The 56,420-nt window shown below is 65.0% G+C and carries 56 protein-coding genes and 2 pseudogenes (1 of these 58 running past the window's edge); 25 read left to right on the forward strand and 33 right to left on the reverse strand.

Going from position 1 to position 56,420, the window contains the following annotated elements:
• The first annotated feature begins 102 nt into the window (after positions 1-102).
• Complete coding sequence (locus ACIBW7_RS37390) at positions 103-255, forward strand: hypothetical protein (RefSeq protein WP_397054883.1); 153 nt, start codon at positions 103-105, stop codon at positions 253-255.
• 49 nt (positions 256-304) lie between these two features.
• Here ACIBW7_RS37390 and ACIBW7_RS37395 read toward each other — a convergent pair whose 3' ends face one another.
• From ACIBW7_RS37395 to ACIBW7_RS37425, 7 genes are all read right to left on the reverse strand, one after another.
• A complete protein-coding gene (locus ACIBW7_RS37395; RefSeq protein WP_040689265.1) occupies positions 305-817 on the reverse strand; it encodes an arginine repressor in 513 nt (170 codons plus the stop codon).
• Between the two features lie 133 nt (positions 818-950).
• Positions 951-1,943 (reverse strand): ornithine carbamoyltransferase, encoded by a 993-nt coding sequence (argF, locus tag ACIBW7_RS37400; RefSeq protein WP_397054885.1) that lies wholly within the window; start codon positions 1,941-1,943, stop codon positions 951-953.
• A complete protein-coding gene (locus ACIBW7_RS37405; protein ID WP_397054887.1) occupies positions 1,940-3,154 on the reverse strand; it encodes an acetylornithine transaminase in 1,215 nt (404 codons plus the stop codon). The genes argF and ACIBW7_RS37405 overlap by 4 nt, the downstream gene beginning before the upstream one ends.
• Before the next feature lie 61 nt (positions 3,155-3,215).
• On the reverse strand, positions 3,216-4,151 hold the full coding sequence (gene argB / locus ACIBW7_RS37410; RefSeq protein ID WP_397054889.1) for an acetylglutamate kinase: 936 nt from the start codon (positions 4,149-4,151) through the stop codon (positions 3,216-3,218).
• Positions 4,148-5,365, reverse strand: a complete 1,218-nt coding sequence (gene argJ / locus ACIBW7_RS37415; RefSeq protein ID WP_397054891.1) for a bifunctional glutamate N-acetyltransferase/amino-acid acetyltransferase ArgJ — start codon at positions 5,363-5,365, stop codon at positions 4,148-4,150. The genes argB and argJ overlap by 4 nt, the downstream gene beginning before the upstream one ends.
• Positions 5,362-6,420, reverse strand: coding sequence for an N-acetyl-gamma-glutamyl-phosphate reductase (gene argC, locus ACIBW7_RS37420; protein WP_397054893.1), 1,059 nt, complete (start codon positions 6,418-6,420; stop codon positions 5,362-5,364). The genes argJ and argC overlap by 4 nt, the downstream gene beginning before the upstream one ends.
• A gap of 178 nt (positions 6,421-6,598) precedes the next feature.
• Positions 6,599-7,303, reverse strand: a complete 705-nt coding sequence (locus ACIBW7_RS37425) for an ArsR/SmtB family transcription factor (RefSeq protein WP_397054895.1) — start codon at positions 7,301-7,303, stop codon at positions 6,599-6,601.
• A gap of 138 nt (positions 7,304-7,441) precedes the next feature.
• Between ACIBW7_RS37425 and ACIBW7_RS37430 the strand changes: the two genes are divergently transcribed.
• The 4 genes from ACIBW7_RS37430 to ACIBW7_RS37445 are packed head-to-tail and all read left to right on the forward strand — an operon-like array spanning position 7,442 to position 10,633.
• Positions 7,442-8,011 (forward strand): dihydrofolate reductase family protein, encoded by a 570-nt coding sequence (locus ACIBW7_RS37430; RefSeq protein ID WP_397054897.1) that lies wholly within the window; start codon positions 7,442-7,444, stop codon positions 8,009-8,011.
• Between the two features lie 12 nt (positions 8,012-8,023).
• A complete protein-coding gene (locus ACIBW7_RS37435; protein WP_397054900.1) occupies positions 8,024-8,365 on the forward strand; it encodes a YciI family protein in 342 nt (113 codons plus the stop codon).
• Between the two features lies 1 nt (position 8,366).
• Positions 8,367-9,587 (forward strand): RNA polymerase sigma factor, encoded by a 1,221-nt coding sequence (locus tag ACIBW7_RS37440; RefSeq protein WP_397054902.1) that lies wholly within the window; start codon positions 8,367-8,369, stop codon positions 9,585-9,587.
• Between the two features lie 38 nt (positions 9,588-9,625).
• Entirely contained in the window at positions 9,626-10,633 is a 1,008-nt protein-coding gene (locus ACIBW7_RS37445; protein WP_397054904.1) for an NAD-dependent epimerase/dehydratase family protein, read from the forward strand.
• 14 nt (positions 10,634-10,647) lie between these two features.
• Here ACIBW7_RS37445 and ACIBW7_RS37450 read toward each other — a convergent pair whose 3' ends face one another.
• Entirely contained in the window at positions 10,648-11,139 is a 492-nt protein-coding gene (locus ACIBW7_RS37450) for a pyridoxamine 5'-phosphate oxidase family protein (RefSeq protein WP_397054906.1), read from the reverse strand.
• Between the two features lie 62 nt (positions 11,140-11,201).
• On the opposite strand from ACIBW7_RS37450, the gene ACIBW7_RS37455 reads away from it, so the two are divergent.
• A complete protein-coding gene (locus tag ACIBW7_RS37455) occupies positions 11,202-12,182 on the forward strand; it encodes a helix-turn-helix transcriptional regulator (protein ID WP_397054907.1) in 981 nt (326 codons plus the stop codon).
• A 51-nt stretch (positions 12,183-12,233) separates the two neighbouring features.
• On the opposite strand, the gene ACIBW7_RS37460 is transcribed toward ACIBW7_RS37455, so the two are convergent.
• Positions 12,234-13,391 carry an epoxide hydrolase family protein gene (locus ACIBW7_RS37460; protein ID WP_397054909.1) on the reverse strand — a complete coding sequence of 386 codons (1,158 nt, stop codon included), beginning with the start codon at positions 13,389-13,391 and terminating at the stop codon, positions 12,234-12,236.
• A 63-nt stretch (positions 13,392-13,454) separates the two neighbouring features.
• Here ACIBW7_RS37460 and ACIBW7_RS37465 point away from each other — a divergent pair, with 63 nt between their 5' ends.
• A complete protein-coding gene (locus ACIBW7_RS37465; protein WP_397054911.1) occupies positions 13,455-14,426 on the forward strand; it encodes a helix-turn-helix transcriptional regulator in 972 nt (323 codons plus the stop codon).
• Positions 14,427-14,471: 45 nt separating this feature from the next.
• Here the strand turns inward: ACIBW7_RS37465 and ACIBW7_RS37470 are convergent, their stop codons facing one another.
• The 4 genes from ACIBW7_RS37470 to ACIBW7_RS37485 all read right to left on the reverse strand — a co-directional run bounded on the left by ACIBW7_RS37470 (position 14,472) and on the right by ACIBW7_RS37485 (position 19,542).
• The gene (locus ACIBW7_RS37470) at positions 14,472-15,923 is read right to left on the reverse strand and encodes a GntP family permease (RefSeq protein WP_397054913.1); all 1,452 of its coding nucleotides are present in this window, start codon (positions 15,921-15,923) and stop codon (positions 14,472-14,474) included.
• 92 nt (positions 15,924-16,015) lie between these two features.
• Positions 16,016-16,642, reverse strand: a complete 627-nt coding sequence (locus ACIBW7_RS37475) for a bifunctional 4-hydroxy-2-oxoglutarate aldolase/2-dehydro-3-deoxy-phosphogluconate aldolase (RefSeq protein ID WP_397054915.1) — start codon at positions 16,640-16,642, stop codon at positions 16,016-16,018.
• Entirely contained in the window at positions 16,639-18,249 is a 1,611-nt protein-coding gene (locus tag ACIBW7_RS37480; RefSeq protein ID WP_397054917.1) for an amidohydrolase family protein, read from the reverse strand. The genes ACIBW7_RS37475 and ACIBW7_RS37480 overlap by 4 nt, the downstream gene beginning before the upstream one ends.
• A 9-nt stretch (positions 18,250-18,258) precedes the next feature.
• On the reverse strand, positions 18,259-19,542 hold the full coding sequence (locus ACIBW7_RS37485; protein WP_397054919.1) for an amino acid deaminase: 1,284 nt from the start codon (positions 19,540-19,542) through the stop codon (positions 18,259-18,261).
• Between the two features lie 88 nt (positions 19,543-19,630).
• Here ACIBW7_RS37485 and ACIBW7_RS37490 point away from each other — a divergent pair, with 88 nt between their 5' ends.
• The 3 genes from ACIBW7_RS37490 to ACIBW7_RS37500 all read left to right on the forward strand — a co-directional run bounded on the left by ACIBW7_RS37490 (position 19,631) and on the right by ACIBW7_RS37500 (position 22,059).
• Positions 19,631-20,728 (forward strand): sugar kinase, encoded by a 1,098-nt coding sequence (locus tag ACIBW7_RS37490; RefSeq protein WP_397054921.1) that lies wholly within the window; start codon positions 19,631-19,633, stop codon positions 20,726-20,728.
• Positions 20,729-20,884: 156 nt separating this feature from the next.
• On the forward strand, positions 20,885-21,655 hold the full coding sequence (locus tag ACIBW7_RS37495; RefSeq protein WP_397054923.1) for an IclR family transcriptional regulator: 771 nt from the start codon (positions 20,885-20,887) through the stop codon (positions 21,653-21,655).
• Positions 21,652-22,059 (forward strand): RidA family protein, encoded by a 408-nt coding sequence (locus tag ACIBW7_RS37500; RefSeq protein ID WP_397054925.1) that lies wholly within the window; start codon positions 21,652-21,654, stop codon positions 22,057-22,059. The genes ACIBW7_RS37495 and ACIBW7_RS37500 overlap by 4 nt, the downstream gene beginning before the upstream one ends.
• Here ACIBW7_RS37500 and ppc read toward each other — a convergent pair whose 3' ends face one another.
• From ppc to ACIBW7_RS37530, 6 genes are all read right to left on the reverse strand, one after another.
• Complete coding sequence (ppc, locus tag ACIBW7_RS37505) at positions 22,060-24,831, reverse strand: phosphoenolpyruvate carboxylase (RefSeq protein WP_397054927.1); 2,772 nt, start codon at positions 24,829-24,831, stop codon at positions 22,060-22,062. It abuts the gene before it with no gap.
• Positions 24,832-24,934: 103 nt separating this feature from the next.
• Positions 24,935-25,354, reverse strand: coding sequence for a VOC family protein (locus ACIBW7_RS37510; RefSeq protein ID WP_397054929.1), 420 nt, complete (start codon positions 25,352-25,354; stop codon positions 24,935-24,937).
• Positions 25,355-25,668: 314 nt separating this feature from the next.
• A complete protein-coding gene (locus tag ACIBW7_RS37515) occupies positions 25,669-26,223 on the reverse strand; it encodes a GTP-binding protein (RefSeq protein WP_397055128.1) in 555 nt (184 codons plus the stop codon).
• Positions 26,224-26,272: 49 nt separating this feature from the next.
• The gene (locus ACIBW7_RS37520) at positions 26,273-26,671 is read right to left on the reverse strand and encodes a DUF742 domain-containing protein (RefSeq protein ID WP_397055130.1); all 399 of its coding nucleotides are present in this window, start codon (positions 26,669-26,671) and stop codon (positions 26,273-26,275) included.
• 35 nt (positions 26,672-26,706) lie between these two features.
• Entirely contained in the window at positions 26,707-27,090 is a 384-nt protein-coding gene (locus ACIBW7_RS37525) for a roadblock/LC7 domain-containing protein (RefSeq protein ID WP_397055132.1), read from the reverse strand.
• A gap of 41 nt (positions 27,091-27,131) precedes the next feature.
• Positions 27,132-29,834, reverse strand: coding sequence for a nitrate- and nitrite sensing domain-containing protein (locus ACIBW7_RS37530; RefSeq protein ID WP_397054931.1), 2,703 nt, complete (start codon positions 29,832-29,834; stop codon positions 27,132-27,134).
• Positions 29,835-30,279: 445 nt separating this feature from the next.
• Between ACIBW7_RS37530 and ACIBW7_RS37535 the strand changes: the two genes are divergently transcribed.
• From ACIBW7_RS37535 to ACIBW7_RS37575, 9 genes are all read left to right on the forward strand, one after another.
• A complete protein-coding gene (locus ACIBW7_RS37535; RefSeq protein WP_397055134.1) occupies positions 30,280-30,813 on the forward strand; it encodes a DUF3558 domain-containing protein in 534 nt (177 codons plus the stop codon).
• 18 nt (positions 30,814-30,831) lie between these two features.
• A complete protein-coding gene (locus tag ACIBW7_RS37540; protein WP_397054933.1) occupies positions 30,832-31,218 on the forward strand; it encodes a hypothetical protein in 387 nt (128 codons plus the stop codon).
• A 411-nt stretch (positions 31,219-31,629) separates the two neighbouring features.
• Positions 31,630-32,547 (forward strand): helix-turn-helix domain-containing protein, encoded by a 918-nt coding sequence (locus tag ACIBW7_RS37545; protein ID WP_397054935.1) that lies wholly within the window; start codon positions 31,630-31,632, stop codon positions 32,545-32,547.
• The gene (locus tag ACIBW7_RS37550) at positions 32,544-32,753 is read left to right on the forward strand and encodes a DUF397 domain-containing protein (RefSeq protein ID WP_397054937.1); all 210 of its coding nucleotides are present in this window, start codon (positions 32,544-32,546) and stop codon (positions 32,751-32,753) included. Before ACIBW7_RS37545 ends, ACIBW7_RS37550 begins: the two co-directional genes overlap by 4 nt.
• A gap of 287 nt (positions 32,754-33,040) precedes the next feature.
• Positions 33,041-34,051 (forward strand): alpha/beta hydrolase, encoded by a 1,011-nt coding sequence (locus ACIBW7_RS37555; RefSeq protein ID WP_397054939.1) that lies wholly within the window; start codon positions 33,041-33,043, stop codon positions 34,049-34,051.
• Positions 34,052-34,295: 244 nt separating this feature from the next.
• Positions 34,296-34,586 carry a DUF427 domain-containing protein gene (locus ACIBW7_RS37560; RefSeq protein WP_397054941.1) on the forward strand — a complete coding sequence of 97 codons (291 nt, stop codon included), beginning with the start codon at positions 34,296-34,298 and terminating at the stop codon, positions 34,584-34,586.
• Between the two features lie 54 nt (positions 34,587-34,640).
• Positions 34,641-35,408, forward strand: a complete 768-nt coding sequence (locus ACIBW7_RS37565; protein ID WP_397054943.1) for an alpha/beta hydrolase — start codon at positions 34,641-34,643, stop codon at positions 35,406-35,408.
• 20 nt (positions 35,409-35,428) lie between these two features.
• Positions 35,429-35,947 carry a PspA/IM30 family protein gene (locus ACIBW7_RS37570; RefSeq protein WP_397054945.1) on the forward strand — a complete coding sequence of 173 codons (519 nt, stop codon included), beginning with the start codon at positions 35,429-35,431 and terminating at the stop codon, positions 35,945-35,947.
• Between the two features lie 43 nt (positions 35,948-35,990).
• Positions 35,991-37,019 carry a hypothetical protein gene (locus tag ACIBW7_RS37575; RefSeq protein ID WP_397054947.1) on the forward strand — a complete coding sequence of 343 codons (1,029 nt, stop codon included), beginning with the start codon at positions 35,991-35,993 and terminating at the stop codon, positions 37,017-37,019.
• A 30-nt stretch (positions 37,020-37,049) separates the two neighbouring features.
• Here the strand turns inward: ACIBW7_RS37575 and ACIBW7_RS37580 are convergent, their stop codons facing one another.
• From ACIBW7_RS37580 to ACIBW7_RS37600, 5 genes are all read right to left on the reverse strand, one after another.
• Positions 37,050-37,823 (reverse strand): ESX secretion-associated protein EspG, encoded by a 774-nt coding sequence (locus tag ACIBW7_RS37580; protein WP_397054949.1) that lies wholly within the window; start codon positions 37,821-37,823, stop codon positions 37,050-37,052.
• 23 nt (positions 37,824-37,846) lie between these two features.
• A complete protein-coding gene (locus tag ACIBW7_RS37585; RefSeq protein WP_397054951.1) occupies positions 37,847-39,106 on the reverse strand; it encodes a hypothetical protein in 1,260 nt (419 codons plus the stop codon).
• Between the two features lie 422 nt (positions 39,107-39,528).
• The gene (pheT, locus tag ACIBW7_RS37590) at positions 39,529-42,033 is read right to left on the reverse strand and encodes a phenylalanine--tRNA ligase subunit beta (RefSeq protein WP_397054953.1); all 2,505 of its coding nucleotides are present in this window, start codon (positions 42,031-42,033) and stop codon (positions 39,529-39,531) included.
• 46 nt (positions 42,034-42,079) lie between these two features.
• Positions 42,080-43,138 carry a phenylalanine--tRNA ligase subunit alpha gene (pheS, locus tag ACIBW7_RS37595; protein ID WP_397054955.1) on the reverse strand — a complete coding sequence of 353 codons (1,059 nt, stop codon included), beginning with the start codon at positions 43,136-43,138 and terminating at the stop codon, positions 42,080-42,082.
• Between the two features lie 583 nt (positions 43,139-43,721).
• On the reverse strand, positions 43,722-45,146 hold the full coding sequence (locus ACIBW7_RS37600) for an MFS transporter (protein ID WP_397054957.1): 1,425 nt from the start codon (positions 45,144-45,146) through the stop codon (positions 43,722-43,724).
• Positions 45,147-45,250: 104 nt separating this feature from the next.
• Between ACIBW7_RS37600 and ACIBW7_RS37605 the strand changes: the two genes are divergently transcribed.
• The 3 genes from ACIBW7_RS37605 to ACIBW7_RS37615 all read left to right on the forward strand — a co-directional run bounded on the left by ACIBW7_RS37605 (position 45,251) and on the right by ACIBW7_RS37615 (position 47,123).
• On the forward strand, positions 45,251-45,832 hold the full coding sequence (locus tag ACIBW7_RS37605; protein ID WP_397054959.1) for a TetR/AcrR family transcriptional regulator: 582 nt from the start codon (positions 45,251-45,253) through the stop codon (positions 45,830-45,832).
• 171 nt (positions 45,833-46,003) lie between these two features.
• Complete coding sequence (locus tag ACIBW7_RS37610; protein WP_397054961.1) at positions 46,004-46,528, forward strand: cysteine dioxygenase; 525 nt, start codon at positions 46,004-46,006, stop codon at positions 46,526-46,528.
• 184 nt (positions 46,529-46,712) lie between these two features.
• Entirely contained in the window at positions 46,713-47,123 is a 411-nt protein-coding gene (locus tag ACIBW7_RS37615) for a rhodanese-like domain-containing protein (RefSeq protein WP_397054963.1), read from the forward strand.
• A 282-nt stretch (positions 47,124-47,405) separates the two neighbouring features.
• Here the strand turns inward: ACIBW7_RS37615 and ACIBW7_RS37620 are convergent.
• Positions 47,406-47,647, reverse strand: a pseudogene (locus ACIBW7_RS37620) (TrmH family RNA methyltransferase); the annotation flags it as partial.
• Positions 47,648-47,949: 302 nt separating this feature from the next.
• On the opposite strand from ACIBW7_RS37620, the gene ACIBW7_RS37625 reads away from it, so the two are divergent.
• The 3 genes and pseudogenes from ACIBW7_RS37625 to ACIBW7_RS37635 all read left to right on the forward strand — a co-directional run.
• Entirely contained in the window at positions 47,950-48,615 is a 666-nt protein-coding gene (locus ACIBW7_RS37625; RefSeq protein WP_397054965.1) for a hemerythrin domain-containing protein, read from the forward strand.
• Between the two features lie 104 nt (positions 48,616-48,719).
• The gene (locus ACIBW7_RS37630; protein ID WP_397054967.1) at positions 48,720-49,727 is read left to right on the forward strand and encodes a DUF262 domain-containing protein; all 1,008 of its coding nucleotides are present in this window, start codon (positions 48,720-48,722) and stop codon (positions 49,725-49,727) included.
• Positions 49,728-49,891: 164 nt separating this feature from the next.
• Positions 49,892-50,085: pseudogene (locus tag ACIBW7_RS37635) on the forward strand (transposase domain-containing protein); the annotation flags it as partial.
• A gap of 257 nt (positions 50,086-50,342) precedes the next feature.
• On the opposite strand, the gene ACIBW7_RS37640 reads toward ACIBW7_RS37635, so the two are convergent.
• From ACIBW7_RS37640 to ACIBW7_RS37675, 8 genes are all read right to left on the reverse strand, one after another.
• Complete coding sequence (locus ACIBW7_RS37640) at positions 50,343-50,639, reverse strand: hypothetical protein (protein WP_397055144.1); 297 nt, start codon at positions 50,637-50,639, stop codon at positions 50,343-50,345.
• Positions 50,640-50,654: 15 nt separating this feature from the next.
• Positions 50,655-52,034, reverse strand: coding sequence for a hypothetical protein (locus ACIBW7_RS37645; protein WP_397054969.1), 1,380 nt, complete (start codon positions 52,032-52,034; stop codon positions 50,655-50,657).
• Positions 52,035-52,039: 5 nt separating this feature from the next.
• Positions 52,040-52,339, reverse strand: coding sequence for a WXG100 family type VII secretion target (locus ACIBW7_RS37650; RefSeq protein ID WP_397054971.1), 300 nt, complete (start codon positions 52,337-52,339; stop codon positions 52,040-52,042).
• Positions 52,336-52,674 (reverse strand): ESX-1 secretion-associated protein, encoded by a 339-nt coding sequence (locus tag ACIBW7_RS37655; protein WP_397054973.1) that lies wholly within the window; start codon positions 52,672-52,674, stop codon positions 52,336-52,338. Before ACIBW7_RS37655 ends, ACIBW7_RS37650 begins: the two co-directional genes overlap by 4 nt.
• A 327-nt stretch (positions 52,675-53,001) precedes the next feature.
• The gene (locus tag ACIBW7_RS37660; protein ID WP_397054975.1) at positions 53,002-53,442 is read right to left on the reverse strand and encodes a hypothetical protein; all 441 of its coding nucleotides are present in this window, start codon (positions 53,440-53,442) and stop codon (positions 53,002-53,004) included.
• Positions 53,443-53,549: 107 nt separating this feature from the next.
• A complete protein-coding gene (locus tag ACIBW7_RS37665; protein ID WP_397054977.1) occupies positions 53,550-54,443 on the reverse strand; it encodes a hypothetical protein in 894 nt (297 codons plus the stop codon).
• A 297-nt stretch (positions 54,444-54,740) separates the two neighbouring features.
• Complete coding sequence (locus ACIBW7_RS37670) at positions 54,741-55,538, reverse strand: hypothetical protein (protein WP_397054979.1); 798 nt, start codon at positions 55,536-55,538, stop codon at positions 54,741-54,743.
• A 663-nt stretch (positions 55,539-56,201) separates the two neighbouring features.
• A protein-coding gene (locus ACIBW7_RS37675) for a TrmH family RNA methyltransferase (RefSeq protein WP_397054981.1) crosses the window boundary here: on the reverse strand, positions 56,202-56,420 show its final stretch. It continues 579 nt past the right edge of the window; only the last 219 of its 798 coding nucleotides appear in the window; its start codon lies off the right edge, out of view; it ends in the stop codon at positions 56,202-56,204.

The raw sequence follows: 56,420 nt of genomic DNA on the forward strand, positions 1-56,420 counted from the left end.
CTTCGGAGCCTCAACAGAGACAAAACCCCATCAGCTACACCCCACCGCCCTGGGCATCCAGGGCACCAACCCCAGACACCTACAAACTTAGGGACGGACCCCATGCTGCTGCACCTCATCGCAGGCGAATTCAGCACCCTCGGCAACGACGTCCTCGACATAGGCCGCGCCCTGGTCGACCTCGTGCAAGACATCATCAACGTCGGCACCCCAGGCGATACCCTCCACGGCGGCGGCCAATACCCCTTCGGCTGACACGCCCCTGCGATCACCAAAGCGTGACCGCGCCGAGGACGCCGAGGACTCAGGCGAGTTCTTCGATTTTGGCGGCTAGTTCGGCGCCGGTGAGGGGTTCGCGGGCTATTACGGCGATGGTGTCGTCGCCTGCGATGGTGCCGACGATGAATGGCAACGCCGCGCGGTCGAGGGCGCTGGCCAGGTAGTGGGCCGCGCCGGGCGGGGTGCGCAGGACGGCGATATTGCCGCTGGCGTCGGTGGAGACCAGCAGGTCGCCGAGGAGTTTGGAGAGGCGGTCGGTGCCGCCGGTGACGCCGCGGACGGGGCTGCCGTCTTCGGGTACCACGTAGACGCCCGCGCCACCGTCGGCGGCGCGCAATTTCACGGCGCCGAGTTCGTCGAGGTCGCGGGACAGGGTCGCCTGGGTGGTTTCGATGCCTTCGGCGGCGAGCAGTGCCGCAAGTTCGGTTTGGCTGCGGACCGCGTGCGCCGTCAGCAGTTCGATGATGCGGGACTGGCGGCCGGCGCGGGTTCGAGCGATTGCGGGGGCGGACTTACCCGCGTCGGGTTGGACTGTCATGGCCGAGCCTCACCGCCACCTCTGGCAGCGAGGCGAAAGAAGGCCGTGTTGCGTCGAAGGCTGGTGCGGTCGCACCGAGCTACCGCCTCCGGGCCCGCCGCTCTCGCGGCACCGGGTCGCACGCGACACTCACTCACCGCACCTCACCTCGCTTGGCCAGCAACCACACCAGCAGCGCCTTCTGCGCATGCAGCCGATTCTCCGCCTCGTCCCACACCACACTGTGCGGTCCGTCGAGCACCTCGTCGGTGATCTCCTCGCCGCGATGCGCCGGAAGGCAGTGCAGCACAACGACATCCGGTTGCGCCTTGGCGAGCAGATCGTCGTTGAGCTGGAACGGCCGGAACGGGCCGACGCGGTCGAGGCCGTCGTTCTCCTGCCCCATGGAGGTCCAGGTGTCGGTCACCAGAGCGTCGGCACCCGCCGCGGCGGCAACCGGATCGCCGGTGAGGGTGATGGTCGCACCGGTCTCGGCGGCACGCTTGCGTGCGGCCTCGAGAATCCACGGCAGCGGCTCGAAACCCGTTGGCGCGGCAATGGTTACGTTGAGGCCCGCAGTCACACCACCGAGCAGCAGCGAATGCGCCATGTTGTTCGCACCGTCACCGAAGTAGGTGAGGTTGCGCCCGACCAGACTGCCCTTGCGCTCAGCGAGGGACTGCAGATCGGCGAGCACCTGACAAGGGTGGAACTCATTGGACAAAGCATTGACGACCGGAACCGTTGCGGTAGCCGCCATTTCATCCAGACGCACCTGTTCGAAGGTCCGCCACACGATCGCATCGACGTAGCGCGAGAGCACCTTGCCGGTATCACCGAGCGTCTCCTCGCGCCCGAGCTGGGTGTCGCGACCGTCGACCACCACCGCATGCCCGCCGAGCTGAGCGATGCCCATTTCGAAGGAGAACCGCGTGCGGGTGGAGTTCTTCTCGAAGATCACCCCGACTCCGCGCGGCCCTTCCAGCGGCCGGTGTGCGAACGGATCCTTCTTCAATTCCGCTGCGAGTACAAGGATTTCGGCCTGCTCGGCGGGCGTGACATCATCGTCGCGCAGAAAGTGCCGGATCGGCCCACCCGTCTCCCGGCCGCCACTCTTCATGGAATCGCTGCGCGATGCTGTACTCATTTGGCCCCCTTGGCGTCCGAGATCGCACCGTCCAGGATCTCGGGCAGATCGCCGACGAAATTGTCGGACTGGGTCTCGGTGAGCACCAGCGGCGGCGCGAGCCGAATGATGTTGGGCTTGGGCGCATTCACCAGATAGCCCGCCTCCCGCGCCCGGTTCTCGACCTCGGCCGAGATACCGTCGGTCAGCACGATACCGAGCAGCAGACCCGCGCCACGCACATGATCGATCAGCGGGTGCTCGAGCAGTTCGATGCCGTCGCTGAGCCGCTTGCCGACGGATTCGACATGGGCGAGCAGATCGGTCTCGTCGATGGTGCGCAATACCGCCAAAGCCGCTGCGGCACAGACCGCATTGCCTCCGAATGTGGTGCCGTGCAGACCCGGCGTCAGCAGATCGGCGGCCGGTCCGGTGGCCAGCACCGCACCGATCGGCAGCCCACCGCCGAGCCCCTTGGCGAGGGTGATCACATCCGGCACTATGCCGAATGCCTGGTGCGCGTAGAACTTTCCGCACCGGCCGATACCGGTCTGCACCTCGTCGAGCACCAGCAGCGCACCGTGCCGCGCGGTGATCTCCCGCGCCTTCACCAGATAGTCGATGGGCGGCACGACAACGCCGCTCTCCCCCATGATCGGTTCGAGGAATACCGCCGCGGTGTCCTCGTCGACAACCGCCTCGAGCGCCGCCGCATCGCCGTAGGGCACATGGACGACACCCGCGGGCATCGGCTCGAACGGCGTCCGCTTGGCGGATTGTCCGGTGAGTGCGAGCGCGCCCATGGTCCGGCCGTGGAAGGCCTCATCGGTCGCGATGATCTTGTGCCGCCCGGTCAGCCGCGCCATCTTGAACGCCGCCTCATTGGCCTCGGTGCCGGAGTTGCAGAAGAACGCGCGGCCGTGGCCGTCTCCGAATTCACCGTCCCCGAAGTGCGCGAGCAGCCGTTCGGCCAGTTCGATGACCGGTTCGTTGGCGTAGATATTCGAGGTGTGGCCCAGCGTGCCGAGCTGCTGGGTAACGGCTTCCAGAATCGCCGGATGGGCGTGGCCGAGGCTGTTGACCGCGATACCGCCGAGGAAGTCGAGGTAGCGTCTGCCGTCCGCGTCGTAGACCACCGCGCCCGCGCCGCGCACCAGCGCGACCTTGGGGGTGGTGTAGTTCTTCATCAACGCGGCGGACCACCGCTGTTGCAGCTCTGCTGTATCGCTCATGACTCCGCCTCCGTCACGACCGACAGGTCGGCTGTGTTGATTGTTCCCTCGCTGCGCTCGCTCATATTTTCGTTCCGTTCAGTGTGTCCGCCGCGCTCGTCGGGAGCGGGGCGGGCGTCACCATCGTTCCGATTCCTTCTCCGGTGAACAGTTCCAGCAGCACCGAATGCGGGACGCGACCGTCGATGACATGTGCGGTCGGCACCCCGCCCTGCACGGCGCGCAGGCAGGCTTCCATCTTGGGCACCATGCCCGCATCCAGTCGCGACAGCAACTCGGCCAGTTCGGCCGCGTCGATGCGCGAGGTGAGCGACGAACGGTCCGGCCAGTTCGTATACAGGCCCTCGACATCGGTCAGGATCACCAGCTTTTCCGCACCGATGCCCTCGGCGAGTGCGGCGGCGGCGGTGTCGGCATTGATGTTGTGCACCACGCCGTCGGCGTCCGGGGCGATGGTGGACACCACCGGAATACGCCCCGCGCCGACGAGGTCGAGCACGGCGTCGGCATTCACCTCGGTGACATCGCCGACCAGACCGATATCGGTGGCCTCGCCGTCGACATCGACAGTGCGCCGGGTCGCGGTGAACAGCCGCGCGTCCTCACCGGAGATCCCGACCGCGTACGGTCCGTGCGCATTGATCAGCCCGACCAGTTCCCGGCCGACCTGGCCGAACAGCACCATCCGCACGACATCCATCACCTCGGGTGTGGTGACCCGGAAGCCGCCGCGGAATTCGCCTTGCAGCCCGAGCTTTTTCAGCATCGCGCTGATCTGCGGTCCGCCGCCGTGCACCACCACCGGATGTACGCCGACGGTGCGCAGGAACGTCATATCGGCGGCGAAGGCCTGTTTGAGCTCCGCATCGACCATCGCATTACCGCCGTATTTGACAACCACGATCTTGTCGCGGAACTTCTGCAACCACGGCAGTGCGCCGGCCAGGACGTGCGCCTTGTCCAGCGCCGAAAGTTCCTGCACCGCATCGCTGGTCATGAGCTGTAGGCCGAATTCTCTTCGACATAGCCGTGCGACAGGTCGGTGGTCCGCACGGTAGCGGCACCGTCACCGACATTCAGTTCGATCCGCACCTCGATATCGGCACCGGACAGGTCGACCTCGCGCGCACCCGGTGCGCCGACGCTGTCGACGCAGACCGGACTTCCATTGAACGACACCGAGATCCGGTTCGGATCCAGGGTGATTGGTGCGATGCCGACGGCGGCGAGCACCCGGCCCCAGTTCGGGTCGGAACCGAAGAGCGCGGTCTTGACCAGACTGTCGCGGGCGACGGCACGCGCAGCGATCAGCGCCTCGTCCTCGGAGACCGCACCGGCGACGGTGATCTGCACCCGCTTGGTCACGCCCTCGGCGTCGGCCATCAGCTGGGCGGCCAGATCGTCGCAGACCGCGAGCACCGCCGCGTCGAGGTCCTGCTGCGACGGCGTGACCTCGCTCGCCCCGTTGGCGAGCAGCAGGACGGTGTCATTGGTGGAGCAGGAGCCGTCGACATCGAGCCGGTCGAAGGTGAGCCGAGTCGCGTTGCGCAGCGCGCGATCCAGTTGTTCGGCAGTTGCGGCGGCATCGGTGGTCAGCACTACCAGCATGGTCGCCAGCGATGGGGCGAGCATCCCCGCCCCCTTGGCCATGCCGCCGACATTCCACTTGTCGCGGTGGTGGAAGGCCGCTTCCTTGGGCACGGTGTCGGTGGTCATGATCGCGTATGCCGCATCGAGACCGCCGGACAGCCCGCCGCCCATTTCGTGCACGATCTCGGTGACGGCCGGAATCACCTTGTCCATCGGCAGCCGGTCGCCGATCAAACCCGTTGAGCAGACGGCGATTTCGCCCGCGCCGGTTTCGGTGCCCCAATTACTCAGCGCCTTGGCCAATTCCTCGGCGGTCTGGTGGGTGTCCTGGAATCCGCCCGGACCGGTACACGCATTGGCCCCACCGGAATTCAGGATCACCGCACGCAAGCGGCCGCTCGTCAGCACCTGCTGCGACCACAGCACCGGTGCGGCCTTCACCTGGTTGCGGGTGAACACGCCCGCGGCCGCGTATTCCGGGCCCTCGTTGAGTACCAGTGCCAGATCGGGTTTTCCGCTGGCCTTGATGCCGGCGGCGATGCCCGCCGCCCGGAAGCCGAGCGGTGCGGTCACGCCCTGGCTCCGGACCAGCTTGCCTGCCGGAGTTTCGATCGTCGTCACGGTGCCACTCCTACGGTGGAAAGTCCTGCCGTCTCGTCGAATCCGACGGCCAGATTCATGGATTGGACCGCGGCCCCCGCGGTGCCCTTGGTCAGGTTGTCGATCGCACCGATCACCACGAGCAGTCCGGCATCGGCATCCACCGCGACCTGGAGGGTCACGGCATTGGAGCCGAGCACCGAACCCGTCTGCGGCAGTGTGCCTTCCGGCAGCAGCTGCACGAATGGTTCGTCGGCGTAAGCCTTTTCATAGACCGCGCGAGCCTGTTCGGCGTCGACTCGGGTCGGGGCGGTGCAGGTCGCGAGGATGCCACGCGGCATCGGCGCCAGCACCGGGGTGAACGATACGGCGACCTCGGTACCACCGGCGGCCTGCAGGTTCTGCGCGATCTCCGGGGTGTGCCGGTGCGCGCCCGCGATGCCGTAGGCCCGCACCGAACCCATTACCTCGGACCCGAGCAGGCCGATGTCGAGTTTGCGGCCCGCGCCCGAAGTGCCGCTCACCGCAACAACATTCACCTTCGGTTCGATGATTCCGGCCGCGATCGCCGGTGCCAGCGCGAGGCTGGCGACCGTGGGATAGCAACCGGGCACGGCGATCCGGTGCGCGCCGCGCAACCGCTCGCGCCCACCCGGCAGCTCCGGCAGGCCGTACGGCCAGCTGCCCGCATGGCTGGTGCCGTAGTACTTCTCCCAGGCCGCCGCATCGGTCAGCCGGAAGTCGGCGCCGCAGTCGATGATCACCGTCGACTCCGGCAGCTGCTCGGCGATGGCGGCGGACTGACCGTGTGGCAGGCCGAGGAAGACGACGTCGTGGCCGGCCAGCTCGTCGAGCGTGGTCGGCGCGAGCACGCGATCGGCGAGTGGCAGCAGATGCGGCTGCAGCTCCCCCAGCATGCTGCCCGCATTCGATCCAGCGGTCAGCGCCCCGATGACGAGGCGCCCGTCGCGGTAGGCCGGATGACCGAGCAATAGACGCAGCACTTCACCGCCGGCGTATCCACTGGCACCGGCCACAGCAACCCGCAACACTGGGTTACCCGACGAATCAACCATGTGATGATTATGCACGATTATGCAAGCCCATTCATGAACGGGTCCTGCTCTACCGATCCTGTCCCACGTCACCAGGCGGTTCCACATCGCCCGGGCAGTGATACCCGGGAAGGTGGCGGCTCAATCGCGTCGATGAGATTCGGCACTCGATCGATCCAGCTCGAAAACGGGCGCGATGTCAACCGACCGTTGCGGGATCGATGCCGAGGGCCTCGCGCAGACCGATCTCACCCTTCGTAGTGAGGCGGACAGCGCGACCGGATCCGACGCGGCGCACCCAATCCAGTGCCTGCAGTCGCCGGCACAGCTGTGCGCCCGCGGCACCGCCGAGGTGGGTGCGGCGTTCGGTCCAGTCGAGGCAGGGCCGGGCAATGACGCGGCGAGTCCGCAGTGCGTCGGCCCCGATGCCCATCGGCCCCGTCAGCCATGCCAAGCCCGCCTCGGTGAGGGCGAAGCCGCCTTCGTCATCGAGCAGTTCGCGCTCGGTCATGGCCGCGGTGATCGCGACGCCGAGCCGGCCCGCGAGGTGGTCGTAGCAGGTTCTGCCACGGGCCAGGGCCGCCGCCGCAGTAGCTGCGCGCAGCGTCGTGGGTTCCGGGCGTACCGGTTCCAGATGGGCGACCATGGTCTCCAACAACTCGGCGACCTGCGGACTCGCCAGCTGCACGTAGCGGTGCCTGCCCTGACGGCGTTCGATGAGCAGACCACCTTCGAACAGCCGGTTCAGGTGCTCGGTCGCAGTGGATGGCGCCACTCCGGCATGGCGGGCCAACTCGCCCGCCGTCCAGGCGCGACCGTCGACCAGGGCCAGGCACATATCGGCGCGGGTGCGGTCGGCCAGCAGGGTGGCCAGTCCGGCCAGCTCGGCTCCTCGGGTTTGCACCACACCATGATCGCGCCGGGTTATTTCGGCGGGCACCGAAATATCCGACCGATTTCTGTCCGTGCTGTCGATTCGCCGCAGGGCCGTTCGTGTAGGTAGTGAAGCCGGTAACCGACCGGCCGACGGAAAGGACTCTCCATGAGCAAGATCATCGCGGTCGAGCACCTCACCCTGGACGGCGTCATGCAGGCCCCCGGCGGGGCCGATGAGGACACCCGGGACGGCTTCCGTCACGGTGGCTGGGCGCATCGCCACGACGACCCCGTGCAGGCCAGGGTGATGGGCCAACATATGGCGACCAATCACGGTGCGCTGTTGTTCGGACGGCGGACCTACGAGGATTTCTACGGCTTCTGGCCGCAGCAAACCGACAATCCGTACACCGAGGTGCTGAACAAGACCGAGAAGTTCGTCGCGTCCCGGACGTTGACCGAACCGTTGCCATGGGAGAACTCCACACTGCTCGGCGGCGATGTCGTCGCCGCGGTACGCGAACTGCGCCAGGATCTCGTGGTGCTCGGCAGCGGCGATCTGCTGCAAACGTTGATGCGCAACGATCTCGTCGACGAGTATCTATTGCTGATCCATCCGATCGTGGTCGGCGGCGGGCGGCGGCTGTTCGAGGGCACCGACCTCGGCGAATTGCGACTCGCCGATACCGTCACCACCCCCACCGGAGTGGTGATCGCCACCTACCAGCGGGCATGAGGAGGAGGAGCCGTGCAGCAGTATCTGCTCAGCATCTACCAGCCCGAAGGCAGTCCGCCGCCGGAGAATCTCGACGAGATCATGCGCGATCTGTACGCGCTGAACGACGAGATCCGGGCCGCGGGCGCCTGGGTTTTCGCCGCGGGCCTGCACGCGCCGAGTACCGCGACTGTGCTGCGCGCCCAGGGCAACGATGTGCTCGTCACCGACGGTCCGTATGTCGAAAGTAAGGAGTACATCGGCGGATTCACCGTCATCCAGGCAGCCGATCTGGACGAGGCGCTCGACTGGGGCAAGAAGATGGCCGCCGTACTCACCCTGCCGATCGAGGTCCGGCCGGTGGCCGATCACTGAGATGGTCACCGATGCCGCGATCGCGGCCGTATTCACCGAACATTACGGCCGCGCGGTCGCCAGCCTGATCCGTGTCTTCGGCGATATCACCATCGCCGAAGACGCGGTGCAGGACGCGTTCACCGCCGCCGTACAACGCTGGCCGACCGACGGACTCCCACCGAGCCCGCCCGGCTGGATCATTACCACCGCGCGCAATCGAGCCATCGACCGCTTGCGGCGCGAGACATCTCGCGACGACCGGCACGCCGAGGCCGCACTCCTGCACGCCGACAACGAATCCGACGATATGAGCGCCGTCCAGGACGACCGCCTCCGCCTGATCTTCACCTGCTGCCACCCGGCACTGTCGCTGAATGCCCAAGTGGCACTTACGTTGCGCCTGCTCGGCGGTCTCACCACGCCCGAAATCGCGCACGGCTTCCTGACTTCCGAATCGACCATGGCGCAACGGCTCGTCCGCACCAAAGGCAAAATCCGCGACGCCCGCATCCCCTACCGAGTTCCGCGCGACGCCGACCTGCCCGCCCGCCTGCGCGCGGTCTTGGCCGTCATCTATCTCATCTTCACCGAGGGACATACCGCCACCTCCGGTGATCGGCTGGTTCGGACCGACCTGTGCGCCGAGGCAATCCGCTTGGGGCGCTTACTCATCGAGCTGATGCCGGACGAGCCGGAGGTATCCGGGCTGCTCGCGCTGATGCTGCTCACCGAATCGCGCCGAGCCGCCCGCACCGCACCGGATGGGTCACTCGTGCCGCTGCCCGACCAAGACCGTAACCGTTGGGACCGCACTCTCCTCACCGAGGGACATGTCCTCGTCCGAGAGTGCTTGCGCCGCAACCAACCCGGCCCCTACCAGATCCAAGCCGCAATCAACGCTGTGCACGCCGACGCCCCCGATCCGGAAGCCACCGACTGGCAACAAATCCTGCGGCTCTATGACCAATTGGCCGCCATAGCACCGAGTCCAGTGGTGGCGCTGAACCGCGCGGTGGCGGTTGGTGAAGTCGAGGGTCCTGACGCGGCGCTCACGCTGCTCGCTGAAATAGATCTACCGAATCACCACCTGTATCACGCGATCCGCGCCGACCTCCTCCGCCGACTCGGCCGCACCGCAGAGGCAATTCAGGCCTACGACGCCGCCATCGCGCATACAGAAAACACCACGGAAAAGACCTTTCTGCGGCGGCGCAGGGATGAGCTGGCCTCAGCTGACTGATGGCCGGTACAGACCAGGCGGTGCTCTAGGCTCGAATGGTGCCTGATGCACTGATCGTGGGCGGGTCCGGTGTGATCGGACGCGCTATCGCATTGCGGCTGGCGGCTGCGGGCTGGCAGGTGCGGGTGACGGGACGCACTCACCTTCCCGCCGAACTCCGAACGGCCGGTGTGAGTTTCATCGCCGCGGATCGCGCCGACATGCGGCGGGAGTTGGCCGCCGGGGCAGATCTCCTCGTCGACTGCGTTTGCTACACCGCCGACCACGCTCGAGCTCTGGTGGAACTAGCAGCGGAAGCCGGTTCGACAGTATTGCTGTCCAGCAAGGCGGTATACATCGATGCCGCCGGCAACCACGCAAATTCGGATGTCGAGCCTCGATTCGATGGCCCACTGCACGAATCCGCACCGACAATGCCGCCCGGCAATATCGACTACAACTCCCGCGCCGGCTACGGAGCGAACAAGGTTGCCGCAGAGCAGGTCTCGCTCGACAGCGGCCTCCCGGTCACCGTGCTACGACCATCGCGAGTCCATGGAGTGGGCAACCGTCGCCCACGCGAATGGGTCTTCGTGAAGCGAATCCTCGATGGGCGCCGCTCGGTCCTGCTACGCCGCCGAGGTAGTGGGATCGTCCACACCACCGCCGCAGCCAATATCGCGGCACTGGTCGAAACCGTCGCCCACCAGCCCGGCACTCGCATCCTCAATATCGCGGATCCGGACACCCCCACCGCCCTCGACATTTCCCGCACAGTCGCCGGCCACCTCGCCCACGACTGGACCGAGATCCTGCTCGACGATCATCCGTTGGGCAAGACACCCTGGGACTCCCCCCACCCCGTCACCCTCGACACCTCCGCGGCCACCGCTCTCGGCTATCAACCAGTAGGCGACTACGCGACAACAGTTGCCGCACAACTCGACTGGCTGATTTCCGCCGCCCGCTCAGGCGATACCTCGGGAACACTCCCCACTGACGACGACCCGTACTTCCGTCAGTTCTTCGACTATCCAGCAGAAGACGAGTTCCTGGCCGGGCGATGATCACCACCGAGCGCTCAGTGCTTGCGCACCACTCGCTCGCCCTGCCCGGGCTTCCAGATGGTGATGTCCAGGTGGTCGTCGGTGACCTCGACGGTGGAGGCACTGGTCAGGTCCGCGGTGTAGAAGTGGTCGAACTCTTGGCCGCGGATGTCGAAGCCGGTTTCGTCGAACAGTTGCTGGGCGAAGCGGGCGTGGACTTCCTTGTCCGGGAGGTCGATGACGGTGCCGAAGAGCTTCGCGTCGCCGTCGCCGACTTGGGTGTCGACGGTCGCGGTGTGCAGGCAGAAGCGCGGGTCGCGGGCGAGATCCTTGAATTTGGTGGTGTTCGGCATGCCCGCGATTACCAGCATGCCCTCGAAGATCCGCGGTTCTATGGGGCTGATGCGGGGGAAACCGTCGGAGCGCAGGGTGCCGAGCATGCAGAGATTGCCGGTGGCCTGATGCCGACGAGTGAAGACGGTGGCGATGCGTGGCGCTTCTTCGGTGAACTGGCTCCATGTGGTCATGAGATCGACGGTACGAGCAAAACTTGACACCTTCTGTCAGGTTTTATGGCTAATCTCGAATCATGCGAGCGAGTCGACTGGTGCAGCTGTTATTGCTGCTCCAGACCCGCGGCCGGACGACAGGGCCGGAGCTCGCGCGCGAGCTGGAGGTGTCGGTGCGCACGGTGTATCGCGATATCGAGGCGCTGTCCGCCGCGGGCGTGCCGATCTACAGCGAACCTGGTCGGGCCGGCGGCGTGCGATTGGTCGACGGGTACCGCACCCGGTTGACCGGTCTCACCACCGAGGAAGCCGATGCGGTACTGCTCGCCGGACAACCCGCGGCCGCTGCCGACCTCGGACTCGGCACGGTTTTGGCGACCGCGCAGCTCAAAGTGCTCGCCGCGCTACCACCCGAATTGCGCGGCCGGGCAACACGAATCGCGGAACGTGTCCACGTCGACGCGCCGGGCTGGTTTCATCGCCCCGACGAAACACCAACGCTCGCAGCGGTTGCCGACGCCTTGTGGCACGACAGGCGACTCGATATCCGGTATCGGCGCAAGGATCGAGCCGTCGAACGCCGCCTGGATCCACTCGGCCTCGTATTGAAGGCCGGGACGTGGTATCTCGTCGCACGTGACGGATCGGCCATCCGGTCCTATCGCGTCAGCCGGATCGCCTCGGCCGAGCAGATCGGCGAATCCTTCACGCGGCCGGACGATTTCATCCTCGCCGAGCATTGGTCGGAGTCCGCCGATGATTTCGCCCGATCGATGCTGCGAGTGCGGGCTCGGTGCCGGATCGCGGCCGCCCAGCTGCGACTGCTCCGGCTGATGAACGAGCCCGCCGCGGTCGCCGAGGCACTGGCATCGGCAACCGAACCGGACGCCAACGGTTGGGTCGAAGTAACCATTCCCTCGGAGTCCTACGAAGTTCTGGCGGGAGCGCTCCTGCCGCTCGGCGAATTCTGCGAGGTTCTCGACCCGCCGGAATTCCGCGACCGGCTCGCCGCGACGGCCTTCGCAATGGCCGAACGCTACCGAGGCCCGCACGCTCCCTGACCTTGCGCAAGCCGCACACCCAGCGCAGAGGGTGTGCGGTCGCCACAACGCTCAGCGCAGCGAGCCGAAGAATGCGCGCACATCGTCGGTCAGCAGGTCCGGTGCTTCCATGGCCGCGAAGTGACCGCCCCGGTCGTACTCCGTCCAGCGCACGATGTTGTGCTGCTGCTCCGCGAGTACGCGAATGGAATTGTCACCGGCGAATACCGCGGCCGCAGTCGGCACGCCGGAATTCCGCGCCGGCATCCCCCACGAGTCCCCCTCCCCGTACAGCCGGATCGAGGAGACGAAGGTCCTGGTGAACCAATAGAGGCTGACATTGGTCAGCAGCGCGTCGCGATCCACCGCCTCGTCGGGCAACTCGAGCGCGGGATTGGTCCAGCGCTGAAACAGATCCACGATCCAGGTCAGCAAACCGGCGGGTGAATCGTGCATGCCGATCGCCAGCGTTTGCGGACGCCCCGCCTGCACCATCGCATAGCCGAAGCGGGTGTAGCTCTCGCTCCCGGTGAGTTTGTCCAGCTTCGCCCGATCCTCCGGGCTGTACTCCGGTTCCGTACCGTCAGCGCTCCAGGACGGCAGGGTGATCGGCCCGTTCACATGGATGCCGAGCACATGGCCGGTGGCGATCCGCCCCAATTCGGTCGAGACGAAGAAGCCCGCGTCGCCGCCCTGCGCCCCGTACCGGTCGTAGCCGAGCCGCGCCATCAACTTCGCCACCACCTGCGCGAACTGCTCGGTGGAACCGTCTCCGACCTTCGGCCCGACCTCGGAGAAGGCGAATCCGGGCAACGACGGGATGACCAGATGGAACGCATCGCCCGGATCACCGCCGTGCGCCCGCGGATCGCTCAAAGGTCCGATGACATCGAGGAATTCGATGAACGAACCGGGCCAACCGTGGCTCAAAACCAGCGGAACGGCATCGAGTTCGGGCGAGCGGACGTGCAGGAAGTGCACCGTCTGCCCGTCGATATCGGTGACGAACTGTGGCAGTTCGTTCAGTCGCGCTTCGACTGCGCGCCAATCGTATTCGGACCGCCAGTACTCGGCGAGCTCCTTCATATACGAGATCGAAGCGCCCTTGTCCCAACCGCCACCCGGGATTTCATCCGGCCACAAGGTATTCGCCAGCCGCGCGTGCAGATCGTCGATCTGAGCCTGTGGGATCTCGATGCGGAAGGGTCGGATGTCCTGTTCGGTGCTCATGAACGCGACGGTATGACTTCCTTAGGACAGAATCGTTCCTAAGCATCTGACATTCTGGATTTCGTGTTGGAGACCTCGGCGCGCCTGCTCAAATTGCTCGCCCTGCTGCAGACCCACCGCGACTGGACCGGGACCGAACTCGCCGAACGACTCGGCGTCACCGGCCGCACGGTCCGTCGCGATGTGGATCGGCTGCGTGAACTCGGCTACCCGGTGCACGCCACACAGGGCACCGCGGGCTATCGGCTCGGCGCCGGGGCCGCACTGCCGCCGCTGCTGCTCGACGACGAGGAAGCCGTCGCGGTGGCGGTCGGCTTGCGCAGCGCCTCCGACGGCACGGTCGCGGGTATCGAGGAGGCATCGCTGCGCGCGCTCACCAAACTCGAGCAGGTGCTGCCACCGCGGCTGCGCCATCGGATCCGTACGCTGCGTGGCGCCACGGTCCGGGTCGGGACGCCGGCCGCAACGGTCGAACCGAATACGTTGATGGCCGTCGCCGAGGCCTGTCAACGGCACGAGCGCCTGCGCTTCGACTATCGCGCACACAGCGGTGCTACCACCAGTCGTACGGTGGAGCCGCACAGCCTGGTGCACTTCAGTAGGCGCTGGTACCTCGTGGCCTGGGATGTCGATCGCGGTGACTGGCGCACCTTCCGAGCCGACCGCATCTCGCCACGAACCCCCACCGGCCCGCGCTTCACACCACGGGAACTCCCGGAAGGCGATGTCGCGGCCCACCTTTCGCTGCGACTGTCCTCCCGGGCGTGGCCGTATCAAGCGATTGCCCTGCTGCACAAGTCCGCCGCGGACGCGGCTGCGAGTGTCTGGCCCGGTATGGGCGTCATCGAAGCAGTCGACGACCACAGCTGCCAACTGCACGTCGGGGCGGATTCGCCGGAGGCGCTGGTCTGGATGATCACCTCGGTCGATATCGACTTCACACTGCTCAGCGGCCCACCCGAACTCGTCGCGGCCCTTCGCGCCCAAGCCGATCGCTGCGCCGCCGCACTACAGAACTTCGACTGCACGAATTGACCCGCCCGGCATCGGGATTCGATCCGATGCCGGGCTGGAGCGAGTTCAGCTGACAATCGCGAACAGCACCGCCGCCACCGCGAAACTCACCACCGAGAGCACAGTCTCGAGCACCGTCCAGGTTTGCAGCGTCTGCTTCACCGTCAGGTTGAAGTACTTCGAAATGATCCAGAAGCCACCATCGTTCACATGGCTGAGGATGATCGAACCCGCCGCGATCGCCATGGCGATGAGTGCGATGGCCATCTGCGAATAGCCGTGCCCGGTGACCAGCGGCGCGACAATGCCGCCGGTGGTCACGATGGCGACGGTGGCAGAGCCCTGTGCGATGCGCAGACCGCAGCTGATGATGTAGGCGAGCACGATCACCGGCAGACCGGCGGCCGACATGGTGTCGGCGAGTGCGGTGCCGATGCCGGTGGCGGAGATGACCTTTCCGAAGAACGCACCCGCACCGACCACCAGCAAAAGCATGCCGACCGGCTTCAGCGATTCCGCGGTGAGCGTACTGAGTTCCTGCACACTGGAACCGCGCCGCACACCGAGCAGATAGAAGGCGACGAGCACCGCGATCAGCAGCGCCACGGCGGGTGTGCCGAGGAAGGTGAGCACCTGCAGCAGTCGCGAATCCTTGTCCAGCCATTGGCTGCCGAAGGTCGCACCGAGGATGAGCACCAGCGGAATCGCGATAATGCCGCCGATGAGCCCGACCGCGGGCGGGCGGGTCTCCGTGCGTACGGCCTCCGGATCCGTTGCGGTGCCCGGACCTTCGCCCTTCGCCGCAGGCTCGGCCTCCGGCCGCACCAGGAATTCGGCAGGCACCTCGACCTGTACCCGCTTGCCGATGTAGCTGCCCCACACGATGCCAGCGGCGATGAACCCCGGTATGCCGCAGACGAATCCCATGATGATCAGCCATCCCAGGCTCACTCCGAGCAGTCCACCCAGTGCCACCGGACCCGGATGCGGCGGCAGAAAGGCGTGGGTCATGGACAGACCGGCCAACATCGGCATGGCGTACAGCACCAGCGATCGCCCACCACGCTTGGCGGCCACATAGATCAGCGGCGCGAGCACGAAGATGCCGATATCGAAGAAGACCGGAATGCCGAAAATGAGCCCGAGCAGACCCATGGCAACCGGTGCGCCCCGTTCGCCGAAGATGCCCAGCAGCTTGCCGGTCAAAACGTCCGCGCCACCGGAACGTTCGAGGATCGCGCCTAGCACCGTGCCGAGGCCGATAATGACCGCGATATGGCCGAGAATGCCGCCGAAACCGGTCTCCAGCAACGAATCACCGGACTTGATCGCCGTACCGACGATCTTCGACACCGGTAGTCCGGCGACCAGCGCCAGCCCGAGTCCGGTGAGCAGCAGCGCGATGAACGGCTCCAGCTTGACCTTGATAATGGCGAACAGCAGTACGGCAATCGCGAGACCGCACAGCACCAGCAATCCGGGTGTGGTGGTGCGCAGCCAGTCGACAGTGGCGTTCATGCCCGTGCCTCGCTGGCGCTCGGCCCGGGCATACGCCACTCGGCGCTGTGTTGGATGGCTCGCTCGCTGCGCTCGCTCACGGTGGGTACCTCTCAATTCATGGATCGAACGAATGACGCCGCACGCGAAGCGATTTCGGACCATCGGCCCGCGGCGACGTCGGATGGGGCCACGACATCGGTACCCGCGGTCACGGCCACGGCTCCGTTGGCGAGGAATTCGGCGGCATTGCCCGCATTGACGCCCCCGGAGGGAATGAGCGCCACATCGGGGAAGGGGCCGCGCAGGTCTTTCAAATAGCCGGGACCGAGCGCCCTGGCGGGGAAGATCTTCACCGCGGCGGCGCCGAGGTCGAGTGCGGTGAGCACCTCGGTCGGCGTGAACGCGCCCATGACGACCGGGATGTCGCGTTCGGCCGCGACGGCCGCGACCTCCGCACGCACACCGGGCGTGACGAGGAACCGTGCACCGTGATCGATCGCGGCCTCGGCCTGATCGGCATGCAGTACGGTTCCGACGCCGACGACAGCATCGGGAGCCGTCGCGGCGATGCGCAGATAGTCGAGCACGCCGGGCGTCGTGAAGGTGAGCTCCAAGGTGCGAATCCCGGAGCGCGCCAACGCATCCGCAAGCGCCGATGGATCGGGGATCTCCGGCGCCCGGACCACACTCAGCACGCGGTCGGCGCGAATGACTTCCAGAGCGCTCGTGGCGTTCAATATGTCTCCTTCCGTGTGGCATCCATCCGCAGTGCGCGGCCGGCGAGCTTGCCGGTGGGCGCGCCGTTCTCGATCGCGAATTCGCCGTTGACCAGCACGTGCTGAATGCCTCGCGCCTGCTGCTTCGGGTTGTCGAACGTGGCGGTATCGGTGATGGTCGATGGGTCGAACAGCACGAGATCGGCTGCGTACCCGGTGAATACGTGTCCGCGGTCGCTCAGCCGCAGCCGCTCGGCGGGCCGACCGGTGAGGTGGTGCACGCACTCCTCTAGCCCGAGCACACCGAGTTCGCGGACGTAATGGCCCAGATAGCGCGGGAAGGTGCCCCAGGCGCGCGGATGCGGCCGATCACCGACGAGCAGTGCATCACTGCCGCCCATATGCACCGGATGCACCATGATCGCGCGCACGTTCTCCTCGTGCCCGACGTGCTGCAGAATGGTGGTGGCCAACTGATCTCGGCGCAGCAGATCGAAGAACACCGCGACCGGTACGCGATCGGTATCGGCGGCGATTTCCGCGACGGTCTTACCGACGTACTCCCCCAGCTCCGCATTGGCGACACCGCTGATTTGAATGGTCTCCCAATCGACGGTGACCCCGTGGCAGCCGTCGGAACCATTCACGTTCACGTCCAGCGTGATTCGCGCGCGCATCTCGGGATCCTCGATGCGAGCCAATGCCGCATCCGGGCCACCGGACATCGCCCAACTCGGCAGCAGCGCCGAAAGTGTCGTGGAGCCGGGCAAGTACGGATAGGTGTCGAGGGTGATATCGCATCCCTCGGCCCGGGCCGCGTCGATCAGTGCCAAGAATTCCGGTGCGCGCCCGCGGTTCACGCCGAAGTTCATGGTCGCGTGGGTGAGATGCAGTGCGCAGCCGGTGCTGCGGGCCAGGCCGATCATCTCGGCGTATGCCGCCAACGCGCCCTTACCGTAGGAGCGCGTGTGCGGTGCGTAGAACCCGCCGTATTCGGCGACGATCTCGCACAGCGCGGCCAATTCCCCGGTGTCCGCGTACATTCCGGGCGTATACGTAAGTCCGCTCGACATACCGACCGCACCCTCGCGCAGCCCCTGCGCGAGCAGGTCCCGCATCCGCCGGATCTCCGCCACGCTCGCAGGCCGCTGTTCGCTACCGACGACCAGCAGCCGCAGCGTGCCCTGCGGTACGAGATAGGCGGCGTTCGGTGTTATGCCCTGATCGAGCCGGTCCAGATACTCCGCGACCGTGCGCCAGGAGAAGTCCAGATCGGTGGGATTGCCGTTCCATCCGGCGATCTGACGCCGCAGTACCGCGAGGGCGGCGTCATCGATCGGGGCATACGAGAGCCCGTCCTGTCCGATGACCTCGGTGGTGACGCCCTGACTGATCTTCGGGAAATGGCCGGGCTCGGTCAGCAGGTGCAGATCGGAATGCGCGTGCATATCGATGAAACCGGGGGCGAGCACCGAACCAGGGGCGTCGATGAACCGGGTCGCCTCGGTGATCGTTCGCGGGTCGGCGATGGTGCTGATCCGTCCCCGATCGATGCCGACATCGGCGCGAAAGCGTGGCGCTCCCGTACCGTCTATGACGTCGATATCGCGAAACACTAAGTCCGTCATGGTCGCTCGTCAGAAGAAGGTGTGGACGAGGTCGACGACGCGTGGCCGTTCCGCGTCGGCGTCATCGACGACCGGGATCAACCGCCACTTGTCGAATGCGGTGCACGGATGCGACAGGCCGAGCCGCACCACGCTGCCGACCGGCAGATCACCGGCCGCGCTGCCCGGCAGCCGCAGGAAAGTGTGCTGATCATTCAGCGCACTGACATGTGCCGCCGGATTCAATGAATCTTCCGGTCCCGCAACGAATTGCGGGACCGGAAGCCCCTCATCGAATGGCAGATCGCGCTTACCGGCATCCAGCAGCGCGAGCTCTGCCTCGGGTCGCGAAACCGTCCGCGCCCACCCGTGCATCGCCGAGCGCAGCGGGCGCTCGCTGCGTGGCGCGGCCAGCGGCGAAATGCCCGCGTAGAAGCCGTCGTCGTGAATGATGTACGCACCGGAGCGCAGTACCACTGCGGTCGGAACACCTTGCTCATCGGCGAGTCCGGCCAGACATTCGACGACCAGATCGGGGAAGGCGCTGCCGCCCGCGGTGACGATCGCGTCTTCCGGATAGCGTCCGGCTGCGGCGAGTTCGCGGTGTAGGCGGGCGATTTCGTCCAGATAGTGCCGGACGGCGGCGATCCCGTCCGGGGTGCGATCGTGCGCGAGCGCACCCTCATAACCGCCGACTCCGGCCAGGGTCAGTCGTTCGGCGCGGCCGACCGCCTCGGCAATCGCATGCGCCTGCTCGACCGTGCGCGCGCCCGTACGCCCGTGCGGCCCACCGAGTTCGACGATCACCCGAATGCGCACATCACCTGTCAGGTGCTGCTCCATCAGCGCGACGGTCTCGACACTGTCGACCCAGCAATAGAATTCGAACTCCGGATCCCGCGCGGATTCCGCGGCGACCCAGCGCAATCCGACCGGATCGACGAGTGCATTGGCCAGCACGATCCGCCCGACTCCGAACGACCGGGCCACCTGCACCTGCCACACGGTGGCGAAGGTGATCCCCCAGCACCCGGCGGCCAACTGCTGCGCCCACAGCTGCGGGGCCATGGTGGTCTTCCCGTGCGGCGCCAGGCGCACACCCGCGGCCGCCGCCCAATCCGCCATTACCGCGACATTCGCCGCGACGGCCGCACGGTCGACGGTCAATACCGGGGTTTCGAACTCGTCGAGGTGCGGCGCGGAGTCCAGGAAGTCGCGAACCGTGCGGCCCCATGCCGCGGGTGGCAGACCCTTGTGCTCGGGCCCGAGCATCCGATCCGCCAGTGCGGCAACGGCTTTCTCATCGATAGCCATGACGCTCCTTCCCGCGGAATCGTGTCCGCCGAATCATACCTTCGCTGCATTGCATATTTTGCAACGCTTGTTGCGCATCGTGTTTTGTGTGGTTATTCTGCACTGGATGGCCGAGGGCCGCAAGGGCAGAAGGGAGATCGATGTGACGTGGCCTACTACGTCGCCCCGCCCGCGGGCGGTGACCATCGGTGAGGGGCTCGCCGTGCTGGTGGCGCGTCCCGGTCCGCTGGAGGATTCGGAGAACTTCGAGCGAACCGCGGGCGGCGCCGAGGCGAATGTGGCCACCGTGCTCACTCAGCTCGATGTGGACGCCGCGTGGATTTCCCGGGTCGGCGATGACGGATTCGGCCGTTATCTCACCGGACACCTCGCGGCACGCGGCGTGGATGTGTCGGCGGTTGTCACCGATCCCGCACGCCCGACCGCCGTCTATGTGAAGGAGCGCGGCAGCGGCTCGGGTAAGGCGACCGATCTGGCCGATGGAGCCAGCCGCATGCTGTACTACCGCACCGGCTCCGCTGCCAGCGCACTGTCCACCGCCGATCTGGCGGCGGCGGCCGGACTGCTCGAACGCACCGATCTCGTGCACTTCACCGGAATAACCACCGCGCTCTCGGCATCCGCGACCCGCCTCACGGAAACCCTCGTCGTACTTCCCCGCCGCGGCAAGCTGGTCAGCTTCGATCTGAATTACCGTCCGGCGCTGTGGGCGGGGCGTGTCGAGCAGGCTGCCGAGGTGCTGGCTCGTCATGTACGCGGCTGCGATGTGGTGTTCCTGGGCGCCGACGAGGCGGATGCGGTCTTCGGCACCGACGATGCCGATCGATTGCGCGCACTGTTCCCGGAGCCAGAACACTTGGTGGTCAAGAACAATGAGCATTCGGTGACCGGATTCTCCGGAACCGAGCGCGTCGAAGTGCCCGCGCTGGAACTCGAGATCACCGAGCGAATCGGTGCCGGTGATGCCTTCGCGGGCGGATATCTGGCCGCCCTGCTACACGGACGCCCGCTCGAGCAGCGACTGCGCTTCGGGCATCTGTGTGCCGCCGCCGCGCTGACCGGCACCGGCGATGTCGCGGAACTGCCTTCACCCGGTGCGCTGGAAGCATTGGCGATGCTCGACGAGTCCGCCTGGGGGCGTGTGCATTACAGCAGAGATGTCGTAGCAGAGAATGTGGCGTCATGAGCGAGCGTAGCGAGTGAACAATAGACACAGCCGAGCACTCGCTCGTGCCGGAGCCGAGCGTCAGCGAGGCGCAGGCATGAGCGAGCGTAGCGAGCGAACAATAGACACAGCCGAGCACTCGCTCGTGCCGGAGCCGAGCGTCAGCGAGGCGCAGGCATGAGCCAGAGTTTGTTGCGTGCCCTGACCATCCTGCTGTCGCTCGGGGAGGATGCGCGCTCGCTCGATCAGCTGGCCGGTGAACTCGGCGTGCACAAGTCGACGGTGCTGCGACTGCTGCAGACCATGGAATCGCAGCGCTTCGTCACCCATGACAGCCAGCACCAATACGTCCTCGGCTCCCGGATTTTCGAACTCGCCAACCGCGCCTTGGAACAGCGTGATGTTCGCACCCTCGCCCGCCCACATCTGGGCGCACTGAATTCCGCTACGGGACAGACGATTCACCTCGCCACCTACGAATCCGGCGACGCCATCTACATCGACAAATTCGACGCGATCCAGAGCGTGCGAATGTATTCCCGCATCGGCCGGCCCGCCCCGCTGCACTGCACGGCGGTCGGGAAGGTGCTCGTCGCCGCACAGCCGCGCACGGACTGGCGAACGATCGCCGAGCGCCTCGATTACCGCAAATTCACCGACCGCACCATCGGCACCCCGGAGCGCTATCTGGCGGAGCTGGAACTCGTTGCGGCACAGGGCTATGCGGAAGATCACGAGGAACACGAGAGCTTCGTCAACTGCATCGGCGTCCCGGTGCGCAATGGCACCGGGACGGTGGTCGCCGCGGTCTCGATGTCGGTGCCGGACATGCTGCTCGACCACGACCAGGTGTTGGCCGAACTGCCGCGGGTCCGCGCGGCGGCCGATGCCATTTCCGCCGAACTCGGCTGGACTCCCGGCCGCGCCCCCATGAAAGGCCAGTCATGAGTGAGAAGATCGCTGTCCGCACCACCGAGGCTCCCGCACCCGCGCACACCTTCTCCCAGGGCGTGCGCAAGGGCCCGTTCGTGCAGGTCTCGGGCCAGGGTCCGGTAGACCCGGCGACCAATGAATACCTTTTCCCCGGTGACGTTGCCGCCCAGACGATTCGGACGCTGCAGAATGTCAAGGCGATCGTCGAGGCGAGCGGCGCCACCTTCGACGATGTGGTGATGCTGCGCGTCTACCTGACCAAGCGCGAGGACTTCGCCGTCATGAACGACGCATACGGCGAGTTCGTCACCGCCAACACCAACGGCGACGTATTGCCGAGCCGCACAACAGTATTCACCGGCCTGCCGCGGGAGGAAATGCTGGTGGAGATCGATGCGGTCGCCATCGTGTCGGCGTAACTAGCCGGAGTTGCGCAGCGCGGTGGCGAGTCCGTTCATGGTCAGCAGGATGCCGCGTTTGACGAGTTCGGAATCGTCGCCCGCCCGCAGCCGTCGCAGCAACTCGACCTGCATCTGGTTCAGCGGCTCCAGATACGGGAAGCGGTTGTGGATCGACTCCGCCAGTGACGGGTTGTCGGCGAGCAGGTGATCATTGCCGGTGATCGCGGCATGCATGCGGATGGTGCGGGCGTGCTCGTCGCGGATCATCCCGAAGATGTGCTCGCGCAGGGCCACGTCGTCGACGAGTTCGGCGTACCTGGCCGCGATATCCAGATCGCTCTTGGCCATGACCTGGGCCAGATTCGACAGCACCGTCCGGAAGAACGGCCAGCGGCGATAGAGGTCCGACAGAATCGCCAAGCGGTTGGGATCGCCGCCGACCCACTCCTCCAACGCCGCACCGGTCCCGTACCAGCCCGGCAGCATGACGCGGGCCTGACTCCACGACATCACCCACGGAATGGCCCGCAGATCGCTCACCGAATTCGTCGGCTTGCGGGAGGCGGGGCGACTGCCGATATTCAGATCGCCGACCTCGGCGACCGGTGTGGACTGCCGGAAATACTCCACGAATCCGGGTGTTTCGTGTACGAGCCGCGCATAGGCCGCACGGGCGCGCGCCGCCAGATCGTCCATGAGGTCATAGGACGGCTCGGCATCGGGACCGAGCCCCTCCACATCGAGCAGCGTCGATTCCAGCGTGCCCGCGATCAACGACTCCAGATTGCGATGCGCCGCACCGGATTCCGCGTACTTGGCCGCGATCACCTCACCCTGCTCGGTCAACCGCAGCGAACCCCGCACGGCGCCGACGGGCTGGGCGAGAATGGCGTCATAGCTGCGCCCACCACCACGACCGACCGTGCCACCGCGACCGTGGAAGAGCCGCAAGCGAATTCCGGTCTTGCGCGCCACCTCCACCAGATCCAGCTCCGCCCGGTAGAGCGCCCAATTGGCGGCCAGATACCCACCGTCCTTATTGGAATCGGAGTATCCGAGCATTACCTCCTGCCGCATTCCCTTGGCGACCACCAGCTCTCGATACACCGGGACATCCAGCACCGCGGACAGGGTCGCCGCGCCGGCACCCAGATCCTCGATGGTCTCGAACAGCGGGACGATATTCACCGGGCAGCTCGGCGGCCCATCGGGCTCACCGGGATCGAGCAGCCCGCCCTCCTTCAACAGCAGCGCCGCCTCCAGCATGTCGCTTACCGAGGTGCACATGCTGATGATGTAGTTGGGAACCGCCTCGACGCCGAAGGTAACGACGACATCCCGTGCGGCACGGACGATATCGAGTTCCTTTGCGGCGAGTTCACTGAGCCGCGCATGCGGGCCGAGCAGCGGACGGCGGGTCAGCAACTCGGCGGCGAGCAATTCCACGCGCTCCGGCTCGGCGAGACTCGCGTAGTCCTGATGTACACCCGCCCAGGCCAGCAGCTCGGTGACGACCTGTTCGTGCACCTCCGAGTTCTGCCGCATATCCAGACCCTGCAGATGAAATCCGAACGTCTCGACGGCATGTCGCAGGGCGGCCAGCCGGTCGTCGGCGAGCAGACCGTCCCCGCTGGCCCGCATCGAGACGTCCACGGCGTCCAGGTCGTCGAGTACCGCCTGCGGGGTCGCGTACGCCGGTGCACCCAGATCCAGCCCATCCGCGGGCAATTCGCCGAGCGCGGCAAGTGCCGACGCCGACAGGCGCGCCCGAATCCGGTGCAGTGCACGGCGATACGGCTCATCCGAATGCGTCGCGGGATCCGGATAACCCGCCTCGGCCAGTTCGGCAACCTCGGGTGTCACCAGCACCAGCCGCGCCGATTGCGACAGCGACTTCTCCAGCTCCACCAGCTCGTGCAGATACCGCCCGAACGCCACCGCCGACGCCTGCGATGCCGCCTGACGCACGACATCTGCTGTCACATAAGGGTTTCCGTCACGATCGCCGCCGATCCACGAGCCAGGGCGCAGGATCGGCCGCGGCAGCAATTCCGCGCCCGGCCATCGGGACCGCAGCGCCGCCCGTACCTCCGCATTGATCGCCGGGATAACGTCGAACAGCGTGATGTCGTAGTAGCGCAGTCCGACCGCGATCTCGTCCTGAATCCGCAAGCGCTGCAATCGAATCAGTGCCGTGCGCCACAGCGAGAGCACCTGCCGGCGGATCCGCAGCTCCAGGTCCGCACGGGCCCGCTCGGTTTCGGTGTAGCGCTGCCGCAATCGCATCAACTCGGTGATGCGGGTCTGCACATCGAAGACGGTGCGGCGCCGGGTTTCGGTCGGATGTGCGGTGATCACCGGCGATACCAGGGCGTCGGCGAGCAGATCGGCGACCTCGGCGCCGTCGAGGGCCGCCGCGTCCAGTTTGCGGTAGGTCGCCGCCAGTGAGGAATCCTGCGGCGGCTCCCCCGCCGCCTCATGCGCCGTGCGCCGGCGATCGCGCTGGATATCCTCGGCCAGATTCGCCAGCAGCACGAAATAGGTGAACGCGCGGATCAGCGGCAGCGCGACCGCTATCTCGACGCCGTCCAGCATCTCCGCCACCGCGCTGCGCTCGACCTCCTCGCGCCGCACCCGGAACGCCTCGATCCGCACCCGCTCGATCAGGTCGAAGACCTCGGGGCCCTCGTGATCGCGGATGGTGTCGCCGAGGACGCCGCCCAGGAAGCGGATGTCGTCGCGCAGTGGCCGGGTCGCGTCCTGTTCGGTCTCGATCCGCGCTTGGGTCATGATTTCGACCCTAGTGCCCGGTGCCACACCATTGGCGGTGACATTCGCCTCGGAGCGGTTCGTGCCGATGCCGATGGGCCTCGGCATCGGCGAGTGCGGCGAATCATCCGAGCAGCTGGGAGAACCGCAGGTGGTTGCCCCACGGATCGCGGAAACCGCAGTCGCGGACGCCGTACGGCTGGGTGATCGGCTCCTGATCGACATCGACACCAGCGGCGCGCAGCCGGGCGAAGGTGTCGTCGACGGCCTCGGTGGTGAAGATCAGGGTGCCCTGCGCACCGTTGGCCAGCCGGGCCTCGGCGGCCGCGCGAGCGGCCTCGTTCGGGTTCATCTCCGGATTCTCCAGGATGAATTCGATACCCGGCTGGGACGCCGGTCCGACGGTCAGCCAGCGACCGCCCGGAAACGGCATATCCTGGCGGACCTCGAAGCCGATGACATCGCAGTAGAACTCCAGCGCCTTGTCCTGGTCGCCGACCAGCACCGCGACGTGGGTGAGAGTGAAATCCTTGCCGTTGCTCATTTGATATCTCCTGGTGTCGAGCGGTATCACCAGCAAAGACGGCGAGTGCGTCCCGAATTCATCGGTGATCCCCCGCCCGTGTACCGAGTGTGCGGCTTCCACAAGAGGTGCGCCGACGAGTCGGCGCAGGGGCGGTTGCCGCCGCGACACACGCTTCGCGGCGGCGTTCGGTGCTATCGGCGAGCCGTGTCGCGGGGCATAGCAGCGGACCCGCCCGCGCGGCCTCGGCGTTGACCTCCGTCTCCGAGTTCGCGATATCGGATCGAGCGGCGGCAGATCGACGTGGGCTAGCCCACGGGCGCCGCGCTACGTGGTCAGACGACCTCGCGGGTGTGTAGTTGGGGTGTGGACAGGCGCTGGACGAGCACCTGTTCGAGTAGCGCGACGAGCACTTCCTTGACCGAATCCCGTTTTCGTGCATCACATTCCAGGATCGGGATCCAGTCGTCGAGTTCGAGGGCCTCGCGCACCTCGTCGAGTTCGAAGTGCTCCGCCTGTTCGAAACGGTTGACCACCACCACGAATGGAGTGTTGTGCTCTTCGAAGTAGTCCAGCACCGGGTAGCAGTCCTCGACTCGGCCGGTGTCCACCACGATGACCGCGCCGAGTGCGCCGTCGACCAGGTCGTCCCAGAGGAATACGAAGCGGTCCTGGCCCGGGGTGCCGAAGAGGTAGAGGATCAGCGAGCTGTCCAGGGTGATGCGGCCGAAGTCGAGTGCGACGGTGGTCTCGGTCTTGTCCGCGCGTCGACCGGGATCGTCCACGCCGATGGCGACCTCGGTCATTGCCGCCTCGGTCTCCAGCGGTTCGATCTCGGAGATCGCACCGATGAAAGTTGTTTTGCCGACACCGAATCCGCCGCTGATCACGATCTTGACCGAAGACGGCATCGGCCGCTCGGCCGGTGGTGTCCGATATTCAGAGTGCCCGTACAAGGTCCCTGATCCTCTCGATGGCTGCGGTGGAAAGTTCGGGGGCGTCCCGAACCGAAACATGGCCGGCGGCCGCGAGATCGCTGACGATCACCTTCGCGACACCGACCGGAACATGCAGCGCCGTCCCGATTTCGGCGATGGAGTGCGGTTGCTGGCACAGCCGAACGACGGTGCGCTGTTCGAAGTGCAGCGGCGCCGACAGCGCGGCCGGTGTTGCCCGCACCAGTGTCTCGATGCGCAGCCCGTCGATCAACGGCGTCGTGCGTCCGGCCGTAACGACGAAGGGGCGCACAAAGCGGTCGTCGTGGACCTGGCCGGCCGGACTGCGCCTCGGCGGCTGATTCGCTCCGAACCATCCGAACGATTGGTGCACCGGGATCATCCGCGGGTCTGGCAGCCGCGGCCGGTCTGGATCTCTCATCTGCGCAACGACTCTCGCAATTCCGAGATCAGCCCCGGATCGAGCAGCGCACCGGCGCGTTCGGCCAGCACCGCCATCTCGTAGCCGACCAGACCGACATCGCAACCGCCGTCGGCGATGACGCCGAGGCAGCTGCCATCACCGAGCGCGGAGACCAGTAGGAAACCGCGCTTCATTTCGATCATGATCAGCTTCAAACCATCGAATGCGTAACTACGCGAAGCACTTCGGGCCAAGCTGGACAGACCGGACACCATGGCGGCGAGTCGATCGGCACCGGTGCGGTCCAGCCCCTCGGACATGGCGATGAGCAGACCGTCGGAGGAGACGGCGACGGTGTCGCGGACGCCGTCGGTATTGCGGACGAAGTTGGCCAGCATCCAGTTGAAGGTGTGCGGGTCCGCTGTCTGTACGTGGGTCGTCACCGAATCTCCTCTGCGGTAGTGGACGAAGCCGAGGTTTGCGCCAAATCCGTGGCGCGCGGGATGTTCTCGGAAGGCAACGGCTGCGGTGCACTCGAAACGCCGCGCTCGTGTCCGGCTCGGAACGACGAGAGCATGCTGCGGATTTCGGCGGGTGAGCGTTGCACAACCGGAGCGCTGGGCGGCTTCGGGGTCAGAGCCCTTGGTGCGCTGTCGCTTCCGATATCAGCTGCGCGTGCTCCCTTGTTGCGCTTGACCAACCCGTTCTTGGTTCGCTGCACAGCGGCGGGCGCGGCATCGAATTCCGCTGCCGCCGTCTCCATTTCGGGAATCTGCCACAACGAACCGTTCGCCGAGGACGGGACGGGTGGCTGGGACGCATCGGTCGCGGGTACGAAGTCGGTCGGGCGATCGGTCAGGGATCCGCTGACAGCTGGCAAGCCGCTCAGAGATCCGCCGACACCCTCGCTGCCTGTTCCATCAGCTCTGGGCAGACCCGTCAGCGATCCATTGACCCCGGACGCGGCCCTGTCGCCCCTTGGTACGGCTCCATCGCCCCCGGCTCCGGTGGATGCGACACCGTCGCCGGAATCGACCGGCGTGGAAACGAAGTGGGCGAGCGGCGCGGGTCCCGGTATCCGCGACGCGAATCCCGGTCGTGAATGCGCGGGTCCACCGGTCCTCGGTCGACGAGGCGCGACGCCCGCAACGGATCCCCCGGGAGCACCGACAAGCCCGGCCGCGGCCGAGTCGATATGCCCGTGCGCAACCGGCACCGCGCCAGCAGGCCCCGAAGCCGCCTCGCCCCGGTCCCCCGCCGTGGGTGCACGCCGATCCTTCTCTCCCGCAATCATTCCCACGGGCAACAGCAACCGCGCGACGATCCCGCTGACCGGCGACACATTCAACTCGACATCGATCCCGAGCCGCCGCGCCAACCGACCGACCACGTAGTGCCCCAGATACCGCGTCGAAGCGACAATGAAATCGGTCTCCCCGCGCAGCCGGGCGTTTGCCTCCGCCAACTGGTCCACCGGCATCCCGACACCGTGATCCACCACGGCAATCAGATATCCATTCGGCAGCTTGCGCCCGTAGATCTCCACCTCCATATCCGGCGGGGAGAAGGCCAATCCGTTCTCGATCAGCTCGGCGAGCATGTGTGCGAGTTCGCTGACCACCGCGCCGGTCACGGCGATATCGTCCACCCGCCGCAGCACCACCCGGCGATAGTCGTCGACTTCCGACAATCCGGCCCGGATCACATCGGTGAGCGCGATCGGTTCGGCCCAGCGCCGCGGACTCGCCGAACCGACCAGCACCAGCAGACTTTCGGCATTGCGCCGCATGCGAGTGGCGAGGTGATCGAGCTCGAACAGATTGGACAGTGCCTTGGGGTCGAGTTCCTCGCGTTCGAATTCACTGATCAGGCCGAGCTGGCGACGCACCAGATTCTGGTTGCGCCGCGCCAGATTCGCCATCGATTCGGTGGTATTGCGACGGACCAGCGCCTGCGCCGAAGCCAATTCGAAGGCGGTGGTCTGCACACCGTCCAATGCCCCCGCTACGGCGGCGATTTCGGCACTCGCACCGCGCGGCGTCCGCACCGGGGCGGGCGGATCCGGTTGCGCGTCATCGGATGCCTGCCAGGCCGCGATCACCTCGGGCAGCCGGTGATTGGCGACATCATCGGCCTCTGCCGCCAGTGCGGCGAGCGGACGCACGATGGCGCGCACACTGGCGAAGACCAATGCCATCTCGGCGGTGATGGCGATCAGCGCCGCGAGCAGGAAGCCGCCGAGCGTCAGGAACGCATCCTTGCGCAGCGCCTCCGCGCGCCGCTGCACATCCTCACCGACTGCCTGCTGCACCTTGCGCTGCTCATCGATGAGTGCCGTCATCTGCGCCCACCAGATACTCGGATCCACCGAACGCACCAGCGGACCGCTGCTCGACGCGATCGCGATTCGCTCCGATTCGCCTGCCCTGACGGCATTTTCACTCCGCAGCGCCGCATCGAGTCGGTCCTGCTGTGCCGCGGTCGCGTCGCGCGCGAAGGCGGTCAGTCCGGCCATCTTGGCGGCGCGGATATCGAGGAACTCGACATACTCGCCATTGCGGAATTCATCGGCCGCGAAGACGCCGTTGAGGAATCCGCGCTCTTTGGCCGTCTGCTCCTTGGCCTCCCCGAGTGCATACAGCGCCTCTAGGCCGTGCCGAACCTGCGCGTCGCGCGCCTGATCGAGCCCGAGCGTCAGACGATTCAGCGCGGAGATGCCGTCGGTATAGAACTGAAAGGCAGCCTGCCTGCTGGTGCGGTGGGCGTCGACCTGCGCGCGGGTCGCGTCGAGCGCGTCGAATTGTCCGAGCGCCGAGCGCACCTGGGCCGCGCCGGGCGCATTCCCGGCCGCCGCCGCCTCGAGTGCGCGCATGGCCCGATCGGTCTCGACCCGCTGATCGGACACGGTTTGAACTAAGCGGGTATCGCCGCCGAGCAGGCCATTGCTGAGCCCGCGTTCGCGCTGCGCCTCCTGCACCAGATCTTGTACGGCCAGCGCGAGCGAAACCGCGTGCACAGTGTCACCGCTCTCACGGAACGCCTTGACTTCCCGGGCGACCGTCACGCCGAGCAGCCCCAGCACCAAAGCCAATGAGACGACGAGGATTCGGGCCAACTGCCCCCGAATCGTGCGCGGTCGCACTATTCTGTTCCCGGCAACCTGGCGTTCACTTCCGGGATCGGCAGTCATATCCGGTGTGCCACCGGATTTTTCCGACCTTTGACGTAAACGCACCACCCTGCTCCTCCGACGGCCATGCCGTGACCGCTCCACCCCGAGCGCACGGAAAGTCACGCAGCAGCCTGCTCCAGGGGTATGGCACTGTCAATGCGAAACCCGGACAAAACGGACATCGGACGCATTTGTATACACGCTGGTAATCCAGCGTTTTCGCGGTATCGATCCGCTCACACCGCACCGCGAGACAGTGTGACGTGACGGCCGTCGCACGCGGCCACGCCGAGGAATCGGTGTGCGTGATTCTGCACCGAATCCTCGGAGCACGCCTCCATCGCGACCACCAATACCGGGAATACCGTTTGATAAGGTCAAGATCTTCAGATAGTCGCAGGTGGAGAGGGTGGGGATGGCGCACCGTTGGAAGTTGATGCTGCTCGCGGCGGCTGTCCTGCCGGGGTTGGTCGCGTGCGGGAGTTCGACGAGCGGTAGTCCGAGTGCGAGCAGTTCGACGAGCGCCGCGTCGGTGCAGCTGTTCGATCCGTGCACTGGGATCCCGGATGGTGCGCTTACCGCCGCGGGCGTGGACCCGGCGACCAAGGAAAGTGGGATCGCGGGCGTTCATCAGTCGGGTTGGGAAATCTGCAACTGGAAAGGGCCGAAGTACTACGTCACCGTCTTCTCGACCGGACGCACCGTCGCGGAGTTCGAGCACAAAGAAGGCAACGTCGACTTCCAGGATGTCACGGTCGCAGGGCGCAAGGGCCGGCAGTTCAAGGTCGCCGGCGCTTCCAAGGACCTGGGCTGCGATGTCCTCTTTCCTGCGGCTCAGGGCGTCCTCCAGCTTCGGGTCCTGAACAAGGCGTCCTTGGACAACCCCGAGGACCCGTGCAAGGAGCTCTACCGGATCGGTGGCGTGATCGTGCCGGTCCTACCGCAGTAATCGAGGAGGGGGTATGCCATGAGCGATGCTGAACTCGCGCAGTGGACACGTTTCGCCGCGCAGGCGCGGTCTGGAGAGCTCTATCTGGACAGCGAAGAGGCGGCTAAGCAGTGTCTAGCCGCATGCGACAAACGTCTAGAAGACCTGAACGACATGCTCAATTTGTCGGTAAACGCCCAAAACGTATCCGGCTTCGGCGATTTCCGCATGGCCGACGATCTGGTCAAGATGTTCAAGGGCCAAGCCACCGGCGAAAACAACTCGATCGACGCGATCATCCGCGAACACATCGAGGTCGTCAAAGACATGGGTCAAATAATGGCCCTATCGATCAAACGCATTACCGGACAAGACGTCACCAACTCGATTCACTTCAATACCAACACGGAATCAACGGGCAGCTGAACCACAGGCCCGCCGCTCTCTTGTCATCGATCATAGCCCCCTGAATACTCCTGGGGCGTAATCACTTTCGCCCAGCCTTGAGCCGCACCGTATCCCAACCTGGGCTTACGCTCCCGATCGCGGTCGTCCTCGAACCAGACGCGCCGTGTTGCGATCGATGCTGTCGAGCACGGCACTGGATACCTCCGAAAGATATTGCGACGGCGGGTTTTTGAAACGCCAGATGGCCGGGTGCGGCGTTGCGAATTCGGCACCGCAAGGGGTGGTTGAGCGGAAGCGAATGGTCGGCCGACCCGACTGTCTGGCGCATAGCCAGTAAAACACCAAAGCGGGTACGGTGGGGGCGCTCCAATTCGATTCAGCCCGAATCGAATTCGTTCCGAACAGGCTGACTATTCCATCTAGCTTGACATGACCGTGAGTAACGCTAACGAAAGGGTGGGTGGCATTACTTTGTCGACCGAATCGAACTACACGACTCTGCCGCGTCGCGTGCTCGGACGACGGCTGCGGGATCTGCGCGAGAAGCGCAGCCTGAGCCGAGCGCGGGCCGCCCAAGAATGCGAGATGGGCTCGCAAACGCTGTGGCGCTTGGAATCTGGGCGTTGCAGTGAAGTCAAGAAAATGGTCGTCAATGCGCTGTGCGACCTTTATCGAGCCAATGACGACGATCGAGGGGCACTGCTGTGGCTCGCCCAGGAGTCCCGGAAAGATGGTTGGTGGCAGTCTTACGCCGACGCCATCATCCCAGATCGCGAAATGTTCGTCGGACTAGAGCAATCCGCCAGCCGAGCCATCTCGCGGCAGTCGACTCTAGTGCCCGGTCTGCTGCAAACGTCGGATTACCGGCGCGCCGTATGGGAGGCGGAGGGCGAACCGGTGGACATCGAACGTGATATCGATATGGTCGCGAAGCGTCAAGAGCGTCTTCACGATTCGGAGAATTTTACATTCGAAGCACTGCTGAGCGAGTCCGTGTTGCGTCAACGCGTCGGGAGCACCGAGGTCATGGCCGGTCAGCTGAGCCAGCTTATCGAGATCGGCAAGCTGCCGAATGTGTCGATTCGGGTCGTCCCGTTCAATGCGCCCAATCACCTGGGACTGGTCGCAAAGGATTTCGTGTATCTGGAGTTTCCCGAGCATTTGAATCCGGCCCTCACCGAGCCACCCGTTGTCTACGTGGAGGGCTTCACTGGCATGCTGTTCCTGGACAAGCCCAGCGAGACCGCGCGCTATCGGACGGCATGCTCCTCTATCCAGCGCGTAGCGTTGAGCGAGCACGACACTCGACGCCTCGTCGAGGCGATCGCGAAGGAGTATGCAGAGTGAACATCGCCCCGTCCGAAGCCAGATGGTTCAAGAGCAGCCGCAGCACAAGCGGATCGGATTGCATCGAGGTCGCATACCTCGACAAGGGCAGGGTCGGCGTGCGTGACTCGAAGAACCCGACCGGCCCTGCGCTCGTCTTCACTCCCACCGAGTGGGACGCCTTCACCGCCGGCATTCAGAACGGCGAGTTCAACCGTCCCTCCTAGCGGCACCCTCTGAAAGCGGTTCACCAGCCTCGGTTCGACACAACGAACCGGGGCTATGTCATTATCGGACGTCGAGACATCCGACGAATCCGGTTGCAGCACAGCCCGTTTGCGTTGCCGACCGATTGCCGAACACTATGATGTTCGAACGGCTACTCAGCGCTGCCGCAGTCCGCGACCTGACTTGTTCACCGCCGGTGGGAATTCAACGGTGTCGGTTTCATGGCATTGTCGACGCGAAATGTCACGGCCTCCAATGCAGGCCAACCGTCGATTGGGTTTAGAGCATGGATTTGCGCGAGTCGGTTTTGCGAGGTCGCCGAGGTTACCGGCGGATTGCGTCTGTCGCCGCGGCCGTAGCGGTCGCGATCGCGCCGCTGTTCGTCGTCGCACCGGAGGCGAACGCGGATGCCACCGTCGAGCGAATCGAGCGAACCTCGCCGCAGCAATGGCAGATGTACGTCCACTCCCCCGCCATGAAGCGGACCATTCACCTCGATGTGCTGGTGCCCGCGAACCAGTCGGCATCCCGGCCGACCTTGCTGCTGCTGGACGGAAACGGTGCGTCGGAATCCCAGCCGGCGAGCACCTGGACGCTGCGCGGCGGCGCCAAGGAGTTCTTCGCCGATAAACCGGTCAATGTGGTGATGCCGGTGGGCGGCGGCGGAACCTACTACACCGACTGGTTGCAGGACGATCCCAAAATCGGACACCAGAAGTGGGAGACCTTCCTTACCTCGGAACTGCCGCCGCTGATCGACCGTGAACTGAAAGGCAACGGGGTCTACGCCGTCGGCGGACTTTCGATGGGAGCGGGAGCGGCGGCAATTCTCGCCGTGCGGCACCCCGATATGTTCCGAGCCCTGGCAGCCTTCAGCGGTTGCTACTCCACCGACGGTGTCGGACAGCTGTCGGTGCGCCCCGTCGTCGAATCGAAGGGCGGGAACCCGGACAACATGTGGGGTACAGCGGGCAACCCGGAGTGGGCGGCGCACGATCCGAGCAAACACCTCGACACGCTGCGCGGCAAACCGGTCCACCTGTACGTGGGCACCGGCGTGCCCGGCCCCGACGATGCCCCGTTCGACGATCGCTGGTCGTGGCCCAACGACCCGCTCCGGGCGAACGAGATCGAACAGGTATCGCACGACTGCACCCTCGCCCTCTCGCCCGCCATGAAACTCTTCGGCGCCGACCTTTCCATCGACTACGCCGCCGTCGGCGTCCACTCGTGGCCGTACTGGAAGACCGCACTCCCCAAATCCTGGCCGGCCCTGAAATCGGGCCTCGGCGTATAAGAGGCCGCCCACATGCGGTTGCTGCGGGTGCCGGCGGCCGGCACCAATGCGCAGCATCGCAGTCCTGGATCGGGTTATCGCGCCGCCCGGCGATCGGCTGGGCAGATCGGCGTGCGTAGTAAAAATCGCGCTAGCGGAACAAGCGAGATATCCGTAACCGGGGAATAGAGGGGCTGTGGGCTGGGTTACACACGCTAGCCGTGGTTTGTGTGCGGCGGAATCCAGTGCGACGGCGGGAGATTGGATGAGCGTGCGAGCCGTATGGAACGGCACGGTGTTGGCCGAGAGCGATGACACCGTGGTAGTCGAGGGCAATCATTACTTTCCGGCGGAGTCGCTGAAGACGGAGTACTTCCGGGACAGCGATGCGCATACCGTGTGCGGGTGGAAGGGGCTCGCGTCCTATTACACGGTCGAGGTCGAGGGTGCGAAGAATCCGGATGCCGCGTGGTACTACCCGGATCCGAAGCCGGAGGCCGAGCAGGTGCGCGATCGAGTCGCATTCTGGAAGGGCGTCGACATCGTCGAGGTGTAGTCCGCTCGGGGAGTCGGCGCGCAGAGGTGGCGGGTTCCGGGTAAGAACGATGGCATGCGACATCCGGCCAGTCCGATCCTCAATGCGCTGACCTTCATGCCCGATCGGCAGATCGTGCAGACGCCGTCGGTCCTGGAGATGGACTACACCGAATTGTCCATCCGCACGGCCGACGGCGAGACGCTGCAGGGTTGGTGGCTGCCTGCCGTCCGCTCGATCGGACACGTCCTGTTCGCACACGGCAATGCGGGCAATATCGGCGACCGGGTGCCGATCTACGCGCTGCTCACCCAAATCGGTTTGGACGTACTGACTTTCGACTACCGCGGCTATGGCCGAAGCACCGGGCGCCCCACCGAGCACGGCACCTACCTCGACGCCCACGCGGCCCGCGGGGTGCTGCTGGAACAGCCTGGCGTCGATCCGGATCGAGTGCTCTACCTCGGAAAATCGCTCGGCGGCGGCGTACTGCTCGAACTGGCGACCGAGCATCCGCCCACCGGACTGATTCTGATGTCCACGTTCACCGGACTGCGTGATGCGGCCCGCTCGGTATATCCCTTCCTACCCAGCCCGTTCGTCCCGGACGCCTATCCGAGCCTGCGCCGCATCCGCAAACTGCGCGCACCCGTCTTGATCATGCACGGCGACCGGGACGAACTCCTGCCGCTGCGACATGCCGAGCGGCTGTATGCGGCCGCGCCCGAGCCGAAGCGATTGGTGGTCTTTCCCGGTGGGGGTCACAACGATCTGATCATGTCGACCGGGGTCTCCTGGCCGGATTTGATCCGCTCCTGGGCGGGTGATCTGCTCACCCCCTGATCGCTGCGTAGCCTGGCGATATGAGCGATTTGGGTGAGATCACCGCGCGGCTCGCGGCACTGTCCGATGACGAACTCTTGGCGGTACTCGGTACCGTGACCGCGGGACGGCCTCGGCTCTCGTGGGTGCACAGCGCGGTCGTGGATGCCACCGGACTCGGTCATGCGAGTTCCGAGGGGACTGTGAGTCCCACCACCGCAACGCCGCAGGCGCATGACCAAGAGCCGAGCGTCGGCACATCCGGGCAGGTCGGAGGCCTTTCTCCGGTACCAGCGGTACCGGTACCGCCGACCGGTATCCCATCCGGACCCGAGGTGGGCGGATATTCGCCCGGCGGCGTACCTACTTTCGAGTCAGTTCGCGATAAGGTCGAGCAGCGCTTCGGTACCGCGCAGGGGATGGGCGAACTCGACCGGCAGACTCCCGCGGGCCGCAGCACCGACGAACAATGGGAGGCGCGCGAGAAAGCGGCGCGCGAGCGTCTGGCTCAGATACGGAAATCGTTGCACGGCAATGACGTCGAATCGAACGATCCGTAAGCTGACCGAGCGCGACGGACTACGAATGTGATGGTGATATTCGATGAGCGAGCCGCGTGAGATCGCCGAACGGCTACTCGATGCTCAGGTGGAATTCCTGCTGGCCGAGGTGAGCGGCGAGCGCTTCACCGAGGTCGTCGCCCGTGACGTGGAATCGGTGATCGGGGTGGCCGACACCCTGGTCTTCCGCGATATCGTCGGCGTCGACCAGGCCAAGGAGACGGTTCGCACCGTCATCGACCTGATCGGCGGCAGTCCGGTCATCGCGGACATGGTCGGAGTATTCGCCGACTCGATCTACGACAATATCGCCGCCAACAACGACTACACGCTGGGCCAGGTGGTCGAACGCGAACCGGTCGAGGCGCTGCTGGAGAAGATCTTCGGCATGCACCAGGCGCAGGAGCGCATCCTGGAGCGGCTCACCGAGAGCCCGCTGGTCGCCACCGTCGCCTCGAAGTTCGTAGATAAGCTCATCTCCGATTTCATGGACGCGAATAAGCAGATCGCGGGCAAGATTCCGGGTGTCTCCTCGCTGATCTCCATGGGACAGTCGGCGGCCAAGACCGCCAAGAAGGCGACCGAGAGCACCTTCATCGGCGATATGGCGGGCAAGGGCGCGGTATTCGCGCTCAAGCGCACCAACAATGCCATTCGGGAGATGTTGCGCGACGCTCCGGTGCACGATGCCGCGATGGAGTTCTGGGATCTGCACGCCGATGAGCCGGTGAGCGGTCTGCGGGACTACCTGACCCAGAAAGATCTGAACGAACTGGTGCTGCTCTGCTACGAGATCGCGGTCACCACCAGGGAGAAGGAGTATTTCGGGCTGCTCGTCGACGAGTGCGTGGATGTCTTCTTCACCAAGTACGGCGATTACACACTGGCCGCGATGCTGCCGGAACTCGGCCTGTCCGGCGACGATATCGCCACCGAGATCCTGCGCTACGGTCCCGCGGTGATCGAGGGCGCGAAGCAAAACGGCGTGTTGGGCAAGCTGATTCGCGAACGACTGGAGCCGTTCTACACCTCGGATGTGGTGCTGACAATCCTGGGCGAGGCCATCAGCTGATCCAACGTGCCCACGCCCGGGCGTGGGCACTCAGCGAGCGAGATGATCGCCGTTGCGGACCTCTTCGACTGTGCGGCTGATCATTTCGCGCAGTGTTGCGATGATGCGCTGCCGATCGGTCGGCTTCACGATGACGGTGCGACTGCCGAAACTGACATAGCGCCCGTCATTTTCGAAATCGGTGATCTGGAAGTCCTTACGGCCCTTGGTATGCCGATTATCCACGCTGCCGAGCGGGTAGACGCCGACATGCACGGTAGCCGCGGTCGGGCGACGGAAGAACTTGTCGAACTCCTCGCGCACCGTCGGACGCCACGCATCGCGCACCACCGGCGGCGGCTTCTCCAATTCCTCGACCGGTACCTGCATCGGTTTGCCTTGTCCCGGACGGGTTTCCGGCAATACATCGACCACGGCGGGGACCAGATCATCGGCCGACAGAAACAGCAGTTCCACATCCCCGCCGTGCTCGTGATCGGGCCCCGGCTCCTGGATCGCCAATGCGCCGTGCTGGAAATGCACGCCACCGTGTGCGCGGATCTTCCGCTCGTTGCGCGGACCGTGGAACCCCGCGACCTCCACGCGCGCCTCCGGCGCCAGCAGCACCTCGACGGCCCGCACCAGATCGTCATCCAACTGCGGGACCACCACCTGCGCGGCGCCCCGGCGCAGCCGATCCGAATCCTCTCGGAAGACCTCGGTGGAACGGTGCCGCAGCGGATACGGGAGCACATCCCGCCCGGTCGACTCCCAGAGCACTCGGAATTCGAGCGCGGTGAAACGCCACCGCCGCGCGGTTGTCATGCGGTCTTCCTATCTTCCGGCTATCACTCGCCGATGACCGGCGGGACCGTCTTCGGCACGCTGTCGAGCCCGGTGAGTTCTTCGCCGTTGTGCTGGTTGATCAAGTAATCGGGGATACCCTTGCCGGACTCGTTCTCGTCCTTGCCGCCGCGATTGCCGGGTGAACCCATGCCGGACATACCGTTGCGGCCCGTAGTCGAGGCGGTGGTCGTGGCCGCTGCGGCGGAGGTGGCGGTGCCGGTGGGTGTGCCGGTGACGGTGCGGCCTGGGGACTGGTTGGTCGTGCCGGGAGTGCCGCTCGGGCTGCCCGAGTGGGTCGCGGAACCCGTTGTCGTCGACGACGGGTTCGTCGCGGTGGTATCCGGCTTCGTTGTCGTCGGCTCGGTGCCGGTGGCGGTCGAAGGTGTCGTCGAACCATCCGTCGACTGAGTATTCGACGGATCGGTGGACTGGCCTTCCTCGGTGCTCGTGGGCTCCTGCTTTCCCGTCGGCTGGGTACCGCCTGCGGAAGTACCTGGCTGGTTGCCGCCGGGGCTGTAACCCGGTCCCCCAGTCGGGGTTTCGCCCGGCTTGGCGGTGGGGTTATCGGGTTTCGGGATGACCGGGACGTTGGTGTCGGTCTCCTCGATCACCGGTGCGTACACCGTGCTCAGTACGCGCACCGCCTCGGCGTGTGCGGTGCTCTCGGCCTCATCGTTATCGCGCCAGCCGCGGCCCGCTATCCAGTGCCGGGCGTTGTCGACATTCGACCGTAGGTCGGGAGCATGGGGCACAAGGGCTTTGGTCGGCTCCAGGCCGGTTTTGAGTTCGGCGACCTTGCTGCCGGTCAGCTTGGCGGCATTGGCGAGCTGCACGGCCTGGGTGCTGTAGTCGCCGACGGCCTTGGCGACAGCGTCGCGCGACGCACCTTTCCAGATACTGTCGTCGGTCGCGCGCTTCATCGCGTCGTTGAAGGTATTCAACGAGGTCTCAGCGCGTTTGCCGATTTCATTCCAGGCGGTGGACAGATTGTCGACGGCGGTGATGTCGATCTTGTCGACCTTTTCACGCAGTTGGGAGGTCGACGGCGTATCGAAGTCGTCGCGGCTCCGCACCGAACGCGGTCGGTACCCACCGTGGAAGCCGATGCCGTTGGCGGTGCTGCGAACACCGTCGCGCTGCTGGTTGTACTTGGTCTGCACGGTGGCCGGATCGACGCCCGGTTGTCGCTCCTCGCCCGCGATCCAGTCGGTCAGACTTTCGAGCATTGCGGATCCGAGATCGCCTGCGCTCCAGTTGAACATGCCGAATCCCATGGATCAACCGCCCATCGATCGCAGCATCAACGTCACTCGGTGCGCCATCCCCACCCTCTCGACCGTCCGGAGGTCCTTACCATATCAAACGGTATCCCCGGGCCGCCGTGCACCGAAATCGTCTCCGCGCAGCGCATCAGGACCCAACGAAGTACCGTCCGATGCCCGAGCCGCGCGCGACACGACGACTACGGCAACCGGCGGTCACGAGTGAAACTCGTCCATGCGCCGACCCGCGCAGTGCTGCCCCGGGCGACAATGCAGCCGCACAGCACCGCTCCCACAGAGTCGGTAACCGGCGGTCGCGAGCGACACCCACCGATTCCTGACCGGCCAACGCAGTAATGCCCTGCACCGCAACGCAAATCGGCCCCGACGGCATGCGTGCCGCCGGGGCCGATGTCAGCCGACTATCCCCGCAGCACCGCACCGACCGCGTCGGCGGCCACCGCGACGGCGGAGTCGCGCGCCGCACTCGCCTCGTCCTCGGTGAGCGTCCGGTCGCCGGCGCGGAATCGCAGTGCGTAGGTGAGCGACTTGCGTCCCTCCCCGGCCTGCGCACCCTCGTACACGTCGAACAGGGCGATATCCTCGAGCAACGCACCGCCGCCGGTGCGCAGCGCCGATTCCACCGCGGCGGCGGGCACGGTCTTCGCGACGCTCACCGAAACGTCTTGGAGGACGGCCGGGAACGGGGAAACCACTGGGACGGGCCGGGACTCGCGCAGCGGCAGGGCATCGAGATCGAGTTCGACGGCGCAGGTGCGCGGCGGCAGACCCGCCCGCTCCAGAACGGCCGGATGCAGTTCACCCGCATGCCCGATGACCTGACCATCGACCACCAGCTCTGCGCACCGCCCCGGATGCCACGGCAGGTGGACCGCTGGACGACGCTCGATGGTCACGCCCGCCGCATCGGCGACGGCATCGGCGAGCGCGAAGGCATCGGCGGCCTCCACCGGACGCCCGGCACCCCACGGCCCACGCGGTTCCCGCCGACCCGTCAGCACCGCGCCGATGTGCACCGGCTGGGCGGGCAGCGAATCGAGCAGTTCCTCGATCTGCGCGTCGGTCGGACGTCGATCCACCGGCAGCGCCGCCACCGCGCGCACATTCGGACCGGGCAGCACCACCTGCGCGATTCCGAAGATCGCGAGATCGCGCGCACCACGAGAGATATTGCGCGCGGCCACTTCCAGCAGCCCCGGCAGCAGCGTGGTCGCCAATTCCGCGCGCTCCACATCGAGCGGGTTCAGCACCCGCGTGGTGTCGCGGCGCGGATCGTCGGCGTCCAGACCCCAGATATCGAAAACCCCGGCGGCGAGGAACAGCGGCGGCAGCACCTCGACGCATCCGGTGAAGGCCAGCGCCCGGCTCACCGCGCGACGGCGGCGCTGCGCGGCGGTCAGCCCACGCCCGGCCGGTGCGGTCGGAATGACCGACGGAATCTGCTCCAGCCCCTCCAGCCGCAGCACCTCTTCGACGAGGTCGGCGGGCTGGGCCAGGTCGGGCCGCCAGCTCGGCGGCGTGACGACGAGCTGTCCGTGCCCAGTAGCCTCGTTGACGCCCACCTCGACCGTGCAGCCGATCTGCGCGAGCCGACGTGCCGAGGTACCGGTCGAATAGACCACGCCCGCCACCCGATCGGCGAGATCGATATCGATCCGGATCGGCGACGTGGCGGGCAGCGGCACCCGAACATCGGTGAGCGCGGATTCCACAGTGCCACCGGCGATTTCGGCCAGCAGCGTGGCCGCGCGATCGAGCGCGGCGACATTGATCTCCGGATCGACGACGCGCTCGTAACGCTTACCGGCCTCGGAGACCAGCTTGTGCCTGCGCGCGGTCCGATAGACCAGCAGCGGATTCCAGGTGGCTGCCTCGAGCACGATGTCGGTCGACTCCGCTCCGACTTCCGTTGTCGCACCGCCCATTACGCCCGCGAGGGAGACCACGCCGGAATCGTCGGCGATCACCACATCCTCGGCATCGAGCACCCGCTCGACCTCGTCCAACGTGCGCAGCGTCTCGCCCTTATCGGCCGTGCGCACGACGAGACCGCCGTTGAGCTTGGCCGCATCGAAGGCGTGCAGCGGCTGGCCGAGCTCGAGCATCACATAGTTGGTGACATCGACCGCGGGTGAAATCGGGCGCACACCCGACAGCAGCAGCCGACGCTGTAACCACCAGGGACTCACCGCATTCGGGTCGATACCGGTGACCCGGCGCACCGCGAAACGGGTGCACTTGGACTCCGGCTCGAGCCGGACCGACCACGCGTCCTGCTCGTCATCGGGCAGTGTCCGCACCGCCGGATCCGCGTATTCGAGATCGAATCCGCACGCCAGCTCGCGCGCCAGACCGCGGGTCGAGAAGCAGTACCCGCGATCAGGCGTGATGTTCAGCTCGATGACCGTATCGTCGAGCCCCAGCAGCTCATTGGCGTCGGTGCCCGGTTCGGCGGTACCCGGCTCGAGCACCAGAATCCCCGAATGATCCTTGCCGATACCGAGTTCGGCCACCGAGCAGATCATGCCGTTGGACACATGCCCGTAGGTTTTGCGCGAGGAGATCTGGAATCCGCCGGGCAGCACCCCGCCCGGCAGCACCACGACCACCAGGTCGCCGACGGCGAAGTTCGTTGCGCCGCAGACGATCTCCTGCAACTCCGGGTTGCCCACGTCCACCTTGCAGAACCGGATCGGCTTCTTGAACTCGGTCAGCTCGGTGATCTCGGCGACGCGACCGACCACCAGCGGCTTATCGATATCACCGCTCACCCGCTGGAGCTTGTCGACCTCTTCGACCTCCAGCCCGACGCGGACGAATCCGGCATCGAGCTCCTCCGGCGTCACCGACCAGTCGGGAGTGGTCCGCCGCAGGATTTCGGTCAGCCAGGACTGCGCTACTCGCACTTGACGTTTCGCTCTCTCGATCGAAGGTTCGTTGGAATCGACAAGCTCAGGACCGGATACCGAAGGGCAGCGTGAAACGCACGTCGCCCTCCACGATGTCCCGCATGTCCGGGATGCCGTTGCGGAACTGCAGCGTCCGCTCCAGCCCCATACCGAACGCGAACCCGCTGTACACCTCGGGATCGATCCCGCTGGCGATCAGCACCTTCGGGTTCACCATGCCGCAGCCGCCCCATTCGACCCAGCCCGCGCCGCCCTTCTTGTCCGGGAACCACACGTCGACCTCGGCCGAGGGCTCGGTGAACGGAAAGTAGTTGGGACGCATGCGCGTCCGGGTATCCGGCCCGAACAGGGCCCGCGCGAACGCGTCCAAGGTGCCGCGCAGATGCGCCATGGTCAGCCCCTTGTCCACTGCCAGTCCCTCCACCTGGGAGAAGACCGGGGTGTGGGTGGCGTCGAGCTCATCGGTGCGGAAAGTCCGACCGGGACACACCACATAGATCGGCAGTTCGCGCTCGAGCAGCGAACGCACCTGAACCGGCGAGGTATGCGTGCGCAGCACCTGTCGTGAACCTTCAGGCGCGATATGGAAGGTGTCCTGCATCGTGCGGGCCGGATGGTCGGGCAGGAAATTCAGCGCGTCGAAGTTGAAGTGCTCGGTCTCGACCTCGGGTCCCTCGGCCACCTCCCACCCCATCGCGACGAAGACATCGGCGATCTGCTCGGAGATAACCGTGATCGGATGCCGTGCCCCGACGGCGTTCCGGCGCGCGGGCAGCGTCACATCGATCGTCTCGGCGACCAGCACGGCCGCGTCGCGCTCGGCGAGCAGGACCGTGCGGCGCGATTCGAAAGCCTCCGATACCCGCGCCCGCGCGACGTTCACGCGCTTACCCGCGTCGGCCTTCTCCGACTTCGGCAGGCTGCCGAGCGCGCGCTGTGCCAAGGCCAGCGGCGCCTTACCGCCGAGATGCTCGGTCTTGGCGACCGCGAGCGCATCGAGATCGGCGGCCGCCGCAAACGCCTTCTCGGCCTCTGCCGCGGCGGCGGCCAATGCCTCCTCGCTCAGCGCTGCGTTCTCGACTCCATCGTTGTCGTCGGCCACGATCGTTCGTCTCTCCCCTGGGGATCGGTTCGCGGGTCCGCGTAATTGCCTACCCACATTGCTGCTGGTCGAATCGTATTCGATGCACGATGGCCGATTCATCCGGATTACCGGTGTGGCGCTTGCCGAAAGTGTGCCAGCGCACTTGTCGCGCGGTTCTCGCAGGCCAGATTGCACGTCCACCGCGGTGCACCCGGGAACTGGGACACCTTGCCGACAAGTCGCGAGCTGCGGACGGGCGCATTTCCGTGCCGGAGCGTGCGCGGCAGGTTCTCTCGCGGCGGCGGCCCGGTGCCATCGACCGGTGCGCGGCGCGGATCGCACCGGGCAGCGGCATACCCGCACGGTGACCGCCACCCGGCAAGCACTCGTCTATGGGAGCTACCCGGTGAGCCGATCAACTCGACGCGGTGCGATTGCCTCGGCCAGCAATGCGGTGATCTTGACCAGCCGCAGCCTGGCTGGGCGAGACAGGAGGCTGTGATCGGACCACATCGGCGCACCCACTGCGACGACACCCGCCCAGCGCACACAAACACGCTCGCCCCGGACCATCGGCCCGGGGCGAGCGCGCAATCACCGATCAGTCCGCGGCATCGATCTGCCTCGGCAGCAGCCGTGACACCATCGCGCCCACCGCGACAATCGCGGCTCCGACCCACACGGCGGGAACCAGGCCGTCGACGAAGCTCTGCGGGTTCATATACGACCCGTGCGAGGCGAATACCGAGGCCAGCACCGCCACCCCCATCGCGACACCGACTTCGCGGATCGTGCTGTTGGTGCCGGAGGCCATCGCCCGATCCTCCGGACTCGCACTGGCCATCACCACGGTCGCACCGGGTGCGAAGGTCAGGCCCATCCCGATGCCACCGAGCAGGAACGGCCCGACGAATGCGAGGTAGCTCGCGTCGACCGAGGCCACCGCAGCCATCCAGGCCAAGGCCGCCGCCAGCAACGTCTGTCCGGCCGTCAACAGATTCCGCGCACCGACCCGATCCACGATCATCCCGGCGAGTGGCGCGACCACCATCGGCGCCATCGTCCACGGCATGGTCCGGATGCCGGATTGCAGCGGCCCGAAGCCCTGCACCACCTGGAAGTACTGCGCCAGTAGGAAGATCGAGCCGAAGACGCCGACCGAGAAGGTGAAGACGGTCGTATTGCTCACCCGGAATGCCCGGGAGCGGAACAACCGCAGCGGCAGCATCGGATCCGGCGTCCGCAACTCCCAGGCGATCAGCAGTCCGAGCAGCAACGCGCCGCCGAACAGTGCGGTGAGCACGCCGGTCGAGGTCCAGCCGTCATCGGCGCCGTGGATCACGCCCCACACCACCGCGAGCACGCCGCCCGCGGATAACACCAGCCCGAGCGGATCCAGCCGCTTGGCCCGCCCGTGCGATTCGGTCAGCACCCGCGCCGCGAAGGGCAGCACCAGCACGCCGATCGGCACATTCACCCAGAAAATCCACTGCCAGCTCAGCCCCTCGACCACCGCGCCGCCGATCAGCGGGCCGAGTGCGACGCCGAGTCCGGAGATGCCACCCCAGATCCCGATGGCGGCACTGCGCATCTTCTCCGGCACCGCCGATGACAGCAGGGTCAGCGAAAGTGGCATCACCGCGGCCGCACCGAAACCCTGAATCGCCCTGGCGGCGATCAGCATCCAGGGCTCGGTGGCCAGCGCGCAGGCCGCCGATGCCGCCGTGAAGATCGCGATACCGGCCAGGAAGATCCGGCGGCGGCCGAGCCGGTCACCGATGGACGTGGCGGTGAGCAGCAGCGATGCGAAGGCCAGCGTGTAGGCGTTGACGAACCATTGCAGATCGGTGAGCGAGGCCCCGAGTTCGGTGCGGATCACCGGCAGCGCATTGGTCACCACCAGGTTGTCCAGCGTGACCATGAACATCGGGATGCCGACCGCGGCCAGCACGGCGGCCAGCGACCGCCCGTCCGCCCGCGGTTCGACGGCCACCTGCGGGGCGGCGGTTTCGAGTGTCTCGGACATATCCAGCCTTTGTTGTAATCGACTGATAACTAACTGCTCGAACAGTATGCATCGACTGATAACATGTCAAGGGCAGGCGGCCGACGACGACGAAGTGGAGCACGATGGCGAGTCCAGCCCGAACCCGGATGACCGCGACCGAACGCAGCGCGGAAGTATTGCGCGCGGCCATCACCGCATTCGCCGAATCGGGTTATGCCGCGACGAAAACCGATGAGATCGCGCGACTGGCCGGAGTTTCGCAGCCGTATGTGATCCGCCTCTTCGGCACCAAACAGCAACTGTTCCTGGCTGCGGCGAACCAAGTATGCGACCGCATCGAAGACATCTTCCGCGCGGCCGCCGCCGAAGGCATCACACCCGACTCCACGCAGGACGAGAAGATGCGCGCGCTCGGCCAGGGCTACAAGACGTTCCTCGACGAACGCGAACTACTGCTGGTGCTGCTACATGCCTTCGCCGCCGCCTCCGATCCGGCCATCGGCCCGAACGTCCGCGAGCGCTTCGGCGGCATCTACAGCGTGATCCAAGAGCTCACCGGCGCATCCATCGCGGAGATTTGCCGCTTCCTCGGCAACGGCATGCTGCTCACCGTGATGGCCGCCATGGGTGTCGCCGGCCCCGATTCGGTCGAGGTCTGCTGGGCCACCGACATGCTCGAAAGCCTCCGTGCCGAGGCGGAGTAGCCGGTGTGTCCCGTGCCGTGACGGCACGGTCTGCGGGTGCGCAGTTTTGCTCATGGTGATCCAGACCGATGGCAACGGCGTCGTGGTGCCGGAAAATGCGCGAGACCGCTTCGTCGCGGTTGATGGCAGCGCAGTCGATTTGTCCCCACGACCATGTCAGGAGTATCTCGCTTGACCACATCACTGCCGGTGAATCTCAAGCACACCAACGATATTCACCCCTCGGTCGATGTACCGCTGATACGCGAGGCGGTGTGTCCGGAGCGGACGTTGTGGTCGCCAGCGGAATTGCGGGAGTTGACCAGGTCGGTCGCCGATGCCATGGCAACACCGCTACTGGACATCGTGCGGTTCGATACGCAGCAACGCTGGTGGACCCGGCTGGCGCTGACCATGGGCGTCGAAGTGTGGCTGCTGTCGTGGGCACCGGGACAGGGCACCGAACCGCACGATCACGGCGGCGCCTCCGGCTCGTTCACGGTATCCATCGGCGAACTCGGTGAGGAATACCGTCATCCGGATGGCCCGGTCCGCACGACGCAATGGCGGGCGGGCGAAACTGTCGCCTTCGGACCGGAACGCGCGCATCGGCTGCGCAATCACAGCACCCGCCCGGCCGCCTCGGTACACGCGTATTCGCCACCACTGCGACCGGTCCGCGAGTACCGCACGCTCACGGATTTCGTGGGCGTATGAGCGAACGCAGTGAGCGAACCGGTCATGCCGCAGCCGAGCGCCAGCGAGGCGCAGACATGAGACCAGTCCTCGCCGGGACGACACCCTCCAAGACGACCTGCCTCCAGCTAAAACCTACGGGGACGCCGTCTCATTTCAGTCTTCGAAGGACAAGCGCCGAAAGCATTCCCTGGAGGTCGCAGCCATGAAAGAAGGTAGTGCTATCAGCGCCGAGGACAGGCTCGACCAGGCACGAGCCAAACTCAATCGTGTCGACCCGGAGCAGGCAGCGGCACTACTGGCCGACGGCGCGTTGGTCGTCGATATCCGCCCGCACGCCAACCGACTCGCCGAGGGCGAAATCCCCGGCTCGGTCGTGGTGGAACGAATAGTGCTGGAATGGCGACTCGACCCGACCGGCGCGCATCGGCTATCCGGTCTCACCGAGGACACTCCGGTAGTGCTGGTCTGCAATGAGGGCTACGCCTCCAGCCTCGCCGCCGCCGATGTCCTCGAACTCGGCATTCATCGAGCCACCGACCTCATCGGCGGCTTCCGGGCGTGGCAAGCGGCTGGACTGCCGGTAGTCCCCGGCGGCACACCGGCCATCCCCTAGCCCATCGCCATCGCGTTCCAAGCCCAGCTGTCGCATATCCAGTGCACGCCTCGCATCAGGCGTAGAACCTGTGCGCAACCGCCACTGGATATGCGCCACAGCCTTCCATGCCCCGGCCGTCACATACCCCGTGCACGCCCCACAAAAAGCAGAACCCGTACGCAACCGCCACCAGATACGCGCCACAGCCTTCCATGCCCCGGCCGTCACATACCCCGTGCACGTCGCACAGAAGGTAGAACTTGTGCGAGGCGTGCACTGGATATGCGCCGCCTCGTATGACTATCTCGCGTGCTGTACGCGAGCGCTGGCGTAGAGACAGATCGCCGCAGCCGCGGCCAGATTCAGACTTTCGGCGCGGCCGTGAATGGGAATCCGCACGCGATGATTCGCACGCGCGGCGACGGCAGGATCGAGACCGTGCGCCTCATTGCCGAACAGCCAAGCCACCGGCCCGGCCAACAGTTCGTCAGCGTCGTCCAGTCGACCTCCCCCTTTGCGGCAGTGGCCAAAACCGTAATGCCCCGCCTTTGACATGCGCGGCTTCTTCGGCGCCGGCATGCTACTCACCGTAATGACCGCGATGGGTGTTGCTGGCCCCGACGCAGTCGAGGCCGACTGGGCTGGCGAAATCCTGGAAAACCTCCGCACGCAAGGCGATTGAGCTCCCACCCACCGCCATCGCAAGTTGCCACCTCGCGCACGAAGTGAAAACGCCTTAAGTCGCCCATAAGTCCGATGCAAGCGCCCGGACGCATCGTTACTCCGACAACGCGCGACCTACCCGCCATCCCACGCCGGCGGGCCGCAACTTCGAGGAGCCCCCATGACCAGCAATCCCGACACCATCACCCGCGCGAAGCCCGACGTCACCGGAATGAAGATCGCGCACCGCGGGATGCTCGCCGACACCCGGCGTTTCGCGCAGATCACCGGACAGGTCGCGGCCGGATCCCCGTCCCCGCCCCCGCGCGCAGCGGCCATTGCGGAGTACTTGAATCTGCTCTGCGACTCCATTCACCACCACCACACCATCGAGGACGATGTGCTCTGGCCGATCCTCATCGCATCGGCAGGCCACGCCGTCGACGTCCACGAACTCGAAGACGACCACACCCAACTCGACCAGTTGCTGACCACACTCCGTGCACACGCGACCGCATTCGCCGTGGCAGGCGATAAACGAGTGGCCGCGGCCGAACTCGCCGAGACACTGGACACCGCACACACATTGCTCTCCGAGCACATCGCCGATGAGGAAAAGGTGGTCTTCCCGCTCGTCGATCAGTACGTCAGCGTGGAAGACTGGGCGCGCATCGAGAAGGCGGCAAAGCAGGGCGGCAACCTGAAATTCGAATTGCCCCGCGTGCTCCAGCACGCGACCGAACCGGAACTGGTGCGATTGAAGCAAGAGGCCGGTCTGGTCATCCGGCTCATGGTGAAGGTGCTGGTGCGTGGCTTCGACAAGCGTGAGGCCATCATCGCCGGCTGAGCGCCACCGGCCCAACGACTCTCTCGCCGCGTATAGGAGAAATCCGCCAAGTTCCTGCACGAGCAATACAGCCGGAGAACTGCGCGCGCCACGAACGCGAAACAGTGACGACTACAAGGGAATCCGACAAGGACGGCACGTATCCAACCGGCGCGCTGACATCCGTGTTCTCTGCGGAGACCAAGACCGGGCGTTTCGATCAGTCTTCTTACGCAGTTGTCCCTGCAATCAGTGATCGGGCCAATCGCTCAACTCGTTCGAGTGGGATCCTCGAGGGGAGCTCACAGTACCTTGTCCCGCTGTATCAGCGGCCTTACGGATGGGGTGACGAGCAGCTACAGGAACTCTGGAACGACGTAATCCAGCTCGCCGAAGATCGCACACATGAGCCGCAGGCGACCCACTTCATCGGATCTGTGGTGTTGGCCCCGACGCCGGCCGGCGTCGCAGGCGCGGTCACCCGCTTTCTCGTCGTCGATGGCGAGCAGCGACTGACAACCTTGACTCTGCTGCTCGCGGCGATCCGCGACTACCTGCGAGCAGTCGACGGCTCCGCGAGCCGCGACACCGACCGCATTCACAACCAGCTGCTGACAAATCAGTATCACGACGACCCGGATCGCCTGAAACTGCTTCCGACACAAGGTAGCCGACCCGCCTACACAGCCATCATCGACGGCAGCGCTACCGACGACAACGGCAATGTCGGCAGCGCGTACCGCTTCTTCAGGAGTCGCCTTGCCGAACTCACGGCGGCCGACGACATGCCCTTTGGGCTTTCGCAGGTCGTCCAAGCCGTGGTCTCGGGACTTTCGGTGGTGTCGATCAGTGCGCACCCCGGCGATAATGTCCACCGAATCTTCCAATCCCTCAACAACACTGGGTTGAAACTCACCCAGGGTGACCTCCTGCGCAACTACCTGTTTGCCTCCGCGGATATCTGGATATCTCTGACGACGAAATCGGTTCCAATGAGGTGTTCCGAGCCGATCTCATTGAACAGGGCGAACGAAGGGCTTCCGAACTCGGGAACCCTTACGAGAGGTATGGCGCCCCTTGGACAGGTAAGCCTCGCCAGGTCGGCGACTGATCCTGTGCCCAATGCCACGTAGCGTATTCATGCCGCGCGGTCGGGTATGAATAAGCGGTAGTGGCAATGCCGTTAACTTTGTGCGGATGCCGACAGTGGGCTATTTGTGAGCGAATCATGGTGGGTGTTCGCGGGATCGCGTGAGATCGCCTGTGGTGCAGTCGGTTCGGTGTATGGTGCCGGTTCGTGACGGAGGAGGCGGGCCGACTAACCGATCGGATCGGGGTTGGGTGTGCTGACGCCGGTTGTACACCGTGATCTGGTGGATGAGGTGCTGGCCGAGACCGGCCGTTGTGAGCAACGGCGGCGGTTGTCGCCGGCCCAGGGCGTGGTGTATCTCATGCTTGGCGATGACATTGTTTTTCGACGACGCCTACGATCGGAGCCGAGATACCGATCGTCCTGGTCAGAACCTACGACGTGATCACCATCGACGGCGAGAACACCTATGCAAGATCGCATTTCGGCTAATCACTATCAAACCGCAGCAGATGATCGCGGCGGGGAACCCTCACTGGCCGCGACCGTACCGTTCGCAAGGGCAACCATGCCAGCCATTATGCCGGCCGGATGCGCAAATTCGCCGCCGCGCGCTATGCGCAGGACCGCCTGCGCAATGGCGGAAACATTCACGACTTCAGTCCCCACTGAACCAAAGATACCCATTCCTACGGATAGCGGTCTCAGCGGCATCGCGCAATACGACAAGCATCGCTGCTTCTTTGTCGTTGTTCGGCGACAGATTCGCCAGTTCGTCCAAGAGCATGGTCAGCTGGGTTGTATTGAACATTGTGTCCGCGTGCGCGTGAAGACCTCGAAGTATCGAGCCTGCCGGAACATTCTCTCGATACTTGACAAGCGTATCTTCCGCGTCTCCATATACCAGATCGATCCGTTCGTGGTTTCGATCTTGAATAATTAGGTCGATTCCCAATTCAACTCCTGGTATCTACGGGATCGGATACATGGTAATAATGCCGCCGAAGCGGTCGGTTATGATCTTGTACCGACTGGTGGCGTGACCACCCAACTGCTCTGACACGCTGCCGATGACTTTACCGGCGTCAACCTCGCGTTCAAAGTTGCCGTCGTGGTTCGGCCCTCGTGCCGGTGAGTTTTCGGCTGCCTCGGCCAGCTCGTCGAGCTCCTCGCCGGTAATCGTGTCAGGCCAGGTGCCCTTTGAAGGATTATAGTTGGGAGCGCCTTTCACATGCTTCCCGAGGATGTACTTTTCAACTTCATCAGTCATACCCGGAGCCGGGTTGCCCGGAGCCAGCGGCAAGTTCTCGAATTTATCTTCGTCATCGATGTAGACCTTCATGGCGATGATGGCACCGAGTTTGAGCGCGATATCGGCGAGGCTGGGGACCTTGTCGAAAACGGTGACCGTGAAGGCCGCGGTTCCCGCGACCGCTGCCGCGGTGCCGATTATTTTGATGAGTTTGCTGGTGTCGTAGGTGCTTTTGAGCACTCTGGCTGTGTTGCCGGCGATCGCTACGACGCCGACCCCGGCGGCCACGTCGCTGAGGGCGGCGGTGATCCAGGAGGCGGCGACGCCGATGACGACGGTGGTTCCGGCTGCTATCAAGGCGTTGGTGACCGCGTCCCGGAATTTGTCGCGGGTTTCGGAGGTTGCGGTGCTGTATTCGGCGACGGGTGTGGCGAGGTTGAGGGATGCGGAGGCCAGTTGGGTGGCGCCGCCGTTGAGGGTGGTGAGGTGGCCGAGGAGGGGCTCGAGGCCTTTCTTGTCCTGGATGTCGCTGAAGAGGTTGGTGATCTCGGTGATCCGGGATGCGGCATCGGTGATGGTTTTGTGTTCGGCGAACGTCTTCCATGTCGATGCGGCCTTGGCGAGTTTGTCTTTGTTGCCGTTGGGCAGCTTGCTGCCGAACTCTTCCTGGATCTTCCCGACCAAGGCGTCGTAGAAGCCCGGGATGCTGCCCTTTCCCTCGGTGACACCGTCGCCGTTGTTGCCGACCGAAGTCGGGATCGTGACCTTGTACTCCGACATCGCCGTCGCGGTGGGCCGGTCGGGCATCGAGTTGGAGTTATTGCTGAGCGCCCAGTTGTATCCGGCGGCGTAGAGCATGTTGCCGAAGTTGGTGAGGGCGTCGGCCAGGTTCGTGCAGGTCTGCATCGTTTCCTGGGCGATGCGGTCGTAGGTTTTGCCCCATTGTTCGCAGCCGGCGGTGTCACCGGCCATGCCTGCGCATTCGCCTTTGACCGCGTCGTGGACCGGTTTGTCGGCGGCACGCAGGTCGGTGGCCAGGGCATGGCATTTCTTGCCAGCCTCGTAGTAGGTCTGCCAGTCGATCGCCAGTACACCCACGTGTCTTATCCCTGGGAGAACATTTTGTAATTGGTGTCGTGGGCGGTGGTGTAACGCGCGTGGGCCGCCTTCGCGGCGTCGCTGACATCCTTCACACTCTCGACGAATTCCCTTGCTCCAGTGACCCATTGAGTATGAGCATCGGTATACGCCTGGGCGGCAACGCCTTCCCACCCACTGCCGACCAGCGTGGCGACCCGGTCGTCGATCTCATCGAGATGCTCGCCGATGAACCCGGCCAGACCCGACAGACGGACCACGATCTCATCGAGATGGTCCAGGTCGACCGAAAACTCAGAGCTCACGGCAGATCCAAACTCGACGTGCTCAATGTGGCGGCGTTGCTCTCATCTTGGGCCTGATAGGTGTCGGCGGTAACACCCAGCTTCTCCGCCATGCCGGTCAGAGCGGTCATGATCTGGACACCGCCGTCACGCACTTCGGTCCAGCCCTCGGAGAACTCGTTGGCCGCGTCCCCGGTCCAGCTGCCATCGGTCAGCGAAGCGACGTCCTTAGCCGCGGAATCCAGTGCCGTGCGCAGTGCTTCGGCCAACTCGTAGACGTACTTGCCGACCTCGCGCACCTTCTCGGGCACCACCGAGAGGTTCTGGCCAGAGGCTGGTCTCCCCCCATCACTCATGACGCGAATCCTAACCGACGCCCGTCGAGGTGGCGATAGAGCGAGCTGGAAGACCTTGGGGCTCCGGGCGTGTAGGTCAGCGGCCCATTCGATAGCGCCTTGTTGGGGTCGCCCACTTCGAGTTCCGCAGCGTGGCTGCGGAACTCGACATTTCGAGAACACCGCACCGAGCTTCCGCGACGCGGCCGCTCTGTTCACCGCACCCCGTCGAACGCGCGGAAATCGAAGGTCCACAGCACGGAGGAGGCTTCCGCCGACAGCGCCAACAGGCTCGAGAACTGGTTGAATCGTGCCTCCAGCACCGTGGCTTGGTGCTCACCGGACCGGCTATCGATCGACTGCCAATTTTGTGGTCAGCTCGGTTAGGAATTGAACGGATTTGCGTTTGTCGTCGTCTGTCAGGTGGAGGCCGCCCTCAGCTGTTTGGGTTTCGGTATCCGAGATCTCGAGAATTGCGTTCCAATTATTGATGCGGGTAGCGAACCGTACCGTGTTCGAACGGTCTGTTCGCAGGTCGTACACCCATACCGCCTCGCCCAGCTCTGGCTGCTTCACGTATCCACGGCGACCCTCTGTTGGGTCCGCATCGTCCGGTGCGTTTCGCATCTGGTAGTTCCCAATCGGGTTCTGCCCCTGGGCAAGCGAGCACCCTCCGCTCCACTTAAGGACGAGGTCTGTCGAGACGATTGGGATGGATCGCACTTCGACGGCGTGCAACTCGGTTGTGAAGAAGTTCTTCAGAGCATCGCACAGCTCTCCCTGCGTCATCGTCGGTCGAGCCTGAGACGACACGGGTGTTGCAATGGGCGGCGACGAGGAGCATCCGGCCACCAAGGCCATCGCAGCAGTGGCTACCACTGTCAGCAAGCCAATCCTCACTGAGGCACCGTCCAATCCGACTTGTCCCCGTCTTTCGTCGACGCGTCGCCGATTGCTTCCCGGATTCCTTCGATTCCAGTCCCGTAGGAAGATTTGACCCCACTGGGCCACTTATTGTCAGGCAGACCCTTTTGAATCTCTACAATCTGCGATATTTTGTTACCTTCAATCATATTAGTCTTGGCGACGTCGCCCATACTTTTCACGATACCGATAATGAAGGTCCTTGCGGCCTCGACCACCTTTACCAACTCCTGCGCAACAGAGAGCGCGCCTGAGAGCGATATGGATAGCATACTCTTGACGCTGTTGAAAAAGCCGTCCTCAACCTTCGAGATCAACTCCTGCACTTTCGTGGCAATCTCGCCGTATAGAGTCAACTCTGCCCCAGCGATAGTTTCCAAGCTGGCTGCGATTTGATTAAATTCTATCGGTAAGTTGTCCAATGCAGGCTGTTGCCTGGTTGTGCGCATTTCTTCGTACCTGGTAGCCGCATCGCCCGACCACTCCGAGAGTTTGGTGTCAACGAAGTCGCCGCCTGCGGCGACCAGGTTATTCTTAAGGTTGCGCCACTCGTTCGCGACGTCGATGAACTTGACTGGAACATCTAGATCGGGTTCGAGTTTCTTGAGCTCCTCCCAGGTTTCACGAATGGCAGCGTTTGCCTTGTCACGTTCGGCCCAAATCTCGTCGACGGCATCTTCAACCGACCCGGTCAACACCCCCACGGGGTTGTTCACGACGCCGGCATACCCGTTTGCTCGGACAAGCTTTACAAGGTGCCCGCAGGCTGAGTCCACCTTCGCTGGCAGATCTCCCACGTCAATTACCTTCGCACGAAGATACGATGACTTTTCGAGCAAGCTTTGCTTGTCATCTGCGACTGTCATATCTCCCCCTCGAGCTTTGCCAGCTTTCCTTTGCTAGCGAGGTCTTCCGCTTCATACGTATCGGCCGCGGATTTAAGGACTTTGCCGATATCCTCGAAAACGGTGACACCTTCGTTCAACCTGTCTCGGAATTAGCCAGGCGCTGGTTGATACTTCGACAGGGCTTCCGCGAACGTGCCCGCTTCTGACGCAGTGATTTCAAGTTTTTTGGTTGTCTCAACTCCCGCCTGGAGGTTCCTGGCAGCTTCACCCCAGCTGGTGGCAGCCAATCTCATCGCTCGCAGGTTAAGTGTCAGCTTATCTGCCATCACCCATCCGTTCTTCTAGGAGCTGCAGCCGATGGTGGTCCAACCGATATTCCAGATCATCGTCTGCATAACGTGAATAGTCCCCCCGGACGATGCGCTTTGGGCGCATGGAACGGATCTGATCGGCGCACCACAGGATTTCGTCTACGATCCGATCGGGCTGCGCGGTCGCTGCCCATTCATTTCGCACCTCGATCGACAGCAGTCGGGATACGTCAGCGGTCAGCCTGACGGGATGTTGTCCGTGAAATATGACTTGACCCGATGCTTGGAAGTGGCCGCTGTTGATCATGCTGCTGGACGCGATGCTGTATTCCTCCCAGGTTCGAGTCTCGAGCAACACCATCAGAATTGTCCGGTGATCCGGGATCGCTGCCTCCGAAATTTCTTGCGGAGTCGGCCGACGACCAGATGCGTACAACTGGTCTATACGCTTCTCCACAGCGGCTCTGTAGGCTGCCATAAGTTCGGCGCCTACCTCATGGGGAGCAACATAGCGGCTCCACTGCGGACGGATCAGAATGCGGATCGGAAGGCATCCGCGGTCGAGTTCCATTGAGGCGAAGGATGACCCGATACGGGTTGGAGTTGCGAATGAGTCAGCCGCCGCAAAGGGGGCCTGCGCCTGTGGCGGCGTCGACTTGGTGACGGCCGGTGATGGTTTCGGCTCGACAGCAGGTGGCAGCGAAACAGGCCGGGCGGCGTTGGACCTCTTTGGTACAAGTGGCTCTTCGTCCCAGTACTCATCGGGGTCGTCGTAGTGATTGAAGTATCCCCCCGCCGCCATCACATCACCTCATAACCTTCTGACCACTGCGCGGGACAGTGTCCTTTTGTGGTTTGAATTGACATCGAACCCCTCCCCTGCAGTTGGCTGCACCCTACGGCGACGACTGCCTGTCAGCCTCTCGGGCGTCGTCCGGTTTGTCAAGGTGACGATGATCTTGCCTATCCTTGAAATTGCCTGGCCACCAGGGTGATTGCTACTCCAGTAGCAGTGCCGCGCGAGACACCGAACCATCATCGTTGACGCACGCTGTAGGGGCGCTTGGCATCTGCCTTCCACGAACTCGCACCCGCCAGCCTCGCCGCATGCGTCCGACGAGCCAACACCCACTGAGTCGGCCGGCACGCAGATATGGAAGGCGATCGCTTCCCGGTACTTCCGAACGATATTCAGGGCACGCCGGTATCCGTGCCCAGCACTCGGTCGAGAAGATGGTCGACGAGTTCGATCGCCACTTGTGTGGTGCGGTATCCCTGGAGCATGCCCTGGTCGAGTCCGTCGATCGCCATGGCACAGAAGATCGGTACCCTCCGCTGAGGGGTCACACGCTGTATAGCGTGCGCGGAGGCTTGCACACACCTCAAAGGCGGCAAAGTCGACGCAACCGGCACGCTGAGTACGGGCTCACCTGGCCCGAGCGTTCCACTGCGGGTTCGCGGCGGCCTACTTCGTATGCTGGACCCGCGCGCTCGCGTACAGGCAGATAGCGGCTGCGGCGGCGAGGTTGAGGCTCTCGGCGCGGCCGTGGATCGGGATACGTACCCGATGGTCGGCCCGGGTGGCGACCGACGGATCCAAGCCGTGCGCCTCATTGCCGAACAGCCACGCCACCGGACCGGCCAACAGTTCGTCGGCGTCGTCCAGATCAACCTCGCCCTTGGC

The sequence above is a fragment of the Nocardia sp. NPDC049526 genome (assembly GCF_044465765.1).
Taxonomy (GTDB): Bacteria; Actinomycetota; Actinomycetes; order Mycobacteriales; family Mycobacteriaceae; genus Nocardia.

What these genes read in the sequence shown, in the direction of transcription:
- ACIBW7_RS37485 (WP_397054919.1), bottom strand. Translation starts at nt 19,542, where the DNA reads ATGGCTATCGATGAGAAAGCCGTTGCCGCACTGGCGGATCGGATGCTC.
- ACIBW7_RS37560 (WP_397054941.1), top strand. Translation starts at nt 34,296, where the DNA reads ATGAGCGTGCGAGCCGTATGGAACGGCACGGTGTTGGCCGAGAGCGAT.
- ACIBW7_RS37520 (WP_397055130.1), bottom strand. Translation starts at nt 26,671, where the DNA reads ATGATCCCGGTGCACCAATCGTTCGGATGGTTCGGAGCGAATCAGCCG.
- ACIBW7_RS37510 (WP_397054929.1), bottom strand. Translation starts at nt 25,354, where the DNA reads ATGAGCAACGGCAAGGATTTCACTCTCACCCACGTCGCGGTGCTGGTC.
- ACIBW7_RS37395 (WP_040689265.1), bottom strand. Translation starts at nt 817, where the DNA reads ATGACAGTCCAACCCGACGCGGGTAAGTCCGCCCCCGCAATCGCTCGA.
- ACIBW7_RS37625 (WP_397054965.1), top strand. Translation starts at nt 47,950, where the DNA reads ATGACCAGCAATCCCGACACCATCACCCGCGCGAAGCCCGACGTCACC.
- ACIBW7_RS37535 (WP_397055134.1), top strand. Translation starts at nt 30,280, where the DNA reads ATGGCGCACCGTTGGAAGTTGATGCTGCTCGCGGCGGCTGTCCTGCCG.
- ACIBW7_RS37525 (WP_397055132.1), bottom strand. Translation starts at nt 27,090, where the DNA reads ATGCTGGCCAACTTCGTCCGCAATACCGACGGCGTCCGCGACACCGTC.
- ACIBW7_RS37495 (WP_397054923.1), top strand. Translation starts at nt 20,885, where the DNA reads ATGAGCCAGAGTTTGTTGCGTGCCCTGACCATCCTGCTGTCGCTCGGG.
- argC (WP_397054893.1), bottom strand. Translation starts at nt 6,420, where the DNA reads ATGGTTGATTCGTCGGGTAACCCAGTGTTGCGGGTTGCTGTGGCCGGT.
- argB (WP_397054889.1), bottom strand. Translation starts at nt 4,151, where the DNA reads ATGACCAGCGATGCGGTGCAGGAACTTTCGGCGCTGGACAAGGCGCAC.
- ACIBW7_RS37565 (WP_397054943.1), top strand. Translation starts at nt 34,641, where the DNA reads ATGCGACATCCGGCCAGTCCGATCCTCAATGCGCTGACCTTCATGCCC.
- ACIBW7_RS37500 (WP_397054925.1), top strand. Translation starts at nt 21,652, where the DNA reads ATGAGTGAGAAGATCGCTGTCCGCACCACCGAGGCTCCCGCACCCGCG.
- ACIBW7_RS37480 (WP_397054917.1), bottom strand. Translation starts at nt 18,249, where the DNA reads ATGACGGACTTAGTGTTTCGCGATATCGACGTCATAGACGGTACGGGA.
- ACIBW7_RS37600 (WP_397054957.1), bottom strand. Translation starts at nt 45,146, where the DNA reads ATGTCCGAGACACTCGAAACCGCCGCCCCGCAGGTGGCCGTCGAACCG.
- ACIBW7_RS37570 (WP_397054945.1), top strand. Translation starts at nt 35,429, where the DNA reads ATGAGCGATTTGGGTGAGATCACCGCGCGGCTCGCGGCACTGTCCGAT.
- argF (WP_397054885.1), bottom strand. Translation starts at nt 1,943, where the DNA reads ATGAGTACAGCATCGCGCAGCGATTCCATGAAGAGTGGCGGCCGGGAG.
- ACIBW7_RS37405 (WP_397054887.1), bottom strand. Translation starts at nt 3,154, where the DNA reads ATGAGCGATACAGCAGAGCTGCAACAGCGGTGGTCCGCCGCGTTGATG.
- ACIBW7_RS37440 (WP_397054902.1), top strand. Translation starts at nt 8,367, where the DNA reads ATGGTCACCGATGCCGCGATCGCGGCCGTATTCACCGAACATTACGGC.
- ACIBW7_RS37460 (WP_397054909.1), bottom strand. Translation starts at nt 13,391, where the DNA reads ATGAGCACCGAACAGGACATCCGACCCTTCCGCATCGAGATCCCACAG.
- ACIBW7_RS37540 (WP_397054933.1), top strand. Translation starts at nt 30,832, where the DNA reads ATGAGCGATGCTGAACTCGCGCAGTGGACACGTTTCGCCGCGCAGGCG.
- ACIBW7_RS37585 (WP_397054951.1), bottom strand. Translation starts at nt 39,106, where the DNA reads ATGTTCAACTGGAGCGCAGGCGATCTCGGATCCGCAATGCTCGAAAGT.
- ACIBW7_RS37555 (WP_397054939.1), top strand. Translation starts at nt 33,041, where the DNA reads ATGGATTTGCGCGAGTCGGTTTTGCGAGGTCGCCGAGGTTACCGGCGG.
- ACIBW7_RS37470 (WP_397054913.1), bottom strand. Translation starts at nt 15,923, where the DNA reads ATGAACGCCACTGTCGACTGGCTGCGCACCACCACACCCGGATTGCTG.
- ACIBW7_RS37665 (WP_397054977.1), bottom strand. Translation starts at nt 54,443, where the DNA reads ATGACAGTCGCAGATGACAAGCAAAGCTTGCTCGAAAAGTCATCGTAT.
- ACIBW7_RS37450 (WP_397054906.1), bottom strand. Translation starts at nt 11,139, where the DNA reads ATGACCACATGGAGCCAGTTCACCGAAGAAGCGCCACGCATCGCCACC.
- ppc (WP_397054927.1), bottom strand. Translation starts at nt 24,831, where the DNA reads ATGACCCAAGCGCGGATCGAGACCGAACAGGACGCGACCCGGCCACTG.
- ACIBW7_RS37655 (WP_397054973.1), bottom strand. Translation starts at nt 52,674, where the DNA reads ATGAGTGATGGGGGGAGACCAGCCTCTGGCCAGAACCTCTCGGTGGTG.
- ACIBW7_RS37580 (WP_397054949.1), bottom strand. Translation starts at nt 37,823, where the DNA reads ATGACAACCGCGCGGCGGTGGCGTTTCACCGCGCTCGAATTCCGAGTG.
- ACIBW7_RS37545 (WP_397054935.1), top strand. Translation starts at nt 31,630, where the DNA reads ATGACCGTGAGTAACGCTAACGAAAGGGTGGGTGGCATTACTTTGTCG.
- ACIBW7_RS37390 (WP_397054883.1), top strand. Translation starts at nt 103, where the DNA reads ATGCTGCTGCACCTCATCGCAGGCGAATTCAGCACCCTCGGCAACGAC.
- ACIBW7_RS37605 (WP_397054959.1), top strand. Translation starts at nt 45,251, where the DNA reads ATGGCGAGTCCAGCCCGAACCCGGATGACCGCGACCGAACGCAGCGCG.
- ACIBW7_RS37455 (WP_397054907.1), top strand. Translation starts at nt 11,202, where the DNA reads ATGCGAGCGAGTCGACTGGTGCAGCTGTTATTGCTGCTCCAGACCCGC.
- ACIBW7_RS37430 (WP_397054897.1), top strand. Translation starts at nt 7,442, where the DNA reads ATGAGCAAGATCATCGCGGTCGAGCACCTCACCCTGGACGGCGTCATG.
- ACIBW7_RS37615 (WP_397054963.1), top strand. Translation starts at nt 46,713, where the DNA reads ATGAAAGAAGGTAGTGCTATCAGCGCCGAGGACAGGCTCGACCAGGCA.
- ACIBW7_RS37575 (WP_397054947.1), top strand. Translation starts at nt 35,991, where the DNA reads ATGAGCGAGCCGCGTGAGATCGCCGAACGGCTACTCGATGCTCAGGTG.
- ACIBW7_RS37660 (WP_397054975.1), bottom strand. Translation starts at nt 53,442, where the DNA reads ATGACGCAGGGAGAGCTGTGCGATGCTCTGAAGAACTTCTTCACAACC.
- ACIBW7_RS37670 (WP_397054979.1), bottom strand. Translation starts at nt 55,538, where the DNA reads ATGGCGGCGGGGGGATACTTCAATCACTACGACGACCCCGATGAGTAC.